Origin of the sequence: Streptomyces purpureus (assembly GCF_014648195.1) — a bacterium.
GTDB lineage: Bacteria > Actinomycetota > Actinomycetes > Streptomycetales > Streptomycetaceae > Streptomyces > Streptomyces purpureus.
The window spans coordinates 31362-85632 of the sequence record NZ_BMQQ01000015.1 but is presented as its reverse complement, the minus strand read 5'-3'; the positions used below and the strand labels follow the sequence as shown (position 1 = coordinate 85632).

53 protein-coding genes, 2 pseudogenes and 1 riboswitch are annotated in these 54271 nt (G+C 73.0%); of the genes and pseudogenes, 33 read left to right on the top strand and 22 right to left on the bottom strand.

Features of this window, described 5'->3' with window-relative positions:
• Window positions 1-8: 8 nt before the first annotated feature.
• Window positions 9-1052 (top strand): NAD-dependent epimerase/dehydratase family protein, encoded by a 1044-nt coding sequence (locus tag IEZ01_RS19975; RefSeq protein ID WP_028797258.1) that lies wholly within the window; start codon window positions 9-11, stop codon window positions 1050-1052.
• Window positions 1053-1107: 55 nt separating this feature from the next.
• On the opposite strand, the gene IEZ01_RS19970 is transcribed toward IEZ01_RS19975, so the two are convergent.
• The 8 genes from IEZ01_RS19970 to IEZ01_RS19935 form a co-directional block, all read right to left on the bottom strand.
• On the bottom strand, window positions 1108-2685 hold the full coding sequence (locus IEZ01_RS19970) for an alpha/beta hydrolase (protein WP_189202895.1): 1578 nt from the start codon (window positions 2683-2685) through the stop codon (window positions 1108-1110).
• A 127-nt stretch (window positions 2686-2812) separates the two neighbouring features.
• A complete protein-coding gene (locus tag IEZ01_RS19965; protein ID WP_019884473.1) occupies window positions 2813-3559 on the bottom strand; it encodes an urease accessory protein UreD in 747 nt (248 codons plus the stop codon).
• Window positions 3556-4233, bottom strand: a complete 678-nt coding sequence (gene ureG / locus IEZ01_RS19960; RefSeq protein WP_189202892.1) for an urease accessory protein UreG — start codon at window positions 4231-4233, stop codon at window positions 3556-3558. The genes IEZ01_RS19965 and ureG overlap by 4 nt, the downstream gene beginning before the upstream one ends.
• A gap of 15 nt (window positions 4234-4248) precedes the next feature.
• The gene (locus IEZ01_RS19955; RefSeq protein ID WP_189202890.1) at window positions 4249-4911 is read right to left on the bottom strand and encodes an urease accessory protein UreF; all 663 of its coding nucleotides are present in this window, start codon (window positions 4909-4911) and stop codon (window positions 4249-4251) included.
• Between the two features lie 10 nt (window positions 4912-4921).
• Window positions 4922-6643, bottom strand: a complete 1722-nt coding sequence (locus tag IEZ01_RS19950) for an urease subunit alpha (RefSeq protein ID WP_019884476.1) — start codon at window positions 6641-6643, stop codon at window positions 4922-4924.
• On the bottom strand, window positions 6636-6947 hold the full coding sequence (locus tag IEZ01_RS19945; RefSeq protein WP_019884478.1) for an urease subunit beta: 312 nt from the start codon (window positions 6945-6947) through the stop codon (window positions 6636-6638). The genes IEZ01_RS19950 and IEZ01_RS19945 overlap by 8 nt, the downstream gene beginning before the upstream one ends.
• A gap of 16 nt (window positions 6948-6963) precedes the next feature.
• Window positions 6964-7266, bottom strand: coding sequence for an urease subunit gamma (locus IEZ01_RS19940; protein WP_019884479.1), 303 nt, complete (start codon window positions 7264-7266; stop codon window positions 6964-6966).
• Between the two features lie 190 nt (window positions 7267-7456).
• Window positions 7457-7741: a type II toxin-antitoxin system Phd/YefM family antitoxin gene (locus IEZ01_RS19935; RefSeq protein ID WP_019884480.1), complete on the bottom strand. Its 285-nt coding sequence runs from the start codon at window positions 7739-7741 to the stop codon at window positions 7457-7459.
• 57 nt (window positions 7742-7798) lie between these two features.
• Here IEZ01_RS19935 and IEZ01_RS19930 point away from each other — a divergent pair, with 57 nt between their 5' ends.
• The 3 genes from IEZ01_RS19930 (at window position 7799) to IEZ01_RS19920 (ending at window position 9706) form a co-directional block, all read left to right on the top strand.
• Entirely contained in the window at window positions 7799-8422 is a 624-nt protein-coding gene (locus IEZ01_RS19930; RefSeq protein ID WP_019884481.1) for an ATP-dependent Clp protease proteolytic subunit, read from the top strand.
• Window positions 8423-8428: 6 nt separating this feature from the next.
• Window positions 8429-8734 carry a hypothetical protein gene (locus IEZ01_RS19925; RefSeq protein WP_019884482.1) on the top strand — a complete coding sequence of 102 codons (306 nt, stop codon included), beginning with the start codon at window positions 8429-8431 and terminating at the stop codon, window positions 8732-8734.
• A 374-nt stretch (window positions 8735-9108) separates the two neighbouring features.
• A riboswitch (cyclic di-AMP (ydaO/yuaA leader) is annotated at window positions 9109-9226 on the top strand.
• A 3-nt stretch (window positions 9227-9229) separates the two neighbouring features.
• Window positions 9230-9706: a C40 family peptidase gene (locus IEZ01_RS19920; protein WP_019884483.1), complete on the top strand. Its 477-nt coding sequence runs from the start codon at window positions 9230-9232 to the stop codon at window positions 9704-9706.
• 54 nt (window positions 9707-9760) lie between these two features.
• Here IEZ01_RS19920 and IEZ01_RS19915 read toward each other — a convergent pair whose 3' ends face one another.
• Window positions 9761-10216, bottom strand: coding sequence for an ATP-binding protein (locus IEZ01_RS19915; protein WP_019884484.1), 456 nt, complete (start codon window positions 10214-10216; stop codon window positions 9761-9763).
• A 238-nt stretch (window positions 10217-10454) separates the two neighbouring features.
• Between IEZ01_RS19915 and IEZ01_RS19910 the strand changes: the two genes are divergently transcribed.
• Window positions 10455-11312 carry a helix-turn-helix domain-containing protein gene (locus tag IEZ01_RS19910; RefSeq protein WP_028797260.1) on the top strand — a complete coding sequence of 286 codons (858 nt, stop codon included), beginning with the start codon at window positions 10455-10457 and terminating at the stop codon, window positions 11310-11312.
• 13 nt (window positions 11313-11325) lie between these two features.
• A complete protein-coding gene (locus tag IEZ01_RS19905; RefSeq protein WP_078513235.1) occupies window positions 11326-11535 on the top strand; it encodes a DUF397 domain-containing protein in 210 nt (69 codons plus the stop codon).
• Here the strand turns inward: IEZ01_RS19905 and IEZ01_RS19900 are convergent.
• Window positions 11524-12684, bottom strand: a complete 1161-nt coding sequence (locus IEZ01_RS19900) for an 8-amino-7-oxononanoate synthase (protein ID WP_189202888.1) — start codon at window positions 12682-12684, stop codon at window positions 11524-11526. The genes IEZ01_RS19905 and IEZ01_RS19900 overlap by 12 nt on opposite strands.
• 145 nt (window positions 12685-12829) lie before the next feature.
• Between IEZ01_RS19900 and bioB the strand changes: the two genes are divergently transcribed.
• The 5 genes from bioB to IEZ01_RS19875 all read left to right on the top strand — a co-directional run bounded on the left by bioB (window position 12830) and on the right by IEZ01_RS19875 (window position 17224).
• Entirely contained in the window at window positions 12830-14020 is a 1191-nt protein-coding gene (gene bioB, locus IEZ01_RS19895; protein ID WP_189202886.1) for a biotin synthase BioB, read from the top strand.
• The gene (locus IEZ01_RS19890) at window positions 14013-15308 is read left to right on the top strand and encodes an adenosylmethionine--8-amino-7-oxononanoate transaminase (protein WP_189202884.1); all 1296 of its coding nucleotides are present in this window, start codon (window positions 14013-14015) and stop codon (window positions 15306-15308) included. Before bioB ends, IEZ01_RS19890 begins: the two co-directional genes overlap by 8 nt.
• 79 nt (window positions 15309-15387) lie before the next feature.
• Window positions 15388-16104 (top strand): dethiobiotin synthase, encoded by a 717-nt coding sequence (gene bioD / locus IEZ01_RS19885; protein WP_189202882.1) that lies wholly within the window; start codon window positions 15388-15390, stop codon window positions 16102-16104.
• A 40-nt stretch (window positions 16105-16144) separates the two neighbouring features.
• The gene (locus tag IEZ01_RS19880) at window positions 16145-16486 is read left to right on the top strand and encodes a VOC family protein (protein ID WP_189202880.1); all 342 of its coding nucleotides are present in this window, start codon (window positions 16145-16147) and stop codon (window positions 16484-16486) included.
• Window positions 16487-16540: 54 nt separating this feature from the next.
• Complete coding sequence (locus IEZ01_RS19875) at window positions 16541-17224, top strand: class I SAM-dependent methyltransferase (protein ID WP_019884493.1); 684 nt, start codon at window positions 16541-16543, stop codon at window positions 17222-17224.
• 3 nt (window positions 17225-17227) lie between these two features.
• Here IEZ01_RS19875 and IEZ01_RS19870 read toward each other — a convergent pair whose 3' ends face one another.
• Together IEZ01_RS19870 and IEZ01_RS19865 are read right to left on the bottom strand one after the other, a co-directional pair.
• Entirely contained in the window at window positions 17228-17599 is a 372-nt protein-coding gene (locus tag IEZ01_RS19870; RefSeq protein WP_019884494.1) for a hypothetical protein, read from the bottom strand.
• 16 nt (window positions 17600-17615) lie between these two features.
• Window positions 17616-17855 (bottom strand): toxin-antitoxin system HicB family antitoxin, encoded by a 240-nt coding sequence (locus tag IEZ01_RS19865; RefSeq protein ID WP_078513236.1) that lies wholly within the window; start codon window positions 17853-17855, stop codon window positions 17616-17618.
• A 66-nt stretch (window positions 17856-17921) separates the two neighbouring features.
• Between IEZ01_RS19865 and IEZ01_RS19860 the strand changes: the two genes are divergently transcribed.
• The 6 genes from IEZ01_RS19860 (at window position 17922) to mug (ending at window position 24590) form a co-directional block, all read left to right on the top strand.
• Window positions 17922-18806: a TIGR03621 family F420-dependent LLM class oxidoreductase gene (locus IEZ01_RS19860; protein WP_189202988.1), complete on the top strand. Its 885-nt coding sequence runs from the start codon at window positions 17922-17924 to the stop codon at window positions 18804-18806.
• A gap of 331 nt (window positions 18807-19137) precedes the next feature.
• Window positions 19138-20484 (top strand): hemolysin family protein, encoded by a 1347-nt coding sequence (locus IEZ01_RS19855; protein ID WP_019884497.1) that lies wholly within the window; start codon window positions 19138-19140, stop codon window positions 20482-20484.
• The gene (locus IEZ01_RS19850; protein WP_019884498.1) at window positions 20481-21503 is read left to right on the top strand and encodes a hemolysin family protein; all 1023 of its coding nucleotides are present in this window, start codon (window positions 20481-20483) and stop codon (window positions 21501-21503) included. Before IEZ01_RS19855 ends, IEZ01_RS19850 begins: the two co-directional genes overlap by 4 nt.
• A gap of 67 nt (window positions 21504-21570) precedes the next feature.
• Window positions 21571-22371, top strand: a complete 801-nt coding sequence (locus tag IEZ01_RS19845; protein ID WP_040875337.1) for an SGNH/GDSL hydrolase family protein — start codon at window positions 21571-21573, stop codon at window positions 22369-22371.
• 225 nt (window positions 22372-22596) lie between these two features.
• Window positions 22597-24036 (top strand): adenylosuccinate lyase, encoded by a 1440-nt coding sequence (gene purB, locus IEZ01_RS19840; RefSeq protein WP_189202878.1) that lies wholly within the window; start codon window positions 22597-22599, stop codon window positions 24034-24036.
• A 14-nt stretch (window positions 24037-24050) separates the two neighbouring features.
• Window positions 24051-24590, top strand: coding sequence for a G/U mismatch-specific DNA glycosylase (gene mug, locus IEZ01_RS19835; RefSeq protein ID WP_189202986.1), 540 nt, complete (start codon window positions 24051-24053; stop codon window positions 24588-24590).
• A gap of 24 nt (window positions 24591-24614) precedes the next feature.
• Here mug and IEZ01_RS19830 read toward each other — a convergent pair whose 3' ends face one another.
• Window positions 24615-25052 (bottom strand): hypothetical protein, encoded by a 438-nt coding sequence (locus tag IEZ01_RS19830; RefSeq protein ID WP_019884504.1) that lies wholly within the window; start codon window positions 25050-25052, stop codon window positions 24615-24617.
• Window positions 25053-25243: 191 nt separating this feature from the next.
• On the opposite strand from IEZ01_RS19830, the gene IEZ01_RS19825 reads away from it, so the two are divergent.
• Entirely contained in the window at window positions 25244-26401 is a 1158-nt protein-coding gene (locus IEZ01_RS19825) for an ROK family transcriptional regulator (RefSeq protein ID WP_019884506.1), read from the top strand.
• Between the two features lie 46 nt (window positions 26402-26447).
• On the opposite strand, the gene IEZ01_RS19820 is transcribed toward IEZ01_RS19825, so the two are convergent.
• Window positions 26448-27188: a GntR family transcriptional regulator gene (locus tag IEZ01_RS19820; RefSeq protein WP_019884507.1), complete on the bottom strand. Its 741-nt coding sequence runs from the start codon at window positions 27186-27188 to the stop codon at window positions 26448-26450.
• Window positions 27189-27455: 267 nt separating this feature from the next.
• Entirely contained in the window at window positions 27456-28346 is an 891-nt protein-coding gene (locus IEZ01_RS19815) for an RNA polymerase sigma-70 factor (protein ID WP_189202876.1), read from the bottom strand.
• Window positions 28347-28503: 157 nt separating this feature from the next.
• Here IEZ01_RS19815 and IEZ01_RS19810 point away from each other — a divergent pair, with 157 nt between their 5' ends.
• Window positions 28504-29334, top strand: coding sequence for an alpha/beta fold hydrolase (locus IEZ01_RS19810; protein ID WP_028797262.1), 831 nt, complete (start codon window positions 28504-28506; stop codon window positions 29332-29334).
• Window positions 29335-29802: 468 nt separating this feature from the next.
• Here the strand turns inward: IEZ01_RS19810 and IEZ01_RS35070 are convergent.
• Window positions 29803-30177: pseudogene (locus tag IEZ01_RS35070) on the bottom strand (EamA family transporter); the annotation flags it as partial.
• A gap of 77 nt (window positions 30178-30254) precedes the next feature.
• On the opposite strand from IEZ01_RS35070, the gene pdxR reads away from it, so the two are divergent.
• Entirely contained in the window at window positions 30255-31700 is a 1446-nt protein-coding gene (gene pdxR, locus IEZ01_RS19800; RefSeq protein WP_019884511.1) for a MocR-like pyridoxine biosynthesis transcription factor PdxR, read from the top strand.
• Between the two features lie 7 nt (window positions 31701-31707).
• On the opposite strand, the gene IEZ01_RS19795 is transcribed toward pdxR, so the two are convergent.
• On the bottom strand, window positions 31708-32115 hold the full coding sequence (locus tag IEZ01_RS19795; RefSeq protein WP_019884512.1) for a VOC family protein: 408 nt from the start codon (window positions 32113-32115) through the stop codon (window positions 31708-31710).
• A gap of 271 nt (window positions 32116-32386) precedes the next feature.
• Between IEZ01_RS19795 and IEZ01_RS19790 the strand changes: the two genes are divergently transcribed.
• The 8 genes from IEZ01_RS19790 (at window position 32387) to IEZ01_RS19755 (ending at window position 43536) form a co-directional block, all read left to right on the top strand.
• Entirely contained in the window at window positions 32387-33976 is a 1590-nt protein-coding gene (locus IEZ01_RS19790; protein WP_189202874.1) for an alkaline phosphatase D family protein, read from the top strand.
• Window positions 33977-34071: 95 nt separating this feature from the next.
• On the top strand, window positions 34072-34491 hold the full coding sequence (locus IEZ01_RS19785) for a hypothetical protein (RefSeq protein WP_019884514.1): 420 nt from the start codon (window positions 34072-34074) through the stop codon (window positions 34489-34491).
• Window positions 34488-34799: a winged helix-turn-helix domain-containing protein gene (locus tag IEZ01_RS19780; RefSeq protein ID WP_019884516.1), complete on the top strand. Its 312-nt coding sequence runs from the start codon at window positions 34488-34490 to the stop codon at window positions 34797-34799. Before IEZ01_RS19785 ends, IEZ01_RS19780 begins: the two co-directional genes overlap by 4 nt.
• A gap of 112 nt (window positions 34800-34911) precedes the next feature.
• Window positions 34912-36285 carry an SWIM zinc finger family protein gene (locus tag IEZ01_RS19775; protein WP_189202872.1) on the top strand — a complete coding sequence of 458 codons (1374 nt, stop codon included), beginning with the start codon at window positions 34912-34914 and terminating at the stop codon, window positions 36283-36285.
• On the top strand, window positions 36282-38987 hold the full coding sequence (locus IEZ01_RS19770; RefSeq protein WP_189202870.1) for a DUF6493 family protein: 2706 nt from the start codon (window positions 36282-36284) through the stop codon (window positions 38985-38987). The genes IEZ01_RS19775 and IEZ01_RS19770 overlap by 4 nt, the downstream gene beginning before the upstream one ends.
• Before the next feature lie 76 nt (window positions 38988-39063).
• The gene (locus IEZ01_RS19765; RefSeq protein ID WP_028797265.1) at window positions 39064-40476 is read left to right on the top strand and encodes a GNAT family N-acetyltransferase; all 1413 of its coding nucleotides are present in this window, start codon (window positions 39064-39066) and stop codon (window positions 40474-40476) included.
• Between the two features lie 545 nt (window positions 40477-41021).
• The gene (locus IEZ01_RS19760) at window positions 41022-42722 is read left to right on the top strand and encodes a DUF885 domain-containing protein (RefSeq protein ID WP_019884520.1); all 1701 of its coding nucleotides are present in this window, start codon (window positions 41022-41024) and stop codon (window positions 42720-42722) included.
• Window positions 42723-43089: 367 nt separating this feature from the next.
• The gene (locus IEZ01_RS19755) at window positions 43090-43536 is read left to right on the top strand and encodes an Lrp/AsnC family transcriptional regulator (RefSeq protein ID WP_040875340.1); all 447 of its coding nucleotides are present in this window, start codon (window positions 43090-43092) and stop codon (window positions 43534-43536) included.
• Window positions 43537-43554: 18 nt separating this feature from the next.
• Here IEZ01_RS19755 and IEZ01_RS19750 read toward each other — a convergent pair whose 3' ends face one another.
• The 3 genes from IEZ01_RS19750 to IEZ01_RS19740 all read right to left on the bottom strand — a co-directional run bounded on the left by IEZ01_RS19750 (window position 43555) and on the right by IEZ01_RS19740 (window position 48551).
• Window positions 43555-46668 (bottom strand): AAA family ATPase, encoded by a 3114-nt coding sequence (locus tag IEZ01_RS19750; RefSeq protein WP_189202867.1) that lies wholly within the window; start codon window positions 46666-46668, stop codon window positions 43555-43557.
• Complete coding sequence (locus IEZ01_RS19745; protein WP_189202865.1) at window positions 46665-47834, bottom strand: exonuclease SbcCD subunit D; 1170 nt, start codon at window positions 47832-47834, stop codon at window positions 46665-46667. The genes IEZ01_RS19750 and IEZ01_RS19745 overlap by 4 nt, the downstream gene beginning before the upstream one ends.
• A 90-nt stretch (window positions 47835-47924) precedes the next feature.
• Window positions 47925-48551 carry a YigZ family protein gene (locus IEZ01_RS19740; RefSeq protein ID WP_189202863.1) on the bottom strand — a complete coding sequence of 209 codons (627 nt, stop codon included), beginning with the start codon at window positions 48549-48551 and terminating at the stop codon, window positions 47925-47927.
• Between the two features lie 198 nt (window positions 48552-48749).
• Between IEZ01_RS19740 and IEZ01_RS19735 the strand changes: the two genes are divergently transcribed.
• Entirely contained in the window at window positions 48750-49160 is a 411-nt protein-coding gene (locus IEZ01_RS19735) for a CoA-binding protein (RefSeq protein WP_189202984.1), read from the top strand.
• 44 nt (window positions 49161-49204) lie between these two features.
• Here the strand turns inward: IEZ01_RS19735 and IEZ01_RS19730 are convergent, their stop codons facing one another.
• Window positions 49205-49954: an MmyB family transcriptional regulator gene (locus IEZ01_RS19730; protein ID WP_189202861.1), complete on the bottom strand. Its 750-nt coding sequence runs from the start codon at window positions 49952-49954 to the stop codon at window positions 49205-49207.
• 253 nt (window positions 49955-50207) lie between these two features.
• On the opposite strand from IEZ01_RS19730, the gene IEZ01_RS19725 reads away from it, so the two are divergent.
• The 4 genes from IEZ01_RS19725 to IEZ01_RS19710 all read left to right on the top strand — a co-directional run bounded on the left by IEZ01_RS19725 (window position 50208) and on the right by IEZ01_RS19710 (window position 54110).
• Complete coding sequence (locus IEZ01_RS19725) at window positions 50208-50885, top strand: helix-turn-helix domain-containing protein (protein ID WP_189202859.1); 678 nt, start codon at window positions 50208-50210, stop codon at window positions 50883-50885.
• 32 nt (window positions 50886-50917) lie between these two features.
• On the top strand, window positions 50918-51448 hold the full coding sequence (locus tag IEZ01_RS19720; protein WP_019884531.1) for a hypothetical protein: 531 nt from the start codon (window positions 50918-50920) through the stop codon (window positions 51446-51448).
• Between the two features lie 3 nt (window positions 51449-51451).
• Window positions 51452-52657: an MAB_1171c family putative transporter gene (locus IEZ01_RS19715; RefSeq protein WP_019884532.1), complete on the top strand. Its 1206-nt coding sequence runs from the start codon at window positions 51452-51454 to the stop codon at window positions 52655-52657.
• Between the two features lie 100 nt (window positions 52658-52757).
• A complete protein-coding gene (locus tag IEZ01_RS19710) occupies window positions 52758-54110 on the top strand; it encodes an FAD-dependent monooxygenase (protein ID WP_019884533.1) in 1353 nt (450 codons plus the stop codon).
• A gap of 79 nt (window positions 54111-54189) precedes the next feature.
• Here IEZ01_RS19710 and IEZ01_RS35065 read toward each other — a convergent pair.
• A pseudogene (locus IEZ01_RS35065) lies at window positions 54190-54271 on the bottom strand (transcriptional regulator); the annotation flags it as partial.

Below are 54271 nucleotides of genomic sequence, written 5' to 3'. Positions count from 1 at the left end.
TCCCGGCCATGACCAGGGGAATCGTGTGTGTCGTCGGAGCGACAGGGCAGATCGGCCGTGCGGCGGTGACCGCGCTGGCCGCGGACGGATGGGAGGTGGCCGCCGCGTCGCGCGGCGGAGGGCGGGACGAGAACTGGCCGGACGGGGTGCGCGCGGTGGCGCTCGACCGGGACGAGGAAGGCGCCCTCGCGGCGCTGGTCGGTGACGGGTGCGACGTCCTCGTCGACGTGGTGGCATTCGACACCGGGCACGCGCGCCAGTTGGGCGCGCTGGCCGGGCGGATCGGTTCGGCGGTGGTGGTCTCCAGCGGGGCGGTCTACCGCGACGAACGGGGGCGCAGCTTCGACACCCAGGACGAGCCTGACGGCTTTCCGCGCTACCCGGTGCCGATCCCGGAGTCGCAGGCGACGGTCGAGCCGGGCGGGGCGACCTATGGGACGCGGAAGGTGGCGCTGGAGCGGGAGTTGCTGGCGCTGGGTGAGCGCCTGCCGACGACGCTGCTGCGGGCGGGTGCGATCCACGGGCGGCACTGCCGCTCCCCGCGTGAGCTCTACTTCGTGCGTCGGGCCCTGGAGGGGCGGCCGGTGCGGGTGCTCGCGTACGGCGGCCGGTCCCGGTTCCATCCGGTCCATGTCTCCAATCTCGCGGAGCTGATCCGGCTGGCGGCCGCCCGGCCGGGTGCCCGGGTGCTCAACGCGGGCGATCCGGACGTGCCGACGGTCGCGGAGATCTCCGCCGGGGTCGACGCGGTCCTCGGGGTGAAGAGCGAGACGGTCCTGGTGGAGGGCGCGCCGCCGCCCGGCGGGGTCGGGCTGACGCCGTGGAGCGGGGTCCATCCGGTCGTCTACGACATGGCGGCGGCCGAGCGGGAGCTCGGGTACCGGCCCGTCACCACGTACGCGGACGCGCTGCCCGCCACCGTGGAGTGGATGGCCGGGGCGCTGGCCGGGCGGGACTGGCGGGAGGTGTTCCCGAACCTGGTGAAGTACGAGGAGGCGTGGTTCCCGTACGCCGCGGAGGACGCCTGGCTGGCGGAGCGGGGCCGGGCCTGAACGGCGAGGAGGGACGGCCGGTGGTGTCCGGCCGCCCCTCCTCCGTGCCGTCGTACTACGGCTTCGGCGTGGCGTGCGGGGCGCACGTCACATCGGCGCTGTCCACCGCGCCGGTCAGCAGGTAGGCATCCACCCGCTGGTTGACGCAGGGGTTGGTGACGCCGGTGACGCCGTGCGAGCCGGCGTCCTTCTCGACGATCAGACGCGAGCCCTTGAGGCGCTTGTGCAGCTCGACCGCGCCCTCGTACGGGGTGGCGGCGTCACGCTCGGCCTGCACGATGAGGACCGGCGGCAGGCCCTTGCCGGTCTTCACGTCGACCGGGGTGTGCTGCTTCGAGGGCCAGGTGGCGCACGGCAGGTTCATCCAGGCGTTGGACCAGGTCAGGAAGGGGTTGTCGCGGTGGAGGCGGGTGTTGTCCCGGTCCCACTTCTTCCAGCTGGTGGGCCACTTGGCGTCCGCGCACTCGACGGCGGTGTAGACGGCGTTGCCGTTCTCCGCGCGGATGTTGCCCGCGGTGTCGCTCATGTCCGGGCCCGCCGCGTCGACGAGGGCCTGGGTGTCACCGGCGAGGTACTTGCTCCAGGTCTGGGCGACCGGCACCCAGGAGGAGTCGTAGTAGGGAGCGCCCTGGAAGAAGCCGATGAGCTCGGCCGGGCCGACGACTCCGCCGATGGGGTTCTGCTTGGCGGTGGCGCGCAGCTTCAGCCACTGCGCCTCGACCTTCTCGGGGGTGTCGCCGATGTGGAAGGTGGCGTCGTTCTTGGCGACCCACGCCTTCCAGTCGTTCCAGCGCATCTGGAAGGCGACGTCCTGGTCGAGGTTGGCCTGGTACCAGATCTTGTCGCGGGACGGGTTGACGACGCTGTCGACGACCATGCGGCGGACGTGGCCCGGGAAGAGGGTCGCGTAGACCGCGCCGAGGTAGGTGCCGTAGGAGACGCCGAGGAAGTTGAGCTTCTTCTCGCCGAGGGCGGCGCGGACGACGTCCAGGTCGCGGGCGGTGTTCGGGGTCGTCATGTGCGGCAGCATCGAGCCGCTGCGCTCGGCACAGCCGTCCGCGTACTCGGCGGCGAGCTTGCGCTGGGCGCGCTTGTCGGCCTCGCTGTCGGGGACCGGATCGAGCTTGGGCGCCTTGACGAACTCCTGGGGGTCGACACAGGAGATGGGGGTGGAGCGGCCGACGCCGCGCGGGTCGAAGCCCACGAAGTCGTACGCCTTGGCGGTGTTGACCCAGAGCGGGTGCTTGCTGGTGACCCGGGCCGGGAAGCGCAGGCCCGAACCGCCGGGGCCGCCGGGGTTGTAGATGAGGGCGCCCTGACGCTCGGCCGCGGTGCCGGTGTTGCCGATGCGGTCGACGGCTATGGATATCTGCTTGCCGTTGGGCCGTGCGTAGTCGAGCGGAACGGTCACGAAGCCGCACTGGATCGGCTTGGCGAGGCCCCAGTCGGCGGGGCAGTCGGCCCAGTCGATGCCCTTCTTGGCGGCGCGCTCCGCGGCGATCTTGACGCCGCGCGCCTCGGACGGCCCACCGGACCGGCTGTCGGCGCCGGCGGTGGGCGCCGCGATCGCGCCCGCGAAGAGCGTGCCCGCCACCAGGGCACCGGCCGTGCCGAGTGCTGCTGTTCGTCTCACGTAGATACTCCCCCTGCTGGTCGGTCGGGTCCGAGGGGGATCCTTTCGCCTGGCGGGCTCCCACGGCCAGGGAGGGCAGGCGTTTCTTTACCGAACCCATAACCGGTACGGGCCGTTCGCTGAGCGGTCAGCCGGTGAGGTCGTCCAACGCCCGGTCCAGGACGCGCCGGAGCAGACGCGCGTCGGCGGCGAGGGCGGTGACGAGCACGGCGGGGCCGGCGAGCGGGGTGAGAACGGCGGTTTCGCCGAGAAGCCGGGGTTCGGCTGGTTTGTCGGCCATGTCTGGGTCGACGAGCAGGAGTTGCCCGACGGCGCGGTGTCCGCCGAGGACCGCGCCGCCGTCCCAGCCTACCGACGCGCCCGGCCCGTAGCGGAGCTCCTGGTCGAGCAGTGGCGCTCCGGCGCGGTGGACGGTGAGCCGGGTGGTGAGCGTGCCGGGTTCCTCGCCGTGCCGTCCGAGGATCTGCTCCTCGCGCAGGACGAGCCGTGCGGTGGCGGCGAGTTGGACGGTGGTGCGCATGCACAGCTCCGATCCGTACGCGGAGATGAGCTGTTCGGGCAGCCAGCGCAGTTCGGCGTCCTCGCCGACGGTGAGCCGGACGTCGTAGTGGGCGGGTGCGGGGGTCCGGCCCGGGAGGGCGACGGTGGCGGCGGCCGCGTCGACGAGGAGCCGCGCCCCGTCCCGTACGTCGGCCTCCAGGGCCAGCCGGTCGCCGCCGAGCGGGGCGCTCATCGCCCCGACGACGGTGACCCGGGCGTCCGCGTCGGGGCCGGTGGTGCGGGTGCGGCGCAGGGCGAGTGGCCCGTCGCTCTCCAGGACGGGCAGGCTCCCGCCCGGGGCCGCGGTGATCCTGGCGGTTGCGGTCAGGCTCATGCGGCCCAGTCGGCGAGCCGCGCGCGGATCCAGTCGGCGACCGGGGCGACGCCGTCCTGTCCGGTGAGGGAGGTGAAGACGACGGGGAGTTCGCCGCGCTGTTCCTTGGCGTCGCGGGCCATCCGCTCCAGGTCGGAGCCGACGTACGGCGCGAGGTCGGTCTTGTTGACGACGAGCAGGTCCGCGGTGGTGACGCCGGGCCCGCCCTTGCGTGGGATGTCGTCGCCGCCGGCGACGTCGATGACGAAGATCTGCGCGTCGACGAGGCCCTTGGAGAAGGTCGCGGTCAGATTGTCGCCGCCGGACTCGACCAGGATCAGATCGAGCGGGCCGACGGCGTCCTCCAGGTCCTCGACGGCTTCGAGGTTGGCGGAGATGTCGTCACGGATGGCGGTGTGCGGGCAGGCGCCGGTCTCCACCGCCTGGATGCGCTCGGGCGGCAGGACGGCGTTGCGGAGCAGGAATTCGGCGTCCTCGCGGGTGTAGATGTCGTTGGTGACGACGGCGATGGAGAGCCGGTCGCGCAGGGCGCGGCAGAGCGCGGCGACGGTGGCGGTCTTGCCGGAGCCGACGGGCCCGCCGAGGCCGACGCGCAGGGCGCGGCGGGTGCCGTCGGGGCGGTGGGCGTCGGCGGACACGGCGGACGGGCCGTCGTGGGAGTGGTCGAGATGCATGGTTCTCCAGGTGGGTCAGGAGGCGAAAAGGCGTACGGGCCAGGCCGCGTGCTGTTCGGCGGCGATGTCGAGGAGCGGTGCGGAGGCGGCGGGCAGGTGGTCGATGCCTTGGCGGGCGGCGGCCGCCGCCCGCTCGGCGACCTGGTCCATCTCGGGCGCGAGCCGGGCGAGGACGGCGGTGGCCTGGAACGGGTCCAGGCTGAGGAGGCGTACGGCGGCCGACGCGGGGCCGGACACCGTCTCGTACACGACGCAGTGCGCGGCGTCCTCGGGGCCGAGTCCGGCGGCGCGGGCGGCGAGGCCGAGGACGACGGGCTGATGGGTGCCGCGGGGGAACGCGGCGGCCAAGGCGTCGAGTTCGGCGCAGGGCCAGGTCGCCCGCGCGGCCCGGGTCATCTGCCGGCCGAGCTTGCGGGCCGCGCTGCGCAGGGCGAGCGAGGGCGTGCGGGCGTCGGCGGCCCGGTCGAGCTCGTACGGGTCGTGGCCGAGCGCGGCCGCGGCGGCGAGGGCCGCCGAAGTGAGGCCGGTGGTGTGCAGACGGCCCCGGCAGAACGCGGCGAGGCCGGCGGCGTCGGTGATCCGGCCGGCCTTGACGGCGGCCTCGGCGCCGCCGGAGTGGGCGTGCCCGCCGGCGGGGAAGCGCCCGTCGGCGAGCACGAGGAGTGCGGAACGTCTCATCACCGGCTCGTCAGAAGAGGAAGTACCGCTGGGCCATCGGCAGTTCGGCCGCAGGGTCGGGCTCGACCGGGGTGCCGTCGATGGTCACGGTGAAGGTGTCGGCGTCGACCTCGACCCGGGGCAGGGCGTCGTTCTCGCGCATGTCGGCCTTGGTGACCCTGCGGGTGTTCGCGATCGGGACGAAGGATTTGCCGAGGCCGAGCCGGTCGGGCAGGTCGTCCTCGATCGCCGCCTGGGAAACGAAGTTGAGGGAGTTCGCGGCCGGGGCCCTGCCGAGCGCGCCGAACATCGGCCGGGGCAGTACGGGCTGGGGCGTGGGGATTGAGGCGTTGGCGTCGCCCATCTGCGCGTAGGCGATCTGGCCGCCCTTGAGGACGACCAGCGGCTTCACCCCGAAGAAGGCGGGCTCCCAGAGCACCAGGTCCGCGAGCTTCCCCGGCTCGACGGAGCCGATCTCGTGGTCCAGGCCCTGAGCGACGGCCGGGTTGATCGTGTACTTGGCGACGTAGCGGCGCGCCCGGCGGTTGTCGGCGCGGCCGTCGCCGGGCAGGGCGCCGCGCCGCCGCTTCATGACGTGCGCGGTCTGCCAGGTCCGCAGGATCACCTCCCCCACCCGTCCCATCGCCTGGGAGTCGGAGGAGATGATGGAGATGGCGCCGAGGTCGTGCAGGTGATCCTCGGCGGCGATCGTGGAGGGCCGGATCCGGGACTCGGCGAACGCCAGGTCCTCGGGGACGGCGGGGTTGAGGTGATGGCAGACCATCAGCATGTCGAGGTGTTCCTCGATGGTGTTGACGGTGTGCGGCCGGGTCGGGTTGGTGGAGCTGGGGAGGACGTACGGCTCCGAGACCACGGTGATGATGTCCGGGGCGTGCCCTCCGCCGGCGCCCTCGGTGTGGTACGCGTGGATGGTGCGTCCGCCGATCGCCGCGAGGGTGTCGCCGACGAACCCGGCCTCGTTCAGGGTGTCGGTGTGGATGGCGAGCTGGGCGCCGGTCTCGTCGCAGACGCCGAGGCAGGCGTCGATGACGGCCGGCGTCGCCCCCCAGTCCTCATGGATCTTGAAGCCGAGGGCGCCGCCCCGGAGTTGGGAGTGCATGGCCTCGCGCGACATCGTGTTGCCCTTGCCGAGCAGCCCGATGTTGACCGGGTAGGCCTCCAGCGCCTCGAACATCCGGGCAAGGTGCCAGGGGCCGGGGGTGATGGTGGTGGCTTTGGTGCCTTCGGCGGGTCCGGTGCCGCCGCCGACCAGGGTGGTGATGCCGGAGGCGAGGGCCTCGTCGACGACGGTCGGCGAGATGAAGTGGATGTGGGTGTCGACGCCGCCGGCGGTGAGGATCCGGCCGTTGCCGACGACGACCTCGGTCTCTGGGCCGATGACCAGGCCGGGGTGGACCCCGTCCATGGTGTCGGGGTTGCCGGCCTTGCCCAGGGCCGTGATACGGCCGTCGCGGATACCGACGTCGGCCTTGACGACACCCCAGTGGTCGAGGACGACGGCGCCGGTGATGACGGTGTCCGGCGCGCCCTCGGCCCTGGTGGTACGGGACTGGCCCATCGACTCGCGGATCACCTTGCCGCCGCCGAACACCGCCTCGTCGCCCGCGCGGCCGGGGCCGCCGCAGCGGTCCTCCTCGATCTCGACGAGCAGATCGGTGTCGGCGAGCCGGATCCGGTCCCCGGTGGTGGGGCCGAACAGATCCGCGTACACGGCCCGGTTCATCTCAGGCATCGAGCGGCCCTCCGGTCTCGCCGCGCAGCCCGGGCACGATCCGGCGGCCGGCCAGGGGGACGAGTTCGACGTCGACGGGGATGCCGGGTTCGAAGCGCACCGCGGTGCCGGCCGCGATGTTGAGCCGCAGGCCGCGGGCGGCGGCGCGGTCGAAGTGGAGGCCGGGGTTGGCCTCGGCGAAGTGGTAGTGGGAGCCGACCTGGACGGGCCGGTCGGCGGCGTTGAGGACGGTGACACGTGTGACCGGACGGCCCGCGTTGAGGGGCACCGGGGTGTCGGCGTAGAGGATCTCTCCGGGGATCATCGGCGGCGCGCCCCGCTCACACGATCGGGTCATGGACGGTGACGAGCTTGGTGCCGTCGGGGAAGGTGGCCTCGACCTGCACGTCGTGGATCATCTCCGGGATCCCGGTCATGACCTCGTCGCGGGTGAGCACCTTGCGCCCGGAGGCCATGAGTTCGGCGACGGTCCGGCCGTCCCGCGCGCCCTCCAGGATGTGCGAGGTGATCAGGGCCACGGCCTCGGGATGATTCAGCCGCACCCCGCGCGCCCTGCGTTTCTCGGCGACGTCCGCGGCCACATGGATGAGCAGGCGTTCCTGCTCATGCGGGGTCAGTTGCACGCTTCCACCTCACACTTGTCCACCAGGCGAGAGGCCTGGACGCAGCCGGACCCTACCGATCTTGGACAGGGCTCCGATCGGCTGTGACGGCCCACAGGGTCAGACATTGCACGTTAGGGCGGAAGTTTTTCCGGCTCGTTAACTGGAGCTTTGCGCGTCCATGGTCATCGGGGAGCGCGCGTGGCCGCTGTCACCCTGAGCTGTCTCCCGGCTGCCGGTGCTTGGCGGCGATGCCGAAGCGGCCCTGTTCGCCGGGAGCGGACGTCAGCGTGCGGACGGTGGAGACGGAGCTGATCACCTGCTCCTCGGTCTCCTGCCCGGCGCTCTCCAGACGTTCCAGGTCAGCGGCGGAGACCAGGGCGACGAGCGGTTTGCCATGGCGGGTCACCACCACGCGCTCGCCGCCGTACACGACGCGGTTGATCAGATCGGCGAGCTCTGCCCGCGCTTGCGTCACCGGAATCTCGTAGGCCATGCTCCCATCATAACGGTCTGTACGTCCTGTACATTTTTTACAGAAGGAGGCGCCCTCATGCAGCTTCGTCACGTACTCCCCGAGTTCACCGAGCGCACCAGCTTCGGCATCCGCACCCTCGACCCGTACTCCAAGCTCCTGGAGAACCGGATCGTCTTCCTGGGCACCCCGATCGACGAGGCTTCGGCCAACGACGTGATCGCGCAGCTCCTGCACCTCGAGTACGCCGACCCGGACCGGGACATCTCGCTGTACATCAACTCGCCGGGCGGAGCGGTCAGCGCCATGTCGGCGATCTACGACACGATGCAGGTCGTCACCTGCGACGTGGAGACCACCTGCCTCGGCCAGGCCGCGTCGACGGCCGCCGTACTGCTCGCCGCCGGCGCGCCCGGCAAGCGGCTGGCGCTCCCTGGGGCGCGGGTGGTGGTCGAGCAGCCCGCGACGGGTGAGCCGGTCCAGGGGCAGCCGTCCGACCTGGAGATCCAGGCCCGCGAGGTGCTGCGGCTGCGGGACCAGCTCGCCGGGATGCTCACCCGCCACACCGGACAGAGCCGGGAGCGGATCGACGCCGACATCGAGCGGGCTCGCGTCTTCGACGCGACGCGGGCCAAGGAGTACGGACTGGTGGACCATGTCATCAGCAGCCGCGGGGCGAGCGGTGCGGGCCGGATCGGCTGAGCGGGGATGGTTCCCGAGCTGCCGCCGCTCCCGGCACTGACGCGCGCGGAGGGGGAGTTCGTCGACGCGTATCTCGCGGTGGTGGATCTCCTCGGCCGGATCAATCCGGCGCGTACCGAGCACACCTATGGCGCACTGCGGGCCGCTCAGGCCCTGGTGGGGCGCGCGGCCGCCCTGCGCGACGCACTGGACCTGATGCACGCGCGCGGGGAGATCGAAGTGCATGCGGAGACTTTGGCGCGCGCCCTGCGGGTGTTGGACGGGGAGCGGCGGTCGGGGCGAGTGACCGTACCTCGTATGCCCGCCGGTTGACAGACACGCGGACTCTGTCCAGAGCCAGTCGTGATCCCCTGTTCGGTGGACCTGATAGCCCGTCCGCTGCGCGGGGCGAGTTGCACAACCCGAGTACACATCTGGCCGAACCGGATGTTCCGCCGCTGGTACAACGCTCATCAAAGCAGTCGGAGGTTACGCGGAACCGACGTCGTCCACCCGAATGGACCAGTCGTGACGAGACTCACATATCGCCGTTTCGTCTCGGAAATCGGACCAGCCGTGCGTCAAGATCCCTGACGACGACAAGCCCCCGCCACCACGGCGGGGCGGTCCGGGCGGACGCCGAGTCCTGCCGCCGCTCCGGATGTCTGGTCGACAGGAGTGGATCGGCAGGAGTGGAGGACCCGAGCAAGACGGGACGGCCGGACAGTGGGGCTGTTCCTCGGGGTGAAGCCGCGTCAGCGGCCGGGCAACTTCGCCAGCCCGAACCCGACAGGCCATCCTTCACAGGCGGCTGACGAAGGGTTGCGCATGAGCGCGCAGATTCATGTCCCGTTCCTGCTGTCCCGCGCCGGAGCAGTCTCCGCCCTCACCCTCGCCGCCGTCGGCGGCACGCTGCTTGCCCCGGGAGCCGCTCCGGAGGCCGAGGCAGCGACGTTCCACGCCGCGAAGGCACTGAAGGTCGCCGTGTCCAAGAAGGGCTCGCCGTACCAGTACGGCGCGGCGGGCCCGTATCGCTTCGACTGCTCGGGCCTCACGCTCTACTCCTACAAGAAGGCCGGCAAAGCCCTGCCCCGCACCGCACAGGCCCAGTACAACCGCACCCGGCACATCTCCGCCTCCCACCGCCGCAAGGGAGACCTGGTCTTCTTCCACTCGGGGCGGGGCGTCTACCACGTGGGGATCTACGCCGGTCACGGCAAGATCTGGCACTCACCCAAGACGGGATCGTGGGTGAAGCTGGACCGGATCTGGACCTCCCGCGTCTGGTACGGGCGCGTGAACTGACAGAGCGCCAGGGGGTGGGCCGCCCCGGGTATCCCACTCCGGGGCGGCCCACCCCTAGGCGACGGGGGCTCCGGTCAGTTCGGGTCCCGCGGCCACGGTCCAGGGCACGGCGATGCGTACGGTCTTGCCGCCTTCGGCGGTGGGGAGCACGAAGAGGCGGCCGCCGCACTCGGCGATCAGCCAGCGGATGATGGCCATGCCCCGGCCGTTGTCCTGCTGGACGGCGGCGGGGAGGCGTTTGGGCCAGCGCGGATGGCTGTCGGTGACGCCGATGTGGAGCTCCTCGTCGCGTTCGAGGCGCACGTCGACGGTGAAGGTGGGTGACTGTCCGAAGGTGTGCTGGACGGCGTTGGTGGCCAGTTCCGAGACGATGAGCCGGACGGTCTCGGCGACCTCGGCATCGTCGGGGAGGCCCCAGGCTGCGAGCACCTCGGCGACATATCTGCGGGCGGCGGAGACCGAGGCGGGATCGCTCGGCAGAGTGACGGTTGCTTCCTGGTGGTCTGCCATGGCGACGCTGTCCCTTTCCCACCGGGGCCGGACTCCGACACGGAGCGGATGTTCTGTGAGGTCGGCCGCGGTTTGCGCTTCGCGCCAGAGTGCCACTGATGGTGCTGTCCTGGGTGTCGATCCACCAAGATATGCATATATCTGTCGCTCGATGCGGTGAACTCTGCCACCCGGGACCGTGCCCGACGGGCACACTGGCCCGTTGGCCACGCGCGGAAGGGAGTCGGTGATGCGGGGCATGCGCCATGGGCCCGCCGTGCGTCGGCGCAAGCTCGGCGAGGAGCTGCGCCGGCTCCGTCTGGACGCGGGGCTGACCAGCGGCGAGGCGGCCGGTCTGGTGGGCTGGCACCAGTCGAAGGTGAGCCGGATCGAGACGGGTGCCAGCGGGGTGGCCACCGCCGATGTGACCCGGCTGCTCGATGCCTACGGGGTGGCCGAGCCACGGCTGCGGGCGCTGCTCGAGGCGCTGGCCGGGGCGGCCGACGGAGGCGGCTCGGGGTGGTGGCACGCCTATCGTGGGGTGATTCCGCCGCAGTACCGCGACTTCATCAGCCTGGAGTCGCAGGCCCGGACGGTGCGCACGCTGGAGACGTCGGTGGTGCCGGGGCTGCTGCAGACGCCCGAGTACGCGCGCGCGGTCACGCAGTCGGCGCTGGACGGACTGCCGACGACGACGGTCGACTCGCTGGTGGAGGTGCGGCTGACGCGGCAGGAGGTGCTGCGGGCCGATCCCCCGCTGGAGTTCAGCGCGGTGCTGGACGAGGCGGTGCTACGGCGACAGGTGGGCGGCCCGGGAGTGATGAGGGCGCAGTTGCGGAAGTTGGTGGAGTGGGGCGCGTTGCCTCATGTCCGGTTGCAGGTCCTGCCGTTCACGATGGGCGGGTACATCGGCCTCTCCGGGCCTTTCGTTATCTTCTCCTTTCCGAACATTTCTGATCTGGACGTTGTCGTTCTCGACCACTTGACGAGTAGCCTCTATCTGGAGCGGAATGACGACCTCGACGCGTACAGCGCCGCGTTCCGCGCCATGCAGGAGCACGCCCTTTCGACCGACGATTCGTTGGAACTCATCGCCGGAATCAGTGACGGCGCGTAGGGAGGCACCCCCGATGTCTGCTTACCTCGCACGACAGCAGAACTCCTCGACCGACGGCTTACAGTGGCGGCGCAGCAGCCGCAGCGTCGGGATGAACAACTGCGTCGAGACGGCCCTTCTCGGCGGCTCGGCCCTCGCTGTACGGGACTCCAAGGACACCACCAGGCCACCGCTTCGTTTCTCGGCGGCGGCCTGGACCTCGTTCACCAGGTCACTTCTCTGACGGGGCGGTCCGCAGGATCGTGCTGACCGCCGCGCCGATCTGCTCGTCGTCAAGATCGGCGCGTGCGGTCAGCCGCAGCCGGGAGATGCCGTCCGGTACCGACGGGGGACGGAAGCAGCCGACGGCGAGGCCCTGTTCCCGGCAGTCCGCCGCCCAGCCCAGCGCCGCCTGCGGCGAGGGCGCCCGTACGGACACCACGGCCGCGTCCGGACGCGCGGCGCTCAGCCCGGCCTCCGTGAGCAGCCGGTGGAGTGTGGCGGCGACGGTACGGGCCCGTCCGGCCAGCTCCGGTTCTTCCCGCAGCAGCCGCAGGCTCGCCAGCGCGGCGCCCGCCGCGGCCGGGGCGAGGCCGGTGTCGAAGATGAACGTACGGGCGGCGTTGACGAGATGGGCGACGACCCGGGCCGGCCCGAGGATCGCTCCGCCCTGGCTGCCGAGCGACTTGGAGAGGGTGACGGTCGCGACGACGTCCGCGTCGCCGGCGAGCCCGGCGGCGTGCAGGGCACCCCGGCCGCCCTGTCCGAGGACCCCGAGACCGTGGGCGTCGTCGACGACGAGTGCGGCGCCGTACGCGCGGCACGCCGCGGCGAGGGCCTGAAGCGGCGCCGCGTCCCCGTCCACCGAGAAGACCGAGTCGCTCACGCACAGGGCCCGGCGCTCCGGGTGGGCCTGGAGCGTCTTGCGTACGGCCTCCGGGTCGGCGTGCGGCACGACCGCGGTCTCGGCACGGGAGAGCCGGCAGCCGTCCACGATGGACGCGTGGTTCCCGGCGTCGGAGACGATGAGGCCGTCTGGGCCGGTGAGGGCGGTGAGCGCGGCGAGGTTGGCCGCGTAGCCGGAGGAGAAGACCAGCGCGGCCTCGAACCCGCAGAAGTCTGCGAGTTCCCGCTCCAGCTCGGCGTGGAGTTCGGTGGAGCCGGTCACCAGACGGGAGCCGGTGGCGCCCGCGCCCCAGCGGCGGGCCGCCGCCGCGGCCGCCTCGGTGATCTCGGGACGGCGGGTCAGCCCGAGGTAGTCGTTGCCCGCGAGGTCCATGAGGTCCGACTCGGCTGCCCGGGGACGGAGCGTACGGACGAGTCCGGCCTCCTCGCGGCGGCGCGCCTCGGCGTCGGTCCAGTCGAATGGAGTCCGGTGCGTGTCCCCGTACATGTGGCGGATCCCTTTTGTAGGCAGCGCACAGACCCTAACCGGCCGGGGTCGAGGTCAGAGTGTGGCGATACACACACCTCAAACGGGCTCTGTTGTTGAGTTCCTCCTTGGCCAGGGGGTGCGCCGTAGGAAAAGATCGGCTCTCATGGACCTGCTGAACACGCTGGTGGAGAAGGGGCTGCGGCGCGAGCTGCCGAGCCGTGAAGAAGCGCTCGCCGTACTGGCGACCTCCGACGACGATCTGCTCGATGTGGTGGCCGCGGCCGGGAAGGTCCGCCGCCAGTGGTTCGGGCGCCGGGTGAAGCTCAACTACCTGGTCAACCTGAAGTCCGGACTCTGTCCCGAGGACTGCTCCTACTGCTCGCAGCGGCTGGGCTCCAAGGCCGAGATCCTCAAGTACACCTGGCTGAAGCCGGACGAGGCGTCCCAGGCGGCCGCCGCCGGTGTCGCCGGTGGCGCCAAGCGGGTCTGTCTGGTGGCCAGCGGCCGCGGCCCGACCGACCGGGACGTCGACCGGGTCGGCAAGACCATCGAGGCCATCAAGGAGCAGAACGAGGGCGTCGAGGTGTGTGCCTGCCTCGGCCTGCTCTCCGACGGCCAGGCGGAGCGGCTGCGGGAGGCCGGCGCCGACGCGTACAACCACAACCTCAACACGTCCGAGGGGACGTACGGGGACATCACCACCACCCACACCTACGCGGACCGGGTGGACACCGTGCAGAAGGCGCACGCGGCGGGCCTCTCCGCCTGCTCCGGGCTGATCGCGGGCATGGGCGAGAGCGACGAGGACCTCGTCGACGTCGTCTACGCGCTGCGCGAGCTGGGCTCGGACTCGGTGCCGGTCAACTTCCTCATCCCCTTCGAGGGCACCCCGCTCGCCAAGGAGTGGAACCTCACTCCGCAGCGCTGCCTGCGGATCCTCGCGATGGTCCGGTTCGTCTGCCCCGACGTCGAGGTCCGTATCGCCGGCGGCCGCGAGGTGCACCTGCGCTCGATGCAGCCGCTGGCGCTGCACATCGCCAATTCGATCTTCCTCGGCGACTACCTCACCAGCGAGGGCCAGGCCGGCAAGACCGACCTGGACATGATCGCGGACGCCGGTTTCGAGGTGGAGGGCACGGGCACGCCGACGCTGCCCGCGCACCGCGTGGACGTGGAGCGGGAGGCCGAGGGCTGCGGCACGGGCAGCAGCTGCGGCTCCGGTTCGGTGTGCGGCTCCTCCGCGGCGGACGTTCCGGCCGAGCCCGCGGCCACGGCCGAGGTGCCGGAGGCCCGTACGGACCTGGTGGCGGTCCGCCGGCGGGGCGCCGGCACGGATCTGGCCCCCAATGCGTGACCGTTCCCTCGGTCACGACGAGCTGCTCGCCCTGGACCGGGCCCACGTCTGGCATCCGTACGGCCCCATGCCGGGCCGCGCGGAGCCGCTGGTCGTGGAGTCCGCGTCCGGCGTACGGCTGAAGCTCGCCGAACCCGTCCACGGGCAGGACGAGTTGATCGACGGCATGTCGTCCTGGTGGTCGGCCGTGCACGGCTACAACCACCCGGTCCTCAACGAGGCCGTGACGGACCAGCTCGGCCGGATGAGCCATGTGATGTTCGGCGGGCTCACCCACGAGCCCGCTGTCAGGCTCGCCGCCCGGCTGGTCGAGATCACCCCGGAGCCGCTGCGCCATGTCTTCCTCAGCGACTCCGGCTCGGTCGCCGTCGAGGTCGCGGTCAAGATGTGCCTGCAGTACTGGCGCTCCATCGGCCGCCCGGCCAAGCGGCGGCTGCTGACCTGGCGCGGCGGCTACCACGGCGACACCTGGCAGCCGATGGCGGTGTGCGACCCCGACGGCGGTATGCACGAACTGTGGCAGGGCGTGCTGCCCCGGCAGGTCTTCGTGGACGCGCCGCCGGCCGCGTACGAGGAGTCGTACGCCGAGATGCTGCGCACCGAGATCGGGCGGCACGCCGACGAGCTCGCCGCCGTCGTCGTCGAGCCGGTGGTCCAGGGCGCGGGCGGCATGCGCTTCCACGCCCCGGAGTATCTGCGGGTGCTGCGGGAGGCCTGCGACGAGCACGGCGTGCTGCTGATCTTCGACGAGATCGCCACCGGCTTCGGCCGTACGGGCACGCTCTTCGCAGCGGACCAGGCCGCCGTCTCCCCCGATGTGATGTGCCTGGGCAAGGCGCTGACCGGCGGCTATCTGTCGATGGCGGCGACGCTGTGCACCGCGCGGGTGGCCGACGGCATCTCGCAGGGTGAGGTGCCGGTGCTCGCGCACGGGCCGACCTTCATGGGCAATCCGCTGGCGTCGGCGGTGGCGGACGCCTCCATCGGACTGCTGCTGTCGCAGGACTGGGCGGCGGAGGTCAAGCGCATCGAGGCGGGCCTGAACACCGGTCTCGCGGCGGCGAAGGAGCTGCCCGGGGTACGTGAGGTGCGGGTGCTCGGCGCCATCGGCGTCGTCCAGCTCGACCACCCGGTGGACATGGCCGCGGCGACCGCCGCGGCAGTGCGGGCGGGCGTGTGGCTGCGGCCCTTCCGCGATCTGATCTACACGATGCCGCCGTATGTGACCGGTGACGAGGACCTCGCGCGGATCTGCGCCGGGGTGTGCGCCGCCGCGGCGGCGGGCTGAGAACGGGCCGGCCCCCGGCCGGCCGTGGGACGTGCGGGCGGGCGGCCGGTCGGCCGCCCGCCCCGGAAGGAACAGGACCATGAGCGTCATCGTCGTCAGCGGCACCGGAACCGAGATCGGCAAGACCGTCGTCACCGCCGCCGTGGCCGCCGTGGCCACCGCGCACGGCCGGTCGGTGGCCGTGCTGAAGCCCGCGCAGACCGGGCTAGCTCCGGGTGAGCGCGGGGACGCGGACGAGGCGGCCCGGCTCTCCGGGGCCCGGACCTCCCTCGAACTGGCGCGGTTCCCCGAGCCGTTGGCGCCCGCGACGGCCGCCCGGCGCGCCGCCATGGCGCCCGTCTCGCCGCAGGAGGTCGCCTCGGCGGCCGAGAAGCTGGCCGCCGAGCACGACCTGGTGCTGGTGGAGGGCGCGGGCGGGCTGCTCGTACGGTTCGACGAGGAGGAGGGCACGCTCGCCGACGCGGCGCGGCTGCTCGGCGCGCCGGTCCTGGTGGTCGCGCCGGCCGGGCTTGGCACGCTGAACTCCACCGCGCTGACCGCCGAGGCACTGCGCGCCCGGGGACTGACCCAGCTGGGGGTGGTGGTCGGCAGCTGGCCGGACGAGCCGGACCTCGCGGCCCGCTGCAATCTGGCCGACCTGCCGGCGGCGGCCGGCGCTCCGCTGCTGGGTGCCGTACCGGCGGGCGCGGGGGCGCTGTCGGCGACCGATTTCCGGGCCCGGGCCGGGGATTGGCTCGCGCCGGAGCTGGGCGGCGGCTGGGACGCGGCAGCGTTCCGGGCCACGGCCGGGGCCTGACAACGGGCTGGGGGGCGGCCGCGGACGTACGCTGGTGATCATGCGAGCAAAGGTCAGCGAGATCGTCTTCGACTGCGCCGATCCGGCGGCCCTGGTGCGGTTCTGGGCCTCCCTCCTCGGCGGTGAGCCGGTGGACCGCGGCGAGGACTGGTCGTACGTGGAGCCGCCCGGGTTCGTCCGGATCGCCTTCCAGAAGGTGCCGGAGGGGAAGGCGGTCAAGAACCGCCTCCATCTGGACCTGGAGACGGGCGGGGTGGACGAGGCGGCCGAGGAGGCGGTGCGGCTGGGGGCCGTGCGGGTGGGCGGGATCGTCAGCGATCCGTACGGCGACTTCCAGGTGCTGCGGGATCCCGAGGGCAACGAGTTCTGTTTCGTCCGCTGATTCCGGGGCGCGCGGGGGGAGAATGACCGTATCCCCCGTCGGAGGAGGCCGAAGATGCCGTCGCGCCGTAGCGAGGTTCCCCGGGACGCCGTCCACCACCCCCTGTTCGCCCGTTTCTACGCCCGCTTCAGCGTGGCCGCAGACAGCAAGGCCGGGATCGCCGACCTGCGCGAGGAGTTGCTGGCCGGGCTCGGCGGCCGGGTCATCGAGGTCGGCGCGGGCAACGGCCTGAACTTCGCCCACTACCCCGCCACCGTCTCCGAGGTGGTCGCCCTCGAACCGGAGCGCCACCTGCGGCAGTTGGCCGTCGACGCGGCGCTGCACGCGGAGGTCCCGGTCGACGTGGTGCCGGGTGCGGCCGAGGCGATGCCGGTGAAGAGCGAAGCCTTCGACGCGGTGGTCGCCTCGCTGGTGCTGTGCACCGTGCGGGATCTGCCCCGCGCGCTGAGGGAGATGTGGCGGGTCCTCAAGCCCGGCGGTGAGCTGCGGTTCTTCGAGCACGGTCTGGCGCCGGGGCGGGCGATGGCGACCACCCAGCGGGCGCTGGACCGGACGGTGTGGCCACTGGTGTTCGGCGGCTGCCACACGGCCCGTGATCCGCTGGCCGCGATCGGGGCGGCCGGGTTCGAGGTCATGTCGTACCGCACGCTCCGCGTCCCGGAGACCGGTCCGCGCATGCCCACGTCGTCCTGTGTCCTCGGGGTGGCCCGCCGTCCCCCGGAGGCGGTGCGGGGGTGAGGGTCAGCGGCTCCACCGGCGCAGCTCGCCGGCGATGGAGCGCACGTCCGCCCTGCCGTCCTTGACCAGCCGGGCGAGGTCGCGGACCCGTTCGGGCGAGGTGACCAGATCGAGGCCGGAGGCGACGAGGTAGCCGTAGGCGACGGCGCAGGCGAACATCGCGTTGGAGTGCTCGAGCGCCGGTACGTGCAGGAGCAGTTGCAGCAGGGCCGCGGCGCGCGCGTACGGATCGTCGTAGACGGGGATGCCGAAGATCTCCGCCTCGTGCCGGCCCACGGCGGCCACGAGCGCGCCCCAGTCCCTGACCTGGGGGTCGCCGGGGATCTGATGCTCGGCGACCATGAGCAGCCAGGCGAGGTCGATGGAGAGCGTCATACGGCAGGGGCCGCCGTCACCGCGCGTCCGGGCCGGAGCCGAGGCGGCTGTCGGCGAACTCCTCGGCGAACACCGCCTCGTACTGCTTCATGAAATCGGCCGCGGCCTCCACGAAGGCCCGGCCCGCCTCGCCCGCGTCCTGCTGGACGAGTTCCTCGATGTAGCGGTTGACGCTCACGCCGCGCTGCTGCGCCCGCCTGCGGGCGGCTTCGGCGGTGGTCTCGTCCACCCGCACGTTCAACTGTGTCTTGGCCACCCTTCCAAGCTAGCGCCAGAACGCTAGTGTGGACAACTCCCGATCGGAGGAGGGTTCATGGACGTCATGGACAGGCCGTTACGGTTCGGAGTGAACATGGTCACGCCCGCCGGGGGCGGGGAGTGGTGCGCACGGTGCGAGCGGGCCGAGGAACTCGGCTTTGACGTCATCAACGTGCCGGACCACCTGGGGATGCCCGCGCCGTTCCCGGCGCTGGTGGCCGCGGCGGCGGCGACCCGGCGGCCGCGGCTCGGCACGTTCGTGCTGAACGCGGCGTTCTGGAATCCGGTGCTGCTGGCCCGGGAGATCGCGACCACCGCCGCGCTGACCGAAGGCCGGCTGGAGATAGGGCTCGGCACCGGCTACGTACGTGAGGAGCACGAGCGGGCCGGGATCGAGTTCCTGCCGCCGGGGCGCCGGGTCGACCGTCTGCGCCGGACGGTCGAGGAGGTGACCGGGCTGCTGGCCGGGGAGGAGTACCGGCCGCCGCTGCTGATCGGCGGCAACGGCGACCGGGTGCTGCGGCTGGCGGCGGAGCACGCGGACATCGCCGCGTTCGCGGGCGTCCGGCAGCAGGACGGTGTGTTCACCCTCTGCTCCCCCGCCGAACTGGACGAGCGGGTGGCCGCCTACCACCGCTTCGCCGCCGGCCGGGCGGCCCCCGCCGAGCTGAATCTGCTGCTCCAGATCGTCCAGGTCACCGACGACCGGGCCGGGGCCGTCAAGGAGCTGATGCCGTACGTGCCGCAGCTGACCGAGGCGCAGGTATTGGAGCTGCCGGTGGTGGCCGTCGGCACCGTCGAGGAGATCGCCGACCAGTTGCTGGGGCAGCGCGAGCGGTACGGCTTCACGTACTTCACGGTGCTCGATCCGGCGATGGAGGCGTTCGGGCCGGTCGTCGCCGAGGTACGGGAGCGCGAACGGCGCGCCCGGGAGGGTGGCGGGCGCTAGGCGCCCTGCCCGCAAGGCGAAACGGTTTCGACGGGCGGGGCGGGCCGGTGGCGGGCGCTAGACCGCCTGTCCGCAGGACGGAACGGTTTCGACGCGCGGGGCGGGCCGGTGGTGGGATGGCGGGCGTGTACGCACGTCCGGGCCGCCGGCACGGCCGGCCTCGGCGGCTGACCCCCTGCCCCCTCCGCACCACCCTTTGCCCATCCTTTACCATGGGTGAACCCATTTCTCTCTGTGAAAGGTGTGAGCGTCCGCCCATGGGCGAGCCTCCCAGTACCCGACATCGCGCACTCCTCCTCCCCCTGGCCGATCATGGGACGGAGGTGAACCGATGACCGAAGTGCTCCTGCTCGCCGTGGCGCTGCTGCTCTCCCTCGCCTGCGGCGCCTTCGTCGCGGCCGAGTTCTCCCTCACGACCGTCGAGCGCGGCGAGCTCGAACGGGCCGTCGAACGGGGTGAGCGCGGGGCCGCCGGCGCACTCAAGGCCGTACGGTCCCTCACCTTCCAGCTGTCCGGCGCACAGCTCGGCATCACCGTCACCAACCTGGTCGTCGGCATGCTCGCCGAGTCCTCGATCGCCAAGCTCATCCGCGGCCCGGTCGAGGCCGTGGGGCTCTCCCCCTCGGTCGCGTCGTCGGTGGCCCTCGTCATCGCTACGGCCCTGTCGACCGTGGTCCTGATGGTCATCGGTGAGCTGGTCCCCAAGAACTGGGCGATCTCGTCGCCGCTGGGCGTCGCCAAGGTGGTGGCCACCCCGCAGCGGATCTTCACCGCCGCCTTCAAGCCGCTGATCAGCCACCTCAACAACACCGCGAACCGGATCGTGCACCGGCTCGGTCTCCAGCCCGCCGAGGAGCTGGCGTCAGCCCGCAGCCCGCAGGAGCTGGTGGCGCTGGCCCGGCACTCCGCCAAGGAGGGCGCGCTGGCGGCCGACACGGCCGAACTGTTCGTACGGACCCTGAACCTCGCCGAGCTGACCGCGGAGAACGTGATGACGCCCCGGGTGCAGGTCACCGCGCTGGAGGTGTCGGCCACCGCCGAGGACGTCGCCAACGCCACCCGCGCCACGGGCCTGTCCCGCTTCCCCGTCTATCAGGGCAGCCTGGACACCGTCGTCGGCACCGCCCACGTCAAGGACGTGCTGGCGATACCGGCCGACGAGCGGCGCCTCAAGCGCGTCTCCGAGCTGCTGCGTGAGCCGCTGCTCGTGCCCGAGACCCTGACCGTGGACCGGCTCCTCGACCGGCTCTCGGGCCGGCGGACCATGGCCGTCGTCATCGACGAGTACGGCGGCACGGCCGGTGTCGTGACTCTGGAGGACATCGTCGAGGAGGTCGTCGGCGAGGTCCGCGACGAGCACGATCCGCACGAGACCCCCGACCTCGCCCCCGCGGGCAAGGACCCGGACGGCCGTGCCCTGTGGTCGGCGGACGGCGCCGCCCGTACGGACCAGCTGGCCGCCATCGGCCTGCGGGTGCCGGACGGCCCGTACGAGACCCTCGCCGGGCTGATCGCCACCGAGCTCGGGCGCATCCCGCGGATCGGCGACCGCGTGGAGCTGACCGGCTGGCAGCTGGACGTGGTGGACGCGACCGGCCGCCGCGCGGCCCGGGTGCTGTTGCACGCCCCGCCGCCCCACCGTGAGGAGACCGAGGGATCCAAGGGGGCCCGCCGATGACCGCGATCCAGCTTCTGATCGGCTTTCTGACCCTGGTCGTGAACGCCTTCTTCGTCGGCGCCGAGTTCGCCATGATCTCGGTCCGGCGCAGCCAGATCGAACCCCACGCCGAGAGCGGCGACCGGCGCGCCCGCAGTGTCATCTGGGGCCTCGAGCATGTCTCCGCCCTGCTCGCGGCGGCCCAGCTCGGCATCACGCTGTGCACCCTGGTGCTCGGCATCGTCGCCGAGCCGGCCATCGCGCATCTGCTGGAGCCGGTCTTCGACGCGGCCGGCGTGCCGCACGGTCTCGTCCATCCGATCTCGTTCGTGATCGCGCTGGCCCTCGCGACCTATCTGCACATGCTGCTCGGCGAGATGGTCCCCAAGAACATCGCGCTGGCCGAGCCGACCCGCACGGCGCTGCTGCTCGGCCCGCCGCTGGTGGCGCTCGCCCGCGCGCTGCGTCCGGTGATCTTCTCCATCAACGCCTTCGCCAACCTGCTGCTCAAGCTGCTCAGGGTGGAGACGAGGGACGAGGTGTCGGCGACCTTCTCGGACGACGAGCTCGCCCGGATGGTGACGGACGCCGGGGACGCCGGACTCCTCGACGACCGCGCCACCGAGCGGCTGCACGACGCCCTGGAGCTGGGCCGGCGTCCGGTGCGGGACGTGGTGATGCCGGTGGAGAAGGTGGTCCACGCGCGCGTGGGCACCACGCCGGAGGAGCTGGAGCACCTCTCCGCCGCGTCGGGCTTCTCCCGCTTCCCGGTCGTCGACGACGACCGCAGGATCCTCGGCTACCTCCATGTGAAGGACGCCCTGGACGTGACGCCCCGCGAGCTGCCGTTCCCGGTCTCGGCGCTGCGGCCGATCGCCCGGGTACGGGCCTCGACCCCGCTCGACGACGTGCTGACGGCGATGCGGCGCAGCCGTACGCACCTGGCCGCCGTCATCGACGAGGAGGGCGACGGCCGCCTCGCCGGCCTGGTCACGATGGAGGACGTCCTGCGCGAGCTGGTCGGCCGCCCGGCCCCGTAAGGTGCGGCGGAGCCGCCCTCCGGAACCGGCGGGCGGCTCCATACCGCGCGGTATGATCGGCTCCGCCATGGAGACGAATGCCACCTACACCAGTCTGGTCGCCGTCGGGGACAGCTTCACCGAAGGCATGTCGGACCTGCTTCCCGACGGGTCCTACCGCGGCTGGGCGGACCTGCTCGCCGGACGGCTCGCGGCCCGTGCCCCCGGCTTCCGCTACGCGAACCTCGCGGTACGCGGCAAGCTCATCGGCCAGATAGTCGACGAGCAGGTGGACCGGGCGGCGGCGATGGGTGCCGATGTGGTCACCCTCGTCGGCGGCCTCAACGACACCCTGCGGCCGACGTGCGACATGGGGCGGGTGCGCGGCCTCCTGGAGGAGGCCGTGGAGAAGCTCGCGCCGTCGTGCGGACGGCTGGTCCTGATGCGCAGCCCCGGCCGGCACGGACCGGTGATGGAGCGTTTCCGGCCGCGCATGGAGGAGCTGTTCTCCTTCGTCGACGAGCTGGCGTCCCGGCACGGGGCGGACGTGGTGGACCTGTACGGCGCCACCGCGCTCGGCGATCCACGGCTGTGGGACGCGGACCGGCTGCATCTGACCGGCGAGGGGCACCGGCGGGTGGCCGAGGCCGTGTGGCAGACGCTCGGCCTGGCGCCCGAGTACGACTGGCAGGCGGCGCTGCCCGCGGCGGTCCCGGCCGGGTGGATGACCCGGCGCGTGGACGACGTACGGTTCGCCAGGCAGCACCTGGGACCGTGGATCGGCCGCCGGCTGACGGGCCGCTCGTCCGGCGACGGACGCCCGGCGAAGCGGCCGGAGCTGCTTCCGTACGAGGAGCGGCCGGCGGAGGGCGCGGGGCCCCTCACGTAACGCCGGGCGCTGAGGACGCGCCGCACTCCCGCGGCCCAGGGGGCCGAGGATGCCTGGTGGCTCCCCTGGTGCAGGGGCCAGGGGCGCGCGGCCGCTCCGGAGCGCGCGGGAGCCGAGAGGGTGCGGCCGCTCCGGCAGCACGCGCCTCACCTGGCCGCTCTCGTAGCAAGCACCAAACCGGACCGTGGCGCTGGCCTGCAGAAACCGCCAGTAGAATCTGGTCACGTGACTGCTGCTGCGAAGCCCCGCATCCCCAACGTCCTGGCCGGCCGCTACGCCTCCGCGGAGCTCGCCGTCCTCTGGTCCCCCGAGCAGAAGGTGAAGCTCGAGCGCCAACTGTGGCTCGCCGTGCTGCGTGCCCAGAAGGACCTCGGGATCGAGGTGCCGGACGCGGCCCTCGCCGACTACGAGCGCGTCCTCGACACGGTCGACCTGGCCTCGATCGCCGAGCGTGAGAAGGTCACGCGGCACGACGTGAAGGCGCGTATCGAGGAGTTCAACGCGCTCGCGGGCCATGAGCACGTCCACAAGGGCATGACCTCGCGTGACCTGACCGAGAACGTCGAGCAGCTGCAGATCCGGCTCTCCCTGGAGCTGATGCGGGACCGTACGGTCGCCGTCCTCGCGCGGCTGGGCAAGCTCTCCGCCGAGTACGCCGAGCTGGTCATGGCCGGCCGCTCGCACAACGTCGCCGCGCAGGCCACCACGCTCGGCAAGCGGTTCGCGACCGGCGCCGACGAGCTGCTGGCCGCGTACGCCCGGCTGGAGGACCTGCTGTCGCGCTACCCGCTGCGCGGCATCAAGGGCCCGGTCGGCACCGCCCAGGACATGCTGGACCTGCTCGGTGGCGACGCCGGCAAACTGGCGGAGCTGGAGCAGCGCATCGCCGGACACCTCGGCTTCGCGCACGCCTTCACCTCGGTCGGCCAGGTCTACCCCCGCTCCCTCGACTACGACGTGGTGACCACGCTGGTCCAGCTCGCCGCCGCGCCGTCGTCGCTGGCGAAGACGGTCCGCCTGATGGCCGGCCACGAGCTGGTCACGGAGGGCTTCAAGCCCGGCCAGGTCGGCTCCTCAGCCATGCCGCACAAGATGAACACCCGCTCCTGCGAGCGCGTCAACGGCCTCATGGTCATCCTGCGCGGCTACGCCTCGATGACCGGCGAGCTGGCGGGCGACCAGTGGAACGAGGGCGACGTCTCCTGCTCGGTCGTACGGCGTGTGGCCCTGCCGGACGCGTTCTTCGCGTTCGACGGCCTGCTGGAGACCTTCCTGACCGTCCTCGACGAGTTCGGCGCGTTCCCGGCGGTCGTCGCCCGCGAGCTCGACCGCTACCTGCCGTTCCTCGCCACCACGAAGGTCCTCATGGGCGCCGTGCGCGCCGGGGTCGGCCGCGAGGTCGCCCACGAGGCCATCAAGGAGCACGCCGTCGCCTCCGCGCTCGCCATGCGCGAGCAGGGCGCCGAGCGGAACGAACTCCTGGAGAAGCTGGCCGCCGACGAGCGGATCCCGCTGGACCGGGCGCAGCTCGACGCGCTGATGGCGGACAAGCTGTCCTTCACGGGCGCCGCGGCCGACCAGGTCGCCGTCGTGGTCTCCCGGATCGAGGAGATCGCCAAGCAGCACCCGGAGGCGGCCGCGTACACGCCGGGGTCGATCCTCTGACCCGCCCCCCGCGCCTGACCGTCGCGGACCTCGAGGCCGCTCGTGACCGCGTCGTACCCGACGTGGTGGCGGGCGGCCTGTCCGTGCTGTTCTGCGGCATCAACCCCGGCCTGATGTCGGCGGCGACGGGCCATCACTTCGCCCGTCCCGGCAACCGCTTCTGGCCCGTGCTGCACCTGTCCGGCTTCACGCCGCGTCAGCTGCTCCCGTCCGAGCAGGAGGAACTGCTCGACTACGGCCTCGGCATCACCAACGTCGTGGCGCGCGCGTCCGCGCGGGCCGACGAGCTGACGGACGAGGAGTACCGCGAGGGCGGGCGGATCCTGGTCTCGAAGGTCGAGCGGCTGCGGCCGAGCTGGCTGGCGGTGGTGGGGGTGACGGCGTACCGCACGGCTTTCGGGGAGCGCAAGGCCCGGATCGGTCCGCAGGAACGGACGATCGGGGAGACCCGGATCTGGGCGCTGCCCAACCCGAGCGGGCTCAACGCCCACTGGACGCTGCAGACGATGGCGGAGGAGTTCGCCCGGCTGCGGGAGGCGAGCCGCATTCCCTGAGCCGGGAGTCGGCAAGGCGGGGCGTCAGGGCGGGTCGACCTCGGTCACCACGGCCAGCAGCTGGAACGGCAGTTCCTTGTCCCACTGGGCGACGCCCAGGCCCAACCACAGCCCGTCCACGCGCCACAGGTGCAGATCGGGCGTGTGGTTGCTGAGGACCCCCCAGGGCTCCGGTGTGTCCTCGCCGTCCATGCTCCGGTCCAGCACGGACCAGAGGCTGAAGATCTGCGGCGGCCCCCAGCGCTCGCCGAGGACGACGGTGAGCGCGTCCCGCTCCGCCTCGTACTGCTCCTCGACCGCTAAGCGGCGGGTGCCGTCGTCCTCCCAGAAGTCCTCGCTGGTGGCGAGCTCCGCTATGTGGTGGCCGGGGCCGCCGGAGCCCAGGTCGGTGGTGGTGGACGTCTCGGGGAACGGTCGGGTGCGCAACAGCTCGATGGTGGCCAGGTGTTTTGCGGTGGTCATGGGTTCGTACCCGTCCTTTCCGTGCTCGTGGATCCAGTAAAGCGGCCCCCACTGACAGTTGGTGACCCGTCAGGCGACCGCGTGGGGAGGCCTCCCGTACAGAGGGTGCCCACCGGCCCCGGGCGGCGCTCGCCGCACTCCCGGCCATTGAGTACCATCCGCCTGACACGCGCTCGACCTGGGAGGACACAGTGGGGCGGCTGACCGGCGGAGACCCGTCCCTGTTGCGGCGGATCAATTCCGCGGTGGTACTCCACGCCCTGCGGGGCGCGGACTCCCCCACCCTCACCGACCTGACCCGGATCACGGGTCTGTCGCGGCCCACGGTCGAGGGAGTGGTCGAGGGGCTCATCGAGGGCGGTCTCGTGGTCGAGGCGCCGCCCGAGGAGGGCGAGGCCCGCCGGCAGGGACGGCCCGCGCGAAGGTTCCGGTTCCGGGCCGAGGCGGGTCATCTGCTCGGTATCGAGATCGGGCCGCACCGGGTCTCGGCGCTGCTCTCGGGTCTCGACGGGCGGATCATCGGAGCCGGGGCCAGGGAGGTCGCGGAGACCGCGTCGGCGGACGAGCGCCTGGAGCGGGTCCGGACGGTCGTCGCCGATGTGCTGCGGCGCGCCGGGGTGGCCCGCGGCAATCTGCGCGCCGTGGGCGTGGGCACGCCCGGCATCGTCGAGGCGGACGGGACCGTACGGCTCGGCACCGCGCTGCCCGGCTGGACGGGGCTCGCCCTGGGAGAGCGGCTGCGCCGGTCGTTCCGCTGCCCGGTGCTGGTGGAGAACGACGCCAACGCGGCGGCGGTCGCCGAGCACTGGAAGGGCGCGGCCACCGACTCCGACGACATCGTCTTCGTCCTCGCCGGGCTGAGTCCGGGCGCGGGCTCGCTGATCGGCGGGCGGCTGCACAGGGGCTTCGGCGGCGCGGCCGGGGAGATCGGCGCGCTCCATCTGCTGGGCCGGGAGGTGACTCCGGAGACGCTGCTGTCCACGACGGACGAGCCGCTGCACCCGCTGGACGAGCAGGCGGTGGCGGAGGTCTTCGCGCTGGCCCGCCAGGGCGACGCGCGGGCCGGGGCGGCGGTGGACCGGTTCATCCAGCGGCTGGTGCACGACGTGGCGGCGCTGGTTCTCGCGCTCGATCCGGAGCTGGTGGTGGTCGGCGGCTGGGCGGCGGGGCTTGACGGTGTCCTGCAGCCGCTCCGCGACGAGCTGGCGCGCTTCTGCCTGCGGCCGCCACGGGTGGTCCTGTCGATGCTGGGCGAGGCCGCGGTCGGCACGGGGGCGCTGCGGCTGGCGCTGGACCATGTGGAGGGGCAGCTGTTCGCCGTGGAGACGACAGTGACGGCCCGCCGCTGAGCGACGGGCCGTGGGGTGACGACTGTGGTTGCCGTGACGCCGGTGGTCAGGAGGCCATGACCAGGTCGCCGGAGTCGCCGAAGGTCAGCCGGCAGGTGTCGGCACGGTACGTGGCCACGGAGACCGCGGCCGTACGGCCTTCGGAGAGGTAGCGGGTCGTGACGACCAGGACGGGGGCGCCGGGCAGGCGGTCGAGTTCCTTGGCGTCGTCGGCGCGGGCCGAGCCGAGTTCGACGGCGCGGTCCTGGCCGTCGAGCACCCGGCGCTGGAGCTCGCGCAGGACGGCGCGGGCCCGGCCGGGGCCGGAGGGGTTCTCGATGGCGGACAGCTCGGGCACGGACGAGGCCGGTACGTAGAGCAGTTCGGCGGCGACGGGCTGACCGCCCGAGACCCGCAGCCGACGCACGACGTGCACGGTCTCGTCGGTGTCGGCGTCCAGCAGGCGCGCGACCGCGGCGGGCGGCGTGGCGACGGCGCAGTCCACGGACTGCCAGGACTCCTCGCCCGTGCCCGGCCACTGGTGCTGGGTGGTGGAGACGTCGACGCCCATCCGGGGCGGGGCCACGGTCGTGCCGACGCCGCGGCGGCGCTGCAGGCGCCCTTCGAGTTCGAGCTGCTCCAGCGCCTGGCGGAGCGTGGCGCGGGCGACGCCGAACCGGGCGGCGAGCTCCCGCTCGTTGGGCAGGATCTCGCCCACCGCGAAGTCGGAGTCGAGTGCCTCACTGATCACGGTCTTGAGGTGCCAGTACTTCGGCTCCGGCACCGATTCCAGCTGCGTGGTCCCCACCCTGATCCTCCGCAATCGCCGTGTCTCCGGCGGCTTTCCGCGCCCTTGTTTATTAAAGGTTCCTGCACTAACCCTGCGACCATAAGACGGCCCACCCACTTGGTCAAGACCAATCCTGCGTCCGATACCGGACGAAGTGACGCTCGAAGGGTGATCGTTCACAGGACGTTCGCGCGGGTGTGAGGCGTGCGCGGCAATGCGCCCCGCGCTCGGAGCGGGCGCGGGGCGGGGCGGCGGGGCGGCGGGGCGGTGGCCCGGCCGGGGGGCTTACGCGGCGGCCATGCCGTGCAGCTTGTCCGGATTGCGGATGAGGTTGACGGTCTGGACGCGTCCGTCCCGCACCTCCAGCTGCACGACGCAGTCCGGGGCGCCGTCCTTGAGGACGACCAGCGCGGGCAGTCCGTTGACCTCGTCGATCCGCATCTCGAACTGGCCCACGGCGTCCTGGGCCACGGCGTGCAGGAACCGGCCGACCTTGTCGACGCTCTCGATGACCCGCAACGGCGCCTTGGCCTTGCCACCACTGTCGCCGACCAGCCGGACGTCCGGGGCGAGCAGTTTCATCAGGGCGCCGATGTCGCCGCCGGTGGCGGCGGCCAGGAAGCGTTCGGTGACGTCGCGCCGCTCGGCCGGGTCCACGTCGTAGCGGGGCTTGCCCTCCTCGACGTGGCGGCGGGCGCGGGCGGCGAGCTGCCGTACGGCGGCCTCGGAGCGGTCCAGGGCGGTGGCAATCTCCCCGAAGGGGAAACCGAAGGCCTCGCGCAGCACGAAGACCGCCCGCTCCAGCGGGGAGAGGGATTCGAGGACGACGAGGACGGCGAGGGAGACGGAGTCGGCGAGCATGGCGCGCTCGGCCGTGTCCGGGGCGGCCGGCCCGAAGTCGGTGACGATCGGTTCGGGCAGCCAGGGGCCGACGTACGACTCGCGGCGGGACTGGGCCTGCCGGAGCCGGTCGATGGCGAGCCGGGTGGTGATCCGTACGAGATAGGCGCGCGGCTCGCGCACTTCCGCGTGGTCGGCGGCAGCCCAGCGCAGCCAGGCCTCCTGGACGACGTCCTCGGCGTCGGCCACCCGGCCGAGCATGCGGTAGGCCACGCCGGTGAGCATGGGCCGGTGGTTCTCGAAGAGGCCGGTCACGGAGTCGGAGTCGGTCGTCATCACTCCCCCATCCCATCCCAGGGGATGGGGACTGTCCAGGCGAAATCGGCGCCCCGGGGCCACGACATCGTGGCGTGGCGGCCAGGACCCTTGAACTGCAAGCTACTCAAGGGTAATTGTTGCTGACGGGGCGTCCAACATGACAGGGAGCAGCCGCATGTCCGCAGAGGTCTCGTTCACGGTCGAATCTCCCCAGGGGCCCCACACGGTCTCGGTGACCTATGAACGCAGGGGCACGGGAGAACCCTTGCTGCTGCTCCACGGGATCGGCCACCACTGGCAGGCCTGGGAGCCGGTGCTCCCCGTGCTGGCCGCCGAGCGCGATGTCGTGGCCATCGATCTGCCGGGGTTCGGCGCCTCACCCGGGCTGCCCGGCGGTCTGCCGTACGACCTCGGGACGGTCGTACCGGTCCTGGCCCGGTTCTGCGAGGAGCTGGGGATCGAACAGCCCCATGTGGCGGGCAATTCGCTGGGCGGGCTGCTAGCCCTGGAGCTGGGCCGCGCGAAGCTCGTACGGTCGGTGACGGCGCTCTCCCCGGCCGGTTTCTGGTCGGAGGGTGAGCGGCGGTACGCCTTCGGCACGCTACGGGCGATGCGCTCGGCCGCCGAATCGATGCCGCTGCCGATGATCGAGCGCCTTTCCCGCAGTGTGGCCGGCCGTACGGTCATGACCAGCACGATCTACGCGCGGCCCGGGCGGCGATCACCGGAGGCCGTCGTCGCCGAGACCCTCGCGCTGCGTGAAGCCACCGGTTTCCACGAGACGCTCGCCACCGGAGGGAGCGTGCGGTTCACCGACGACGTTCCCGGACTGCCGGTGACCGTCGCCTGGGGCACCCGGGACCGGCTGCTCCTGCGCCGTCAGGGGGTCCGCGCCAAGCACGTCATCCCCGCGGCGCGACTCGTACGGCTCCCCGGCTGCGGGCACGTGCCGATGAACGACGATCCCGCCCTCGTCTCCCGGGTCATCCTGGACGGCAGCCGCTGACCGCTTGCCGAACACTCCGGAGCCCAGCGCGGCCCCCGCACCCACCAGGGCGCTGCCGGCCGCCTGGGCGGCCCCGTAGGTGCCCGTGCCGGCCAGGGGAGCGGTCAGCGCGGCCGCGACCGGGATCATCCCGGAGAGCAGTACGGCCCGTTCGACGCCGATGCGCCGCATGCCGGTGTAGTACAGGACGAAGCCGACCACGGTGACCACCGCCGCCTGCCAGACGAGGGCGGCGGTCTCGGCCCCGGTCGGGACCCGCAGGAATCCGCGGCCGTCCAGGACCAGCCCGAGGACGGCCGATTCGACGGCTCCGAGGCCGCACACCACGAGGGTGAGCAGCCGCGGCCCCAGAGGGGCCAGGACGGGCACGGCGAGGACCGTGAAGCCGACCTCCCCGGCGAGCGCGCCGAGCGACCAGAGCATGCCGGCCAGGTCGGTCCGGCCCCAGCCCTGGACGGTGAAGGCGCCGGCGGCGACGAACAGCGCGCCGTACAGGACCGGACGGCTGGGGCGGCGCCCGTCGAGCAGCGGGGCGAGCACGGCCACCACGACGGGCGCGCAGCCGACGAAGACCCCGGGGACGGCGGGCTCGGCGCTCCGCTCGGCCAGCAGGATCGAGAGGTTGAAGCCGACCATGCCGACACCGGCGAGGACGGCGAGCCGGATCCACTGGCGGGCCGTCAGGGCCCGCAGCGGGGCGAGCGCCCCACGGCCTGCCAGGGGCAGCAGGAGCAGACAGGCGGCGCCGTAGCGCAGCGCCTGACCGCCCGCGTACGGGTAGTCGCCGAGCACGCTGTTCGCGGTGAAGGAGGCGCCGACGAGGACATAGGCGAGGGTCACCATCAGTGTCCCGCGCAGGGAGTTCACGTTCATGGGGCCGACGCTAGGGAGCGCGGCGGCCGTGATTAAGGTCCACTTCCATGACGCCATCGGGGACCAATCCGCCACTCCCGGACGGACCGGAGCGGGGCGCCGGCCCCGCGTGGGAGCTGCTGCTCCCGGCGGCCGCCGCGCCGGCCCGGCGACGCGGCCGCGCCCTTCAGGAGGCGCTGCGTGAGGCGGTGCGCTCGGGCCGGCTGGCGGCCGGGACGCGCCTGCCGGCCAGCCGGGAGCTGGCGGCGGACCTGGGCGTCTCGCGGGGCCTGGTCACCGAGGCGTACGAGCAGCTGGTCGCCGAGGGTTACCTGCGCAGCGGCCGCGGCGCGGGGACCTGGGTGGGCGAGGAGGTCCGGGCGGCTGCGCACGGTGCGCCGGAGCGGGCGCCGGAGGAGCCCGGCTTCCAGGTCGACTTCCGCCCCGGGACACCCGACCTGTCGCTGTTCCCGCGCGCCGCCTGGACCGCCGCGCACAAGGCGGTGCTGTCCCGGCTGCCGCACCGGGCCCTGGGCTATCCCGATCCGCGCGGCCTGCCCGAGCTGCGCGGGGAGCTGGCCGCGCTGCTCGCGCGGCGGCGCGGGGTGGTGGCCGATCCGGCGCGGCTGGTGGTCTGTTCGGGGGTGGCGCAGGCGATGACCCTGCTCGGGTTCGTGCTGCACGCGCGCGGGGTGCGGTCGATCGGCGTGGAGGACCCAGGCAGTCCCGAGCACACGGCGCTGTTCGCGGCGACGGGCATGGAGACGGTGTGGCTGCCGCTGGACGGCGAGGGCCTGCTGCCGGGGCCGCTGACGGAGTCGGGGGTGCGGGCGGTGGTGACCACGCCCTCGCATCAGTTCCCGTCCGGGATCGGCTACTCGGCCCGGCGGCGCGCCGAACTCCTGCGGTGGGCGCGCTCGGTGGACGGCCTGGTCGTGGAGGACGACTACGACGGGGACTTCCGCTACGACCGGGCGCCGGTCGGCGCGCTCCAGGGCCTGGATCCGGAGCGGGTCGCCTACACCGGTTCGGTGAGCAAGTCGCTGGCGCCGGGGCTGCGCCTGGGCTGGCTGCTGGTACCGGAGCGGCTGGCCGAGGAGGTCGTGGAGCGCAAGCGGACCATGGACCTCGGCAATCCCGCCCTCGACCAGGCCGTGCTGCACGACCTCGTGGCCCGCGGCGGCTACGACCGTCAGCTGCGCCGCTGCCAGCGCGCCTACCGGGAGCGGCGGGACGCGCTGGTGGCGGCGCTGGCGGAGCGGCTGCCCGGTACGGAGGTCAGCGGCATAGCGGCCGGACTGCACGTCATCGCGCGCGTGCCGGACGCCGGTGGCTCGGCGGCGCGGGTGGTGGAGCGGGCGGCGGCGGCCGGTGTGGCGGTGCGGACGCTGGACACGTACGGCACACAGGCGCCCGTGGACGGCGGCGTACGGCTGGTGCTCGGGTACGCGCATCTGGCGCCGTCCGAGATCGCGCGGGGCGTCCGGCTGCTCGCGGACGCGCTGCGCGGGTGAGCGGAGGTCAGGCGGAGTTGGACCAGTCGCGGACGCAGAGCACCAGGCGGTAGCCGTCCGGGTCCTGGACGGTGACGCCCCACTCGTTCCAGTACGGGTTCGGCGAGGCCACCCGGGTGCCGCCGTGCGCCTGGAGACGGGCGACGAGCTCGTCGGGCACGGGCTCGTCGAGGTAGACGACGAGCAGGTCCTCCACGGTGGGGCGGGGCTCGACGGTGGCGTCGTGGACGAGTTCGAGGTGCCAGGAGGCGTCGGGCCAGCCCAGCATGAGCAGGGCGTGGTGGCCGGGCTCGTCGGTCCCGGCGGCCCGCCACAGGACGCTCAGGCCGAGGCCGTCCTTCCAGAACCGCTCGGCCGCGCCGAGGTCGCGTGAGGGCCGGGCGATCCGGACGTGTGACTGGCCGCCGATGGGCATGCTGGTCCCCCTGTGTCGTGCGTGCGGTGCGTCTTGTGAGCGGGCGAGGTGTGGTGCGCCGCTTCCGGAAGGGACCCTAGGCGGAGCGACGATCTTGTGTCGATCGGTCATGGGTCCTGGTCCTTCCGGCCGAGGACGGGGTGTGTTCCTGCGCCTGTGGGGCCGGTTGTTCATGTGGGGTTGGTGTGCGCGCCGTCACCGGCGATTAGGCATGGCGGGGCAGTCACCGCCCCTCTTCCTCACCGAACCGAACTCCTCTGGAGGCGCATCGATGTCGCACCGCCCGCCGAGTCCGTCGCCCGACCGCCGCACCGTCCTGCGCGGCTCGCTCGCCGCGTCCGCGGCACTCTCCCTGGGAGGTGCCGTCTCCCTGGGCTCCGCCGCTCCCGCCCTCGCCCTGTCGGGGCGGCCGGGCGCCGCCTGGGGCGTCCAGACCGGCGACGTCACGCAGTCGTCGGGGCTGGTGTGGGTGCGTTCCGACCGCCCGGCCCGGATGGTGGTGGAGACCGCGGCGAGCGAGTCGTTCCGGGGCGCCCGGCGCTGGTACGGCCCGCTGCTCGGCCCGGACACCGACTTCACGGGCACGACGCCCGTCTGCGGGCTGCCGGCGGGTGAGCAGATCCACTACCGGGTCACCCTCGCCGACCTGGACGACCCGCGGCGCACCGGCGAGCCGGTCCTCGGGACGTTCCGTACGGCTCCGGCCCGGCGCCGCGCGGGGGTGCGGTTCCTGTGGTCGGGGGACGTGGCGGGGCAGGGCTGGGGCATCAACCCGGACGTCGGCGGCATGCGGGCGTACGAGGAGATGCGGCGCCTGGACCCGGACTTCTTCCTGTGCAGCGGCGACACCGTGTACGCGGACGGACCCGTCCAGCCGAGTGTGACCCTGCCGGACGGCCGGATCTGGCGCAATGTCACGACCGAGGAGAAGTCGAAGGTCGCCGAGACGCTCGCGGAGTACCGCGGCAACTTCCGGTACAACCTGCTGGACCACAACGTCCGGGCGTTCAACGCGCAGGTACCGACGATCGCGCAGTGGGACGACCACGAGGTGCGCAACAACTGGTACCCCGGTCAGATCCTGGACGACCCGCGCTACACGGAGAAGAACGTGGACGTGCTCGCGGCCCGCGCGCTGCGCGCCTTCCGCGAGTACTTCCCCGTGTCGACGCTCCACGCGCGCGGGGCGGAGGGCCGGATGCACCGGGTGGTGCGCCACGGCCCGCTGCTCGACGTCTTCGTCCTCGACATGCGTTCGTACCGCAACGCCAACTCACCCGGGCGGCAGGCCGACGACACCACCGGCATCCTCGGCGTGGAGCAGCTCGCGTGGCTGAAGCGGGAGCTGGCCCGGTCGCGCGCCGTGTGGAAGGTGCTGGCGGCCGACATGCCGCTGGGGCTGGTGGTGCCGGACGGTTCGGCGAATTTCGAGGCGGTCGCGCAGGGCGACCCCGGTGCCCCGCTCGGCCGCGAGCTGCAGATCGCCGAACTGCTCCGGTTCATCAAGCACCGGCGGATCACCGGCACGCTGTGGCTGACGGCCGATGTGCACTACACCTCGGCACAGCACTACGCGCCGGAGCGGGCGGCGTTCAAGGACTTCGCGCCGTTCTGGGAGTTCGTGTCCGGGCCGCTGGCCGCGGGTGGTTTCCCGGCCAACGCGCTGGACTCCACGTTCGGCCCCGACCGGGTGTTCGTACGAGCGCCGCAGCGGGCGAACCTCTCGCCGATGGAGTCGCCGCAGCACTTCGGCGAGGTCGACATCGACGGCGACAGTGGTGAGTTGACGGTGCGTCTGCGCGCGGAGGGCGGAACGGTCCTGTTCACCAAGGCCCTTCAGCCCGGACGCGTCGGGCAGTAGGCGGCCCGGTCGGCATCGGCGACGGCTTCTCTGTTGCCTCGACGGCAATCACTTGCCATAGTGGAAAGTAGTTGCCGTCGAGATCAGGGGGAACCATGTCCGAATTCGCCGATGCCACCGAGGCGTTGGGTCGCAGCCTGCGCCTGGAGAAGGCCGCCCGGAGGGGCAGCGACTGGTATCTGCGCTATCTGGCCGTCTTCGCGGCGGCGCAGCTGGTGCTCGTCCCGGCCGTGCTGCTGGGGCACGACACATGGGTCATGCCGGCCGCGCTCGGCCTGTACGTCGTCGCCGTCGCGGGGCTGAGTGTGTACGCGACCCGGCAGCGGTCGGTGCGGCGGCGGTTCGGGGTGCGCCACACGGTCACCGTCGCGGTGTGGGGGCTGCTCTACGCCGCGACGCTGGCGCTCGGCTTCACCGCCTTCCCGGACAGCGCCGGGTTCACCGCGGTCGCGGCGGTGGTCTGCTCGGTGCCATTGGCGGTGGGGGCGTGGCTGGAGAGGCGGCAGGGCGCATGACGGACGTGAAACCGGGCAGCCATCCGCGCCACGCCCTGGAGCCGCTGCTGACCTCGCCCGTACGGCTGTCCGTCGTGGCGGCCCTCGCGCCCCTGGGCAAGGCGGAGTTCGCGTTCGTACGGGACTTGGTCGAGGTCTCCGACTCGGTGCTCTCCAAGCAGGTCGCCGCACTGGAGGAGGCGGGCCTGGTCGCGGTCGAGAAGGGTCGGGTCGGGCGGCGGCCGCGGACGTGGCTGCGCCTGACGGACGCCGGCCGTGAGGTCTACGCACGTCACCTGACGGCGCTTCGGGCGATCGCCGGGGCGTGAGAGGGGGATCGGGACCGGGAAATCGGCCCCGGAGCCGGACCGGAGCTCGGCCGGAGCAGCCCCGGAGTCGGGCCGGGGCCGATTGTCAGTGGTGGGTCCTACCGTCTTTTCCATGACGCGATCCGTACAGGCACTCGCCTATTGCCGCATGTCCGCACTCGAGTCCACGCAGTCCGGAAGGCTGCTGGGGCTCGAGACCTCGGGGGGTCTCACCCCCGCCGGCGCCGAGGCCCATCCGCGCTTCTTCTCGGGGTTCGTGACGTCCCCGCAGATCGCGGCGCGCGGGTTGCTCGCGGTCGCGGACGTGGCAGCCGCCCGCTACTACCAGCGGCTGCGGCCCGCGTCGCTGGACCCGGTGGTGACCGGAAACGGCGACCGGTTGCGCTTCGAGTCGTTCTCCGGCTGCGGCGGGGTCTACGCCCGGCTGGACGTCCTGAGCGAGGGCCTTGACGGGGCGGAGACCGGGCACGGCACCACCAATGTCGATGTGAACAACCCGCTGCGCGAGGCGCTTTCGCGGATGACCGGCGACGACCCGCTGCATCTGCGGGTGGGCCCGGAGGAGTTGGCGGTCACCACCCTGGACGGGCCGGTCGTGGAGAAGAAGGTCCCGCTGCCGGACCGCTGGCTGCGCGGTTTCGCCGAGGCACAGGTCGCCTCGGCCGGTTTCGACCTGCGGGCGGAGCTGTCCGCCGCGGATGCCGTCCGTTTCCTGCGCTCCCTGCCCAAGTCGGCGAGTGGCACCGGGCGCGGCCCGATGTGGGTCGTGCCGGCCGGGCGGACGCTGCGGCCGACCACCCGGCCCGTGCCGGGCGCCGTCTGCCTGCCGGGCCCGGACCGGCTGATCGCCCTCCAGCGGGTGCTGCGGCACGCGACCGCGCTGCGGGTGTACGGACCGGTGGCCGACGGTGCGGCGACCGCGAGCGCCTGGGAGGTGACGCTGCCGGGCATGCGGCTGACGCTGACGCTCTCGCCCGACGCCTCACGGGGCTTCTCCGGCGAGGGCGGTGTCCTGGAGGCGCTGGCCACGGAGGAGGCGGCGCAGGACGCCGAGCTGGTGTCGGTGCTCCTCGCCTGGGAGCCGCGGATCGACCTCGCGGATCTGGGTGAGCAGGCCGGTCTGCCCGTGGACCGGGTGCGCGCCGCGCTCACCCGGCTCGGCACGGCGGGCCGGGTCGGCTACGACGTGGCCGACGCCGCCTACTTCCACCGGGAGCTGCCGTACGACGCGGACCGCGCGGAGCGCCACAACCCACGGCTGGTGGCGGCCCGCGCCCTCGTCGCGGAGGGCGCGGTGACCCTGGACGGTCAGCTCGCCACCGTCGCCTCCGGGGAACGGCGCTATCAGGTGCGGGAGTCGGGCGGGGCGCTGAGCTGCACCTGCCAGTGGTGGGCCGACTACCGCGGCCGGCGGGGACCGTGCAAACACGCCTTGGCGGTACGGATGGTGCGGCGCGGCGCGCTGGTCGCGGGCGGTGCCCGATGACTCTCACCGACACCGAGTCCGTCGCGGCCGTCACCCCGGTCGACGAGCTGATGACCGCCGTACGCGAGGGGCACCACGAGACACTTCCCGGACTGCTGAAGGCGCTGGACGCGGCCGGGCGGAAGGCGGCGCTGGCCCGTCTCAAGAAGCTGCGCGCGGAGATGCGCGGGTGGGAGTGGGACCGCTGGCAGGAGCGCACCCGGCTCCAGCGCGGCCTGCTCGTCGCCGGGGCCGGCTGCCACACGGGCGCCGCGGCCGCCGCGGCCTGGATCGGCGCGCGGGACCTGCGCCGCTGGGACACCCTCCCGACGGACCTCCTGACGGAGGTGCTCGCCGACCGTGACCCCGTCTGGCTCGGCGACGTGGCGCACCGGCTGGCGGGGCGTACGTCCACCGCCGCCCAGGACTACGCCTTCATCCGCAGGCTGGTGGAGTTCTCCGGCTGCGCGGTGCCGACCACGGACGGCTATGTGCACGGCTGGGCGGGGGCGATCCGGGGCACGGGACTGCTCAAGTGTCTGCGGGCCGACGCGCACACGCCGGTCCTGGTCCCCCGTCTCTTCGAGACGGCCGAGCTCGCGGATCAGCTCGCCTGGTCGGCGACGCCGGACCAGGCCGACGGGTGGCCGGCCGTCCTCGCCGCGCTCTGCGAGGAGGGGCTGGTCGAGCGGTCGCTGCTGGTGGACGCGGTGGTGTCCAGGCTGCTGCGGGGTGGCAAGCCCGGCGATCTGAAGTTCTTCCTGGTGGTGCTGCGGCGCCTCGCGCTGACCGCGGCGGAGGAGCGGGACCGCACGGCCGACTGGATCGGGATGGCGGCCGACGGCCCGTCGACCGTGGCGGGCCACGCCCAGGCGGTGCTGGCGCGGCTGGCCGAGTCGGGCGAGCTGCCGGCGCGGGCGCTCGCGGACATGTCGGCGTCGGTGCTGTTCCGTACGGAGAAGAAGCTCGTCCGGGCGCAGTTGGTCCTCCTCGGCAAGGTGCTGCGGCGGGACCGGGCGAGCGCGGCCGAGCTGCTGCCGGTGATCGCCGAGGCGTTCGGGCACGAGGACACGGTCGTGCAGGAGCGGGCGCTGAAGCTGGTCGGCACGGTCCTGCCGGCTGTCGGCGACGAGCTGCGGGCCGAACTGGCCGGTGCGGCGGCGCTGCTGAGCCCGGTGCACCGGGAGGCGGCGGTCGCCGTCTTCGGGGCGGGAACGGCGGACGCGCGGGACGACGGGCCGTACGAGGAGCTGCTGCCGCCCGTACCGGAGCGGACGCGGCTGGCTCCGCCGGCCGCCACGCGCGCGGAGCTGCTGGAGGCGGTGGTCGTGTCGCTGCGCTCACGGCAGGACGACGCGTCGGACGTCACCCATGTGGAGCGGACCCTGGACGACCTCGTCCGTCATGCCCACCAGGACCGTGAAGGCCTGGTCCGTGAGCTCCGGCCGCTGGCCGAGAACGAATGGTGGTACCCCTACCGCGACCACCACGTCGACAATCTGCCGCCGGTCGCCACGGTGGTGGCCGCACTGGTGGGGACGATCCGGCGCAAGGCTTTGGAGAAGGAGCTCTCGCCGCAGCGCATGCCGGCGCCCGACTGCGTGCATACGGCGCTGGCTCTGATCCCTACCGCGCGGGCCCGCGAGGCGGCCCTGCTCGCCGTGACCACACCGCCGCCGTTCCTGCTGGCCACCCCGACGTGGCACACCGGCGCCCTGGACGCCCAGGAGCTGGTGGACCGGCTGACCGTATACCGCGACCTCGGGCTGGAGCCCGCGCCGGCCGACTTCGCCCAGGCGCTGCTGCGCGTACGGCGCGGGCAGCCGGAGGCGGCCGCCGCGGCGGGCCTCCTCGGCACCCCGGCCGGCGAGCGGCTGGCCTCCTGGCTGGCCGCCGAGGAACCGGCCCCGCCCGCGCTGCGCCGGGTGGACGAGCCGGTCGAGCGGACCTCGCCGCGGTGGACGTGGCATTACCCGAGCGTGCCGCGGATCGTCATGGAGACCAGGAAACGCCTCGTCCTCCAGCGGGACTTCCCGCTCCCTTTCCACGTTCTCGGCCGCCCGCACAGCACTTCCGCGTACTGCTCGCACTGGTGGACCGGGGACGGGCAGTGGACGGCGATACTCCCCCATGACCGGGAGAGTGTCGCGGTGTGGCTGCTGAACGCGGTCACCGCCTGCGCGGACCTGGACGACCGCGGCGGTACGCGGAGTCTGCCGCTGCTGGTCGAGAGCGACGGCGAGGCGGGGCCCGCGCTGCATCTGGCGCTCGCCACCGCGCTCGGCGCCCGCCACGCCGAGGACCGGCTGGTCGCCGTGGACGCGCTGCTGGTGCTGGCGGCCCGGGGCGAGTTGGACACCGCACGGCTCGGCGGCGACCTCGCCGAGCTGGTCGGCCTGGGTACGGTGAAGGTCAACCGGCTGGTCGACTCGGTACGGACGGCGGCGGCGACGGGCGCGTATGCCACGATGTGGTCGGTCCTGGCCGCCGCCCTGCCCGGAATCCTGGCGGGGGATCCGGCGCCCCGCGGGCTCGGGGAGGTGCTGGCCGTCGCCGCGGACTGCGCCGAGCGGTGCGGGGCGGGCGGTGCGATACCGGGCCTTGACGGACCGGCGGGCAGGAGCGGCGGGTCGCAACTCGTCGTCCAGGCGAAGCGGCTGCGGACCGCCCTGGCACGGGACGCCGAACAGCCCGTCTCCGAACCGTCGCAAATCAGTCATTAGGTGGCCAGATCGCCACTTAACCCTTCAGTCACATATCGTTCGTGATCACGCAACACCGCTGGGTCACAGTGAATCCATGACTGACGTGACCTCCGCGAAGAGTGCCCGCCGCCCCCACCACTGGCGGCGGGACCTCATCGAACTGGCCGCCCTGTTCACCGCCGTGGTCGTCGCCGACACCATCGCCAAGACCATCGTCCACGGCCCCGACGGCCCCTACCTGCTGTTCTTCTCGGCGATCGCCCTGATCGCCACGGCCACGTTCCACACCTGGTGGGCACGGCGCCACAGCCATGCGCCCCCCGCCGGTGATACCGGCGGCAGCGGCACGACGCCGCTGCCCGTGCCTGCTGGGCCCGACCGGCCCGCCGCGGACCGGACAGCCGCCGAGACCGCCCTGTGGCGGATGCGGACCACCGTCCGTGACGAGCCGGGCAGTCTCGCCTCGCTGTGCATCGCCATGGCCCGCCACCAGGTCGACATCCTCACCCTCCAGACGCACCCGCTCTCCGAGGGCACGGTCGACGAGTTCCTGCTGCGGGCGCCCACCACCCTGCAGGCAGCGGAACTCACCCGGGAGATCGCCGCGGCAGGCGGCAGCTCCACCTGGATCGAGCGGGCCGACGCCCACGACCTCGTGGACACCCCGACCCGTCTGCTCGGCCTGGCCACCCGAACCGCCCTCGACGCGGCGGAACTTCCTCTCGCCCTGCGCCAGTTGCTGGGCCGCTGCACCATCCGCTCCCGCCCCGCCGTCACACTCTCCGGCCGCCCGACCGGTGAGAGCGCCCCCGTCGAAGGAGTGCTGGAAGAGACGGTGATGCGCCTGCGCGACCCGAACGGCGGCGTGATCACCATCGAGCGCCCCTATCTGCCGTTCACCCCGACCGAGTTCGCCCGCGCCCGGGCGCTGGTCGAGCTCGACGCCCGCCTCGGACCGCGCGTCCCGCGCAGCCAGGACGTCCTCACCCTCCCCGAAGGCAACGAGATCACCGTCCGCCGCGCCGACCAGTCCGACCTGACCGCCGCCGTCGCCATGCACGACCGCTGCTCCGAGCGCACCCTCGGCCTGCGCTACCACGGCCCGGTCGCCGACGCCGACCGCTATCTGAACCATCTGCTCAGCCCGCGGTTCGGCCGCACCCTCGCCGTCCAGACGGCCTCCGGGCGGCTCGTCGCCCTCGGCCATCTGCTCTGGGACGGCGACGAGACGGAGGTCGCCCTGCTCGTCGAGGACGACTGGCAGCGCCGCGGCATCGGTTCCGAACTCCTGGGCCGGCTGGTGTCCCTGGCCGTCGAGGCCGGCTGCGCCAGCGTCTACGCCGTGACCCAGGCTTCCAACACCGGCATGGTCGCCGCGATGCGCGCGCTGAACCTCCCCCTCGACTACCAGATCGAGGAGGGCACGCTGGTGATCACCGCCCGGCTGGACGCCACCCCCGTGCCCTCGCGCCTCCCCTACGAGGAGTTCCACCGCGCGGACCGCTGATGGCCGGTTCCGGCGCACGCGGCTCCACTTCCCGGCGCCGGCCCGACATCACCCCGGAGACGGGTTTCGGGCCACCCGTCGGACGCGGGCCCTAGGAACGCCCGTCGTGGACGTCACCTGCGGGACGGCGGGCCGGCGACGGCGCCCCGGCCGGTGGGGCAGGCCGCGGCGACCCGTCGGAATCCGGCCAAACTCGGCCGCGCCCATGGCCGGTGCCACCGGGGACGGGTCCGCCCGGACCGGCGCGAACTGATCGGTCCGCTCCTCACAGCCGCGCCACCGTTTCCGCCCGCCCCGCACCCCGGCCCCGTACGCGCCCATCCGTCCTCCCGCCGAGGCCGCCCGGCCCGGAACGGGCCGACCTGCGACGACGTGTCCTGGCCGGGACGACCGGCTCCGTCGGCAGGCCCGGCGGGCCCCTCCGCCGGTCCTCCCAGCCCGGCGCGAGGGGCCTTCACGCCCGCCCCGCGCGGGCGCTCATTTGTCAGCCGTATGAGATCGAATGAGGGTGACGCAGAGGCATCGGAGGTACCAGGATGAGACCCATGCCAGAGCTTTCCAGCACCCCGCTGCTCCTGCCCCGCCAGGTCGCCGACGCCTATGTCGACGCACTCATCGAGCTCGACCCGATCACCGGTACCTACCTGGGAGTTCGGAAGAGCGCAGGTCTGCTCCCCGACTTCACCCCGGCCGGCCAGGAGGCACTGGCCGAACTCGCCCGGGAGACCCTCGCCCGCCTCGACGAGGCGGAGACACGGCCGGGGGCCGACAGCGACGCCGAGCGGCGCTGCGGCCGGCTGCTGCGTGAGCGCCTCATGGCGGAACTGGCCGTGCACGAGGCCGACGAGGCGCTGTGCGCGGTGAGCAACATGCGCTCCCCCGCACACAGTGTCCGGATCGTGTTCACCGTCATGCCGACGGAGACCGACGAGGACTGGACGGCCGTCGCCGAGCGGCTGCGCGCGGTCCCCGCCGCGCTGGAGGGCTACCGCTCCTCCCTCGCCCTCGGCCTGGAGCGCAAGCTGCTCGGCGGCCCCCGCGCGACGGCCACCTTCATCGGCCAGCTCACGGAGTGGGCGGGCGGAGAAGGGACCACGGGGCACGGCTGGTTCGAGGAGTTCGCCGCGGCCGGCCCCGCCGACCTGCGGATCGAGCTGGACACGGCGGCCCGCGGCGCCACCCGGGCCGTGGCGGAGCTGCGCGACTGGATGCGGGACGTCTACGCGCCGGCGGTCAAGGACGCCCCGGACACGGTGGGCCGTGAGCGGTACCAGCGGTGGACGCGGTACTTCAACGGCACCGACTTCGACCTCGACGAGGCGTACGCGTACGGCTGGTCCGAATACCACCGGCTGCTGGGCGAGATGAAGACGGAGGCCGAGAAGATCCTGCCGGGCGCGGGCCCCTGGGAGGCGCTCGCCCACCTCGATGTGCACGGCACCCACATCGAGGGCGTCGAAGAGGTCCGCGTCTGGCTGCAGAACCTGATGGACGAGGCGATCGAGGCGCTCGACGGCACCCACTTCGAACTCGCCGAGCGGGTACGGAAGGTGGAGTCCCGGATCGCCCCGCCCGGCGGCGCGGCCGCCCCGTACTACACCGGCCCGTCCGAGGACTTCTCCCGCCCCGGCCGGACCTGGCTGCCGGTCGACGGCGAGACCCGGTTCCCCGTGTACGACCTGGTGTCGACCTGGTACCACGAAGGCGTGCCGGGCCACCACCTCCAGATCGCGCAGTGGGTGCACGTCGCCGACCAGCTCTCCCGCTACCAGGCGACCATCGGCGGTGTCTCCGCCAACGCGGAGGGCTGGGCGCTCTACGCGGAGCGGCTCATGGACGAACTGGGCTTCCTGCCGGACGCGGAGCGGCGCCTTGGCTACCTCGACGGACAGATGATGCGGGCCTGCCGGGTCATCGTCGACATCGGCATGCATCTGGAGCTGAAGATTCCGGCGGACTCGCCGTTCCACCCGGGCGAGCGGTGGACGCCCGAGCTGGCGCAGGAGTTCTTCCAGCGGCACAGCAGCCGCCCGCCGGCCTTCGTGGAGAGCGAGATGACCCGCTACCTGTCGATGCCGGCGCAGGCCATCGGCTACAAGCTGGGCGAGCGGGCCTGGCTACTGGGCCGGGAGAACGCCAAGGCCGCCCACGGCGACGCCTTCGACGCCAAGGCATGGCACATGGCGGCCCTGTCACAGGGCCCGCTGGGCCTGGACGACCTGGTCGACGAACTCTCGCGGCTGTGAGGGAGGTTGACACGAACGCTCGCGGCGTGACGGACGTACCGGGGAGGTGTCCGGTCGCGACGGAGGGTCCCGCGGCCGCTCCGGGCGTGACCGAAGGTTGCGCCGCCGCCCCGGCGGTGACGGATCGGTCCGTCACGGCCGGGGTGCTGTTTCCGTCGGATCCGCTGCGTGCCGGACGGCCCGATCCCGTCTTCCGGGACGGTTGCGGCGGACGTCCGGGCCGCGGGTGGGGCCGTCGCGCTCGTGGAGTAACGCTGACCGCGCTGCTCACCGCGTCGCGAGTCGGGCGGTCACCCGCCGGGTGCCGGAGGTCCGGTCCCCGGACCCGGCCTTGATCATCCGCGGAGCGGCCTGCTATCTCTCCCTCATGACCGGATATGCACCCGACGCCACGGACTGGCGGATCCTCGAAGCCCTCCAGCAGCAGGGCCGGGCCAGCTTCGCCGAGCTCGCGCGGACGGTTTCCATGTCCGCCAGTGCCGTGACCGAGCGGGTGCGGCGGCTGGAGGAGACCGGGGTGATCTCCGGGTACACGGCCGTGGTCGACCAGGAGCGGCTGGGCCTGCCGATCCTGGCGTTCGTACGGCTGCGCTACCCGAACGGGAACTACAAGCCGTTCCACGATCTGCTCGACACGACACCCGAGGTGCTGGAGGCGCACCACGTGACCGGCGACGACTGCTTCGTGATCAAGGTCGCGACGCGGTCGATGAAGCACCTGGAGGAGATCTCCGGGAAGATCGGCACGCTCGGGTCGGTGACAACGAGCGTCGTCTACTCGTCGCCGCTGCCGCGCCGCCCCATCGGCCGCTGAGGTCTTCCCTTTGCGGGGTCAGCCGCCGACGGGCGAGGAACGGAGCCGGACCGTCGAACCGTGCCGTTCCTTCACCACCTCCAGCTGCGCGGGGATCCGGCGGCGCAGATCGGGCACGTGGCTGACGATGCCGACGCTGCGGTCCCTCTCCCGCAGGGAGTCCAGAACGTCGAGGACCTCGTCGAGGGTCTGGTCGTCCAGGCTGCCGAAGCCCTCGTCGATGAAGAGGGTGTCCAGGCGCACCCCGCCCGCCTCGTCGGTGACGACGTCGGCGAGGCCGAGCGCCAGCGCGAGCGAGGCGAAGAAGGTCTCCCCGCCGGAGAGCGTCGCGGTGTCCCGCTCGACACCCGTCCAGGCGTCGACGACATGCAGCCCGAGACCGGCGCGCTTGCCGCCGGTGCGGGCGTCGGAGTGGACGAGGGTGTAGCGGCCCGCGGACATCCGCCGCAGGCGGGCGGTGGCGGCGGCCGCGACCTGCTCCAGGCGGGCGGCGAGGACGTACGACTCCAGGCGCATCCGGCGCTCGTTCTCGGCGGAGGTGCCCGCGGTCAGCGCGGCGAGCCGGGCGACGCGGTCGTACTCCTCGCGCAGCGGGCCGAGGGTACGGACCTCGTCCTCCGCCTGCCGGGACAGCCGCGTCAGCGCGGCGCACCGCTCGCGTACGGAACCCAGCGCGGCGTCCGCGTCCCGCACCGCCCGCTCCGCCTCGGCGAGGACGGCCTGCGCGGTGTCCGGCGCGGCGGGCGGGCGCTCGGCGGCGGCCCGGGTCTCCGGCTCGGCGAGCCGGTCTGCGACGGCGGCGGCCTCGGCCTGGAAGGCGTCGAGCCGGTGCTGGAGGTCGCGGTGCCCGGCATCGTCGAGCAGCGCGGCCGCGGCGTCGGCGGGCGTGTCGAACCCGGCCCGGAACGCGGCGTCAGCGAGCCGGTCGTCGGCCTCCTTGAGCCGCAGGGCCGTGGCCTCGACGGCCCGTACGGCCTCGGCGGCGCCGTCGAGCCGCGCGATCTCCTCCTCGAGCAGCGCGGCCCGCTCGGCGACGCTCGCGGCCTCGCCCCGGGCCTTGGCGAGCCCCTGCTCCAGGGAGGCCTGCTCCTGGTCGAGCGTCTCCCACCGCGAGGTCCGGGCGGACACCCGCAGCTCGGCCCGCTGCCGGGCCTCGGTCCGCTCCTCGTACTCCCTCTCGGCACGCGCGAGCTCCTGCTCGGCCTCGTGCCGCTCCCCGGCGGCGGCACGCGCGACGCCGTGCGCCGCCTCGAGCTGGGCGACGGCCTCCGCGAGCGCCCCGACGGTGGGCTCGTCGTCCGCCGGACGCGTCCGTGTCGCGTCCAGCGCGCCGCCGGTGCCGGCAGCCGCGCCGGCCGACGCCGGCACGCCCCGCGGCACCCCGTCCGCATCCTCCAGGCCGGCCGTCACCTCCGCTCGCGCCGCGCCGAGGGCCTCGCGGGCCGCCGCGAGGGTGGCTTCGGCGGTCGATCGAGCGGCGGATGCGCGGGTGTGGCTCTCGTATGCCGCGTCTTCCGTCGCCTTGTCGACATGGTCGGCGTCGGGGCGGGCGGGGGCCGGGTGGTCCTGGGAGCCGCAGACGGCGCAGGACTCGCCGGAGACCAGGCCCGCAGCGAGTTCCGCCGCGATGCCGCGCAGACGGCGGGACTTGAGGTCGAGCCAGGTCTCGTGCGCGTCGAGGGCGCGTTCGCGGGCGGCGGTCAGGTCGGATTCGGCGGCGCGCACGTCCGCCGCGAGGGCGTCGCGGCGGCGGGCGGCGGAGAGGCGGCGGCGGGCCGGTTCGAGGAGGCCGGCGAGGTGCTCGGCGCGGGTCGCGGCCTCCTGGGCGTCGGCGATGCGCTGCTGGAGGGCGCCGCGGGTGGTGTCCCAGTGGGCCAGCCAGCCGGCCGCCTCCTGAATGGTCTCCTCGTCGGCCTGCGCCTGGCGTTCCAGGTCCGCCCGTTCCGCCGCGATCTCGGCGTGACGCCGTTCGTCCCGGCGGGCCAGGTCGAGCGCGCCGAGGTCCTGCCGGAGCCGGCTTTCGCGCGCGGAGAGCTGTTCTGCGCCCGCGTCGGCGAGGTCGGGCGGCAGCGCGGCCCGGATCCGCGCGTGGGCGGCGCCGGCCGTCTCGTGGGCGCGGACGGCCTCGTCGCGCAGGGCGAGTGCGGGGGCGACGCGTTCGGCCTTGCGGGACCGGTCGAGGCGGGCCTGCCAGCCGTCGCGTTCGGCCCGCCGCCGCTCCAGTTCGTCGGCGCGGCGCCGGGCGTCTCCGTGCCGCTGCTGGAGCGCGGCGAGCTCCCGCTCGGCGTCGAGCGCGTGCCGCGCGGCGGCCTGCCGGTCCTCCGCCGCGGCCAGTGCCGATCCGGCGATGTCGAGGGCCTCGCGCGCGTCGGAGCGGGCGAGCGCCGCCCACCGCAGGACGGCGTCGGCCAGACCCGGCTCACCGGGCCGTTCCTCGACGCCGGCGGCGGCGCCGGGGCCCGCCGCCTGCGCCATGCGGTGCGCCAGGCCGAGGAGCCGTTCGTCGCCGTCCTTGACCCGCTGCTCCGCCGCGCGCCGCAGCTCGGCGAGGCGTTCCTCGACGGCGGCGAACCGCCGGGTGTCGAAGAGGCGGCCGAGGAGCTTGCCGCGGGCTTCCGCGTCGGCCCGCAGGAACCGCGCGAAGTCCCCCTGCGGCAGGAGCACCACCTGGCAGAACTGCTCCCGGCTCATCCCCATGAGCTGGGTGATCTCCTCGCCGATCTCCTGGTGGGAGCGGCTGAGCGGCTTCCAGGCGGCGCTCGGGGCGTCGTATTCGCGCAGCCAGCTCTGGGCCTTCTCGGTGGTGAAGCCGGTGCCCTTCTTCTTCTTTCGTGGCTGGGCCGGCCGCCGGGTGATCTCCAGTCGCCGCTCCCCCACGGTCAGTTCGAGGACGACCTCGGTGGGCGTGCCGACGGGGGTGTGGTCGCTGCGCAGGGACGTGCCGGGGGTCTGGCGGGCGCCGGGCACCGCGCCGTACAGGGCGTAGCAGACGGCGTCGAGGACGGAGGTCTTCCCGGCTCCGGTGGGGCCGTGGAGGAGGAAGAGTCCGGCGGAGGAGAGCGCGTCGAAGTCGATCTCCTGTGGGGTGCCGAAGGGGCCGAAGCCGGTGACGCTCAGGCGGTGGAGCCTCATCCGGCCGTCACCTCGCGCTCGGCCGCGGCCACCCGTACGTCGTCGAAGGCGGCCCGCAGCACGGCCCGCTCGGCGTCGTCGGGGCCTGCCCCGCCCCGGACGTGGGCCACGAAGTCCTCCGCGATCTGCTGGTCGGTGCGGTCGCGCAGCCGCTGGGCGTAGGAGGCCTCGGGGTCCTCGGTGGTGCGCTCGGGTTCGAAGACGAGGCTGAGGGTGTGCGGGAAGCGGGCGGTGAGCCGGGCCATGGGCTCGACGGGCCGTACGGCGTCGGTGAGGGTCGCCTCCACCCAGGCGTCCTCGTGGCGGGAGAGGGCGGGGTCGGCGAGGAGGTCCGCGAGGTGGCCGCGGATGCGGGCGAGCGGCCGGGGCACGGGGCAGTCGATCCGCTCCGCCGTGACCGTCCCGTCGGCGTCGAGGTCGACGAGCCACATGGTCTTGCGGTGGGTGGTCTCGGAGAAGGAGTAGGCGAGGGGCGAGCCCGAGTAGCGGACGCGCTCGCTCACGGTCTGGCAGCCGTGCAGATGCCCGAGGGCTACGTAGTCGACGCCGTCGAAGACGCCCGCCGGGACGGCGGCGACGCCGCCGACGGTGATGTCGCGTTCGCTGTCGCTCGGTTCGCCGCCGGCGACGAAGGCGTGGGCGAGGACGACGGAGCGGGTGCCCGGCGCGCGGGTGGCGAGGTCGGCGCGGACCCGGTCCATGGCGGCGCCGAGGACGGCCTCGTGTCCGGCCTTGGGGGCGCCGAACTCCTCCCGTACGAGGGTGGGTTCCAGATAGGGCAGGCCGTAGCAGGCCACGTCGCCGTGGGCGTCGGTCAGCAGGACGGGGGTGCCGGCTCCGGCGGGGTCGGTGCGCAGATGGATGCCGGCCCGCTCGATGAGCCGGGCGCCGACGCCGAGCCGGCGTGCGGAGTCGTGGTTCCCGGAGATCATCACGGTCGGTACGCCGGCGTCGGCGAGCCGGTGCAGGGCCGTGTCGAAGAGTTCCACGGCGGGCAGCGGGGGCACGGCCCGGTCGTAGACGTCTCCTGCCACCAGCACCGCGTCCACGTCGCGCTCGCGCACCGTCGCCACCAGGTGGTCGAGGAACGCGCGCTGGGCGTCGAGCAGGCCGACCCGGTGGAACGACCGTCCCAGGTGCCAGTCCGACGTGTGCAGGAATCTCATGATCCCTGAGGGTAGTGGCGGGGTGTGACATCCCGGGCGGCTTCGGCATTTTTCGCGCCCGCCGCCGCGTGGGCGGCTCGTCGCCGGCGCTCAGGCATCTCCGTACGCCTCGCCGCCGAGTTCGAGCCCGGCCGTGCCGGCCGTCGCATCCGCCAGCCAGGCCCGGAAGGCGTCCACCTCGGCGTCGGGCAGACCGATCTCGATGGTCACGCGGTCCGCGTAGCGGACCTCGCGCACGGACCGGCCGGTCGCCCGCAGGTCGTTCTCCAGCTTTCCGGCGCGCTGGTGGTCGACGGTGACGGTGGCGAGCCGGTAGCGGTGGCGGGTGAGGGTGCCGAGCGCGTCGAGGGCTTCGCCGACCACTCCGCCGTAGGCCCTGATGAGGCCGCCCGCGCCGAGTTTGACACCGCCGTAGTAGCGGGTGACGACAGCTGCGACATAACGGACTTCTCGCCGCATCAGCATCTGGAGCATGGGGACGCCCGCGGTACCGCCCGGCTCGCCGTCGTCGCTGGCCTTCTGCACGGCGGCGTCGGCTCCGACGACGTACGCGTAGCAGTTGTGCGTGGCCGTCGGGTGCTCCTTGCGCACGCGGGCGACGAAGTCCTGCGCCTCCTGTTCGGTGGCGACGGGCGCGAGCGCGCAGATGAAGCGGGATCGGTTGATCTCGCTCTCGTGCACGCCCGCGCGGGCGATGGTCCGGTACTGCTCCTGCATCCCGCCACCCTACGCAGCCGGCCGGCCGGGGCGGGAATCCTCCGGTGCGGGCGTTCGTTGGCATGGGCGAACGGACGGACGAACAGCGGGAGGTACGGCGTGGCCACCGAGAAGGACGTGACGAGGGACACGGCGGCGCGGACTGCTGCGGGCGCGGGCAGCGGTGCCGCGGACGTGAGCGGCGATGTGGCGGCGTCCATGACGACCAGCACCGACGAGACCGTCCGCAAGATCCTCACCCGGGGCGGCGACACCTGGGCCGTGGTGGGCCTCTCCACGAACCGGTCCCGCGCCGCCTACGGCGTGGCGGCGGTGCTGCAGCGCTACGGCAAGCGGATCGTGCCGGTGCACCCGAAGGCGGAGACGGTCCACGGCGAGCAGGGGTACGTGTCCCTCGCCGACATCCCCTTCCCGGTGGACGTGGTGGACGTCTTCGTCAACAGCCACCTGGCCGGAGCCGTCGCCGACGAGGCCGTCGCGATCGGCGCGAAGGCCGTCTGGTTCCAGCTGGACGTGATCGACGAGGAGGCGTACGCACGCACGCGTGAGGCCGGTGTCGACATGGTCATGGACCGCTGCCCCGCGATCGAGATCCCCCGGCTCGGCTGAGACCGGGGCGGGCGGTGCGGCAGGAGGGCTCGGCTCCGGACCGGTTACCGGTACGGAGCGGCCCGCAGCTGGGTGACCGTCGCTCCCCCGGACCGCCGGTCGGGCCGCCGGTCGTGGTGCCGGTCGCCGTCGGCGGTGGCGCCCGCGCCCGAGCGGCGCAGTACCAGCGTCATCCGGGTGTAGCCCATGTCACGCAGGGTGTGCGAGGTCTCGTCGACGACCCGGCAGTGCGTGCGGCCCCAGCGCGGGTCGGGGTGGCGCAGCGGTCGTACGGCCCCGTCCCGGGAGACGGTCTCCGGGCCCACGGCCTCGATCCAGTGCGGCAGGCCCTGCTGGTAGGCGGCGTCCATGATCGGGTCGTCGGCGATGTCGCGCCGGATGGCCTGCAGGCCGCGGTCCTGCCCATGGGTCTCGACCTGGGTGGCGAACTGCGCCAGCATTGGCAGGCACCAGGAGGTCTCGCGCTCGGGCAGGACGGTGTCGGCGTCGGGGTGGAAGAGGACGAAGCGCAGGACGTTGTCGCCGGGCATGGCGGTGGGGTGCGGGCCGATGGCACGGAAGAGGGCGTCATAGGCGGGGTTGGTGAGGACAACGTCCCATCGGTGGTCGAAGAGGACCGACGGATGGGTGACGGTGTCCATCAAGGCGCCGTAGTCGCGGAGGTATTCGTCGTCGCGTGGGTTCCTGGCGTCCCGTGCGCGGTCGCTCCGGTGTCCGGAGCCGTGCCCCGTGGCCAGCGTCAGATGAGCCGGCCGGGTGCGGGCCGGACGTCCGGCCGCCGCATCTCGCGTCATGCAGATGTCACCCTTCCCGACCCTCTTCCTTCGTGCTTCGACGGCCTCGCGGTGGCACGCTTTCGCCACGCTCACACCGCGTGGCGATGGTGCTACGCGCACTGCAAGCGCGTCAACTATTGTGGCATTTCCAGCCGTTCACCGCTCAATGAACGGCGGAAAATGCCACAGCTGTGGCAAGGTCTGGCCGGTAGCCGCTGTCGGGCGTTAGCCTCCGGAGAGCCCGCTGCGCAGGACACGAGGAGAGCTAGTGGTGACGGACGGCTTCCCGGTGTCGGCCCCGACCGCGACGGACCGCCTCGCCGCGACCGTCGCCCGTGTCACCGAACTGGCCGGCAAACTCTCCGTCCCCTCGGCCGAGGTCTTCGACATCGCCCGCCTCTCCGAGGCGTCGGGCGTGCCCGCGGACGTCGTACGGGCGCTGCTGGCGGGCCGGCCGGCCGGGGAGCCGGACCTTCAGACCCGCTTCCTGCAACGCTTCGACCTGCTGCGCCGCACCCGGCTCAAGCCCAACGGCCGCCGCTACACCCAGCAGGAGATAGCCGACGGCGCGGGCATGTCGCGGCAGCAGGCCGGGGCCCTCATCAACGGTGACCGGCGCCCCACCATGGAGCACTGCGACGCCATCCAGCGCTTCTTCCGCGTCCATGCCGGCTTCCTGACGGCCGAGGATCCCGAGGCGCTGGCGGGCGCCCTCCAGCGGACCGAGCAGGAACTCCTCCAGCGGCTCACCGAACTCGACCGCGCGAAGGCCCCGGCGCTGCCCGACGGGACCGGCCGCGAGACGGACCGGCTGGAGCGGCTGCTGCAGGACCACGGCGTGCGCGGCATCGCCTGGCGGGCCGCGCAACTGCCCACCGACCAGCACCGGGACAAGGTGACGGAGTGGCTGGACATGCTCCTGGAGAGCGTCAAGCGGCCCGAGTCGTGAGCCGGGGGAGAACTGTGGGCAGGGGCAAGGAAATGCGGCGGCTGCGCGACGAACTGGTCGCGGGACTCACTCTTCCGGCGCCGGCCGCGCCGGCCGATCTCTACCAGGCGCTGTGCGACGGCATGAGCAGGCGCCGGGGCCGTCCGGTCCAGTACCGCATGGCCTGCTTCCCGCCGGCGACCGCCAGCGGGCTGTGGCTCGACATGGCCGACCAGGACCTCGTGGTGATCGAGGAGCGCACCGCCCCCGACCACCAACTCGTCATCCTGGGCCATGAGTTATGGCACATGAATGCGGGTCACTGCAGTCACCACGTCGACGGAGCGGCGGTCGCCTCCCGGGTCCTCTCGGACGACGCCGATCTCACCGCGGCGGTACGGCAGGTCGCGGCGCGTACCCAGTTCGACCAGGCGGAGGAGAACGAGGCGGAGAGCTTCGGGCTGATGCTGGCGAGCAAGTGCCGTGCCTGGCTGACCGGGTCGACGCTGCGCGGCCCCGCGCGGGAGAACGGACTGGCCGGCCGGATCGAGGCCTCCCTGGGATATCGAGGGCCCCGGGGCTGAGGGATGAACGGAACGGTCTACTACGCCCCGGCCGCCGTCATGGCGATCGCGCTCGGATTCAAGCTGCCCGCGCTGACCCGCGCCTGGCGCGATCCGCTGCTGCGGTCGGTGTGCGCGCTGCTGGCGCTCGCCGGGATGGTGTTCTTCTTCGCCGCGCCGCCCACGATCCATGAGGTCAACCGGCTGACGGGAATCCCCAACTTCTCGGCGCCGCTGGTGTACGCGCTGCTGAGCGCGTTCTCCGCGTCCTGTCTGGTGCTGATCGTCAACTGGCGTGGCGGCCCGCCGGAGGTGACCCGGCGGATCTCGCGCCGCTGGATCGCCGGGTACAGCGTGGTGATCGTGGCGCTGTGGGTGCTGTTCGCCCTCGGGGACGCGCCCGTGGAGCGGCTGCGGGACCTCGACACGTACTACTGCTCCACGCCGTACATCCGCGAGATGATCCTGCTCTACCTCGCGGCGCTGACGGTGGCGGGGTTCGCGATGACGATCCTGTGCTGGCGGTGGTCGCTGCGGGTCCGTGGCTGGCTGCGGACCGGGCTGGTGATCATCGTGATCGGCTACCTGTTCAACATCGCCTATCTGGTGACCAAGTTCTCCGCGGTGTTCGCCCGTTGGGCCGGCCACGACTGGGACGAGCTGAGCAGCTCCGTCGCTCCGGTCCTCGCCTCGGCCGGGGCGCAGGTCAGCGCGGTGGGGTTCTGTCTGCCGCTGGCCTGCCAGCGGATGGCGGACGCGTGGTCCGCCCGGGTGACCTACCGCCGTCTGGAGCCGCTGTGGGGCGAGTTGGCGTCGGTCGCGCCGCCGCACGCGCGCGGAGTGCGGCTGTTCTGGTGGTCGTCGGGTGAACTTCGGGTCACCCAGCGGGAGTCCGACATCCACGACGGGATGCTCATCCTCTACCCGTACTTCGACGCGCGGGTACGTGACGACGCCTACGAGGCCGCGCTACGGGCCGGATCCGATCCGGCGCAGGCACAGGCGGAGGCGGACGCGGCGATGGTGACGGCAGCGGTACGGGCCCGGGCGGCGGACCCCGAAGGCAAGATCATATGCTCGGCCGAGGGATCGGCGTCCGCGTTCGAGCCGTCCGAGGGCCCACGGGATCTGGTGCGGATGTCCCTCGCCATGCGTCAGTCACCCGTTGTCGCGGCAGCCCGAGGGCGCGCGGCCAGGCAGGAGAGCCAATTCCATGAGCGAACCCGATAGAGCGCACGAGACGCACGAGACGCGCCAACCGCACCGGGCGACACCCCGCCACGGAGCGGACCTGCGGCGCGCCGTCGTCATCGGCGGCGGGATGGCGGGGATGCTGGCCGCCGCGGCGCTGCGCGACCGCGCCGACGCGATCACCGTCGTCGAGCGTGATGTACTCCCCGCGGAACCGGAGCCGCGCAAGGGGCTCCCGCAGGCCCGGCACGTCCACGTCCTGTGGTCGGGCGGGGCCCGGGCCGTCGAGGACCTGCTGCCCGGGGTGACCGACCGCTGGCTGGCCGCCGGAGCGCGCCGCGTCCCGCTGCCGACCGGCCTGGTGTCGATGCAGGCGCAGGGCTGGATCCGGCGCTGGTCCGAGATGCAGTTCATGATCGCCTGTAGTCGCGACCTGCTGGACTGGGTGGTCCGCGAGGAGGTCGTGGCGCTGCCCGGCGTGAACGTCCTGGAGCGCACCGAACTGCTCGGCCTGGAAGGCGGCTCCACGCGCGTCACCGGCGTACGGGTCCGCGACGCGGAGGGGGCGGAGCGGGTCCTGGAGGCGGATCTCGTGGTGGACGCCTCGGGCCGGGGGTCGCGGGCTCCGGCCTGGCTCGCCTCGCTCGGCGTGCCTCAGGTGCACGAGGAGGAGGTCGACTCGGGGCTCGTGTACGCGAGCCGGATCTTCCGTGCCCCCGAGGGCGCCGAGGACTACCCCGTGGTCAACGTGCAGTCGGACGCCCGGGAGCCGCGGCCGGGGCGGACGACCACGATCGTGCCGATCGAGGGGCGCCGCTGGCAGGTCACGCTGTCGGGGACCCGGGGCGGCCAGCCCAGCAGCGCCGCCGACGAGTTCGAGGCCTTCGCCCGGTCCGTCCGCCATCCGGTGGTCGGTGAACTCATCGCGCACGCCGAGCCGTTGACGGATGTGGCGGTCTCCCGCAGCACGGTCAACCGCCGCCGGTTCTTCGAGAAGGTACGGGAGTGGCCGGAGGGGTTCGTGGCGCTCGGCGACGCCGTCGCCACGTACAACCCCGTGTACGGTCACGGCCTTTCGGTGGCCGCGCAGGGCGCGGTGGCGTTGCGGGAGAACGTCTCGGTCCACGGCCTGGCGGCCCCCGGCCTTGCGCAGCGCGTCCAGCGCGCGGTGGCGCGGCCGGTCGCCACGGCCTGGGACCTGGCCACCGGGCAGGACATCCTGTACCCGGGCGCCGTCGGCAAGCAGCCCGGGCTCGCCGCCAAGGCGCTGCGCCGTTACGTGGACCGGCTGCTGCTCACGGCCACCGGCCGCCCTCGGATCACCAAGGCGTTCTTCGACGTCATCACCCTGTCCGCGCCCGTCACTTCACTCGTGAGGCCGGACATCGTCCTCGGGGTGCTGCGCGGCCCGAGAAGGCCGCCGCTGGACACCCCGCCGCTCACCGAGCGGGAGCTGACGACCGTGGTGGGCGCGGCGGCCGACCGGCCTTAGCCAGCGGGTCCGCCCCGCGCCCGCGTCCCCGGCGGCCTCAGCGATCCCGAGGCCGTCGAGGCGGACCGGCGGCCCCGTCTCAGCGGGCGGGCGGGATGGAGACCGCCATGGTCATCTCGACGGTCTCGGCGCCCTTGTTGCGGTAGGCGTGCGGGGAGTTG

Excerpts from the sequence above, each read along its gene's own strand:
- IEZ01_RS19900 (WP_189202888.1), bottom strand. The coding sequence starts at position 12,684 with ATGTACGGGGACACGCACCGGACTCCATTCGACTGGACCGACGCCGAG.
- IEZ01_RS19935 (WP_019884480.1), bottom strand. The coding sequence starts at position 7,741 with ATGGCCTACGAGATTCCGGTGACGCAAGCGCGGGCAGAGCTCGCCGAT.
- IEZ01_RS19785 (WP_019884514.1), top strand. The coding sequence starts at position 34,072 with ATGTCCGAATTCGCCGATGCCACCGAGGCGTTGGGTCGCAGCCTGCGC.
- IEZ01_RS19755 (WP_040875340.1), top strand. The coding sequence starts at position 43,090 with ATGACCGGATATGCACCCGACGCCACGGACTGGCGGATCCTCGAAGCC.
- IEZ01_RS19905 (WP_078513235.1), top strand. The coding sequence starts at position 11,326 with ATGTCTGCTTACCTCGCACGACAGCAGAACTCCTCGACCGACGGCTTA.
- IEZ01_RS19730 (WP_189202861.1), bottom strand. The coding sequence starts at position 49,954 with ATGACGCGAGATGCGGCGGCCGGACGTCCGGCCCGCACCCGGCCGGCT.
- pdxR (WP_019884511.1), top strand. The coding sequence starts at position 30,255 with ATGACGCCATCGGGGACCAATCCGCCACTCCCGGACGGACCGGAGCGG.
- IEZ01_RS19875 (WP_019884493.1), top strand. The coding sequence starts at position 16,541 with ATGCCGTCGCGCCGTAGCGAGGTTCCCCGGGACGCCGTCCACCACCCC.
- IEZ01_RS19855 (WP_019884497.1), top strand. The coding sequence starts at position 19,138 with ATGACCGAAGTGCTCCTGCTCGCCGTGGCGCTGCTGCTCTCCCTCGCC.
- IEZ01_RS19740 (WP_189202863.1), bottom strand. The coding sequence starts at position 48,551 with ATGCAGGAGCAGTACCGGACCATCGCCCGCGCGGGCGTGCACGAGAGC.
- IEZ01_RS19860 (WP_189202988.1), top strand. The coding sequence starts at position 17,922 with ATGGACAGGCCGTTACGGTTCGGAGTGAACATGGTCACGCCCGCCGGG.
- IEZ01_RS19945 (WP_019884478.1), bottom strand. The coding sequence starts at position 6,947 with ATGATCCCCGGAGAGATCCTCTACGCCGACACCCCGGTGCCCCTCAAC.
- IEZ01_RS19710 (WP_019884533.1), top strand. The coding sequence starts at position 52,758 with ATGCTGGCCGCCGCGGCGCTGCGCGACCGCGCCGACGCGATCACCGTC.
- IEZ01_RS19910 (WP_028797260.1), top strand. The coding sequence starts at position 10,455 with ATGCGCCATGGGCCCGCCGTGCGTCGGCGCAAGCTCGGCGAGGAGCTG.
- ureG (WP_189202892.1), bottom strand. The coding sequence starts at position 4,233 with ATGCATCTCGACCACTCCCACGACGGCCCGTCCGCCGTGTCCGCCGAC.
- IEZ01_RS19775 (WP_189202872.1), top strand. The coding sequence starts at position 34,912 with ATGACGCGATCCGTACAGGCACTCGCCTATTGCCGCATGTCCGCACTC.
- IEZ01_RS19975 (WP_028797258.1), top strand. The coding sequence starts at position 9 with ATGACCAGGGGAATCGTGTGTGTCGTCGGAGCGACAGGGCAGATCGGC.
- IEZ01_RS19790 (WP_189202874.1), top strand. The coding sequence starts at position 32,387 with ATGTCGCACCGCCCGCCGAGTCCGTCGCCCGACCGCCGCACCGTCCTG.
- IEZ01_RS19950 (WP_019884476.1), bottom strand. The coding sequence starts at position 6,643 with ATGCCTGAGATGAACCGGGCCGTGTACGCGGATCTGTTCGGCCCCACC.
- IEZ01_RS19845 (WP_040875337.1), top strand. The coding sequence starts at position 21,571 with ATGGAGACGAATGCCACCTACACCAGTCTGGTCGCCGTCGGGGACAGC.
- IEZ01_RS19850 (WP_019884498.1), top strand. The coding sequence starts at position 20,481 with ATGACCGCGATCCAGCTTCTGATCGGCTTTCTGACCCTGGTCGTGAAC.
- IEZ01_RS19810 (WP_028797262.1), top strand. The coding sequence starts at position 28,504 with ATGTCCGCAGAGGTCTCGTTCACGGTCGAATCTCCCCAGGGGCCCCAC.
- IEZ01_RS19815 (WP_189202876.1), bottom strand. The coding sequence starts at position 28,346 with ATGACGACCGACTCCGACTCCGTGACCGGCCTCTTCGAGAACCACCGG.
- IEZ01_RS19795 (WP_019884512.1), bottom strand. The coding sequence starts at position 32,115 with ATGCCCATCGGCGGCCAGTCACACGTCCGGATCGCCCGGCCCTCACGC.
- IEZ01_RS19870 (WP_019884494.1), bottom strand. The coding sequence starts at position 17,599 with ATGACGCTCTCCATCGACCTCGCCTGGCTGCTCATGGTCGCCGAGCAT.
- IEZ01_RS19920 (WP_019884483.1), top strand. The coding sequence starts at position 9,230 with ATGAGCGCGCAGATTCATGTCCCGTTCCTGCTGTCCCGCGCCGGAGCA.
- IEZ01_RS19830 (WP_019884504.1), bottom strand. The coding sequence starts at position 25,052 with ATGACCACCGCAAAACACCTGGCCACCATCGAGCTGTTGCGCACCCGA.
- IEZ01_RS19965 (WP_019884473.1), bottom strand. The coding sequence starts at position 3,559 with ATGAGCCTGACCGCAACCGCCAGGATCACCGCGGCCCCGGGCGGGAGC.
- IEZ01_RS19745 (WP_189202865.1), bottom strand. The coding sequence starts at position 47,834 with ATGAGATTCCTGCACACGTCGGACTGGCACCTGGGACGGTCGTTCCAC.
- IEZ01_RS19925 (WP_019884482.1), top strand. The coding sequence starts at position 8,429 with ATGGTTCCCGAGCTGCCGCCGCTCCCGGCACTGACGCGCGCGGAGGGG.
- IEZ01_RS19770 (WP_189202870.1), top strand. The coding sequence starts at position 36,282 with ATGACTCTCACCGACACCGAGTCCGTCGCGGCCGTCACCCCGGTCGAC.
- IEZ01_RS19750 (WP_189202867.1), bottom strand. The coding sequence starts at position 46,668 with ATGAGGCTCCACCGCCTGAGCGTCACCGGCTTCGGCCCCTTCGGCACC.
- IEZ01_RS19765 (WP_028797265.1), top strand. The coding sequence starts at position 39,064 with ATGACTGACGTGACCTCCGCGAAGAGTGCCCGCCGCCCCCACCACTGG.
- IEZ01_RS19735 (WP_189202984.1), top strand. The coding sequence starts at position 48,750 with ATGACGACCAGCACCGACGAGACCGTCCGCAAGATCCTCACCCGGGGC.
- IEZ01_RS19780 (WP_019884516.1), top strand. The coding sequence starts at position 34,488 with ATGACGGACGTGAAACCGGGCAGCCATCCGCGCCACGCCCTGGAGCCG.
- IEZ01_RS19930 (WP_019884481.1), top strand. The coding sequence starts at position 7,799 with ATGCAGCTTCGTCACGTACTCCCCGAGTTCACCGAGCGCACCAGCTTC.
- IEZ01_RS19720 (WP_019884531.1), top strand. The coding sequence starts at position 50,918 with ATGCGGCGGCTGCGCGACGAACTGGTCGCGGGACTCACTCTTCCGGCG.
- IEZ01_RS19915 (WP_019884484.1), bottom strand. The coding sequence starts at position 10,216 with ATGGCAGACCACCAGGAAGCAACCGTCACTCTGCCGAGCGATCCCGCC.
- IEZ01_RS19715 (WP_019884532.1), top strand. The coding sequence starts at position 51,452 with ATGAACGGAACGGTCTACTACGCCCCGGCCGCCGTCATGGCGATCGCG.
- IEZ01_RS19890 (WP_189202884.1), top strand. The coding sequence starts at position 14,013 with ATGCGTGACCGTTCCCTCGGTCACGACGAGCTGCTCGCCCTGGACCGG.
- IEZ01_RS19955 (WP_189202890.1), bottom strand. The coding sequence starts at position 4,911 with ATGAGACGTTCCGCACTCCTCGTGCTCGCCGACGGGCGCTTCCCCGCC.
- bioB (WP_189202886.1), top strand. The coding sequence starts at position 12,830 with ATGGACCTGCTGAACACGCTGGTGGAGAAGGGGCTGCGGCGCGAGCTG.
- bioD (WP_189202882.1), top strand. The coding sequence starts at position 15,388 with ATGAGCGTCATCGTCGTCAGCGGCACCGGAACCGAGATCGGCAAGACC.
- IEZ01_RS19880 (WP_189202880.1), top strand. The coding sequence starts at position 16,145 with ATGCGAGCAAAGGTCAGCGAGATCGTCTTCGACTGCGCCGATCCGGCG.
- IEZ01_RS19760 (WP_019884520.1), top strand. The coding sequence starts at position 41,022 with ATGCCAGAGCTTTCCAGCACCCCGCTGCTCCTGCCCCGCCAGGTCGCC.